This window comes from Streptomyces sp. NPDC047081, from assembly GCF_040643775.1.
Classification (GTDB): Bacteria; Actinomycetota; Actinomycetes; order Streptomycetales; family Streptomycetaceae; genus Streptomyces.
In genome coordinates this window covers 1-57,671 of record NZ_JBEYUY010000040.1, presented here as the reverse complement: position 1 = coordinate 57,671, position 57,671 = coordinate 1, and the positions used below count along the sequence as shown (strand labels likewise).

At 70.2% G+C, this 57,671-nt stretch carries 50 protein-coding genes and 1 pseudogene (1 of these 51 running past the window's edge); 29 read left to right on the top strand and 22 right to left on the bottom strand.

The window, feature by feature from the left end; translation table 11 throughout:
• A protein-coding gene (locus ABZ848_RS44380) for a ferritin-like domain-containing protein (RefSeq protein WP_360841351.1) crosses the window boundary here: on the top strand, positions 1-103 show its 3' portion. Its footprint begins 686 nt before the window's first position; the window shows 103 of its 789 coding nt (coding positions 687-789); the start codon falls outside the window, past its left edge; its stop codon occupies positions 101-103.
• A 7-nt stretch (positions 104-110) separates the two neighbouring features.
• On the opposite strand, the gene corA is transcribed toward ABZ848_RS44380, so the two are convergent.
• Positions 111-1,109: a magnesium/cobalt transporter CorA gene (gene corA, locus ABZ848_RS44375; RefSeq protein WP_360841350.1), complete on the bottom strand. Its 999-nt coding sequence runs from the start codon at positions 1,107-1,109 to the stop codon at positions 111-113.
• Positions 1,110-1,171: 62 nt separating this feature from the next.
• Here corA and ABZ848_RS44370 point away from each other — a divergent pair, with 62 nt between their 5' ends.
• The 4 genes from ABZ848_RS44370 (at position 1,172) to mshC (ending at position 4,641) form a co-directional block, all read left to right on the top strand.
• Positions 1,172-1,858: a histidine phosphatase family protein gene (locus ABZ848_RS44370; RefSeq protein ID WP_360841348.1), complete on the top strand. Its 687-nt coding sequence runs from the start codon at positions 1,172-1,174 to the stop codon at positions 1,856-1,858.
• A 67-nt stretch (positions 1,859-1,925) separates the two neighbouring features.
• Positions 1,926-2,516: a DUF3090 domain-containing protein gene (locus tag ABZ848_RS44365; protein ID WP_360841346.1), complete on the top strand. Its 591-nt coding sequence runs from the start codon at positions 1,926-1,928 to the stop codon at positions 2,514-2,516.
• Positions 2,480-3,295: an SCO1664 family protein gene (locus tag ABZ848_RS44360; RefSeq protein ID WP_360841345.1), complete on the top strand. Its 816-nt coding sequence runs from the start codon at positions 2,480-2,482 to the stop codon at positions 3,293-3,295. Before ABZ848_RS44365 ends, ABZ848_RS44360 begins: the two co-directional genes overlap by 37 nt.
• Before the next feature lie 116 nt (positions 3,296-3,411).
• Positions 3,412-4,641: a cysteine--1-D-myo-inosityl 2-amino-2-deoxy-alpha-D-glucopyranoside ligase gene (gene mshC, locus ABZ848_RS44355; RefSeq protein WP_360841343.1), complete on the top strand. Its 1,230-nt coding sequence runs from the start codon at positions 3,412-3,414 to the stop codon at positions 4,639-4,641.
• 69 nt (positions 4,642-4,710) lie between these two features.
• Here mshC and ABZ848_RS44350 read toward each other — a convergent pair whose 3' ends face one another.
• The 10 genes from ABZ848_RS44350 to ABZ848_RS44305 all read right to left on the bottom strand — a co-directional run bounded on the left by ABZ848_RS44350 (position 4,711) and on the right by ABZ848_RS44305 (position 15,774).
• Positions 4,711-5,304 carry a hypothetical protein gene (locus tag ABZ848_RS44350; protein WP_360841341.1) on the bottom strand — a complete coding sequence of 198 codons (594 nt, stop codon included), beginning with the start codon at positions 5,302-5,304 and terminating at the stop codon, positions 4,711-4,713.
• Between the two features lie 34 nt (positions 5,305-5,338).
• Positions 5,339-7,060, bottom strand: coding sequence for a S8 family peptidase (locus ABZ848_RS44345; RefSeq protein WP_360841340.1), 1,722 nt, complete (start codon positions 7,058-7,060; stop codon positions 5,339-5,341).
• A 278-nt stretch (positions 7,061-7,338) separates the two neighbouring features.
• Positions 7,339-8,349, bottom strand: a complete 1,011-nt coding sequence (locus ABZ848_RS44340) for a PAC2 family protein (RefSeq protein ID WP_360841339.1) — start codon at positions 8,347-8,349, stop codon at positions 7,339-7,341.
• 105 nt (positions 8,350-8,454) lie between these two features.
• The gene (locus tag ABZ848_RS44335) at positions 8,455-9,126 is read right to left on the bottom strand and encodes a FadR/GntR family transcriptional regulator (protein WP_360841338.1); all 672 of its coding nucleotides are present in this window, start codon (positions 9,124-9,126) and stop codon (positions 8,455-8,457) included.
• Positions 9,127-9,249: 123 nt separating this feature from the next.
• Positions 9,250-10,557 carry an amidohydrolase gene (locus ABZ848_RS44330; protein WP_360841383.1) on the bottom strand — a complete coding sequence of 436 codons (1,308 nt, stop codon included), beginning with the start codon at positions 10,555-10,557 and terminating at the stop codon, positions 9,250-9,252.
• A gap of 2 nt (positions 10,558-10,559) precedes the next feature.
• Positions 10,560-11,312, bottom strand: a complete 753-nt coding sequence (locus ABZ848_RS44325; protein ID WP_360841336.1) for a nucleoside phosphorylase — start codon at positions 11,310-11,312, stop codon at positions 10,560-10,562.
• A complete protein-coding gene (locus ABZ848_RS44320; protein WP_360841334.1) occupies positions 11,309-12,175 on the bottom strand; it encodes an ABC transporter permease in 867 nt (288 codons plus the stop codon). Before ABZ848_RS44320 ends, ABZ848_RS44325 begins: the two co-directional genes overlap by 4 nt.
• Positions 12,175-13,212, bottom strand: a complete 1,038-nt coding sequence (locus tag ABZ848_RS44315) for an ABC transporter permease (protein WP_360841381.1) — start codon at positions 13,210-13,212, stop codon at positions 12,175-12,177. The genes ABZ848_RS44320 and ABZ848_RS44315 overlap by 1 nt, the downstream gene beginning before the upstream one ends.
• Positions 13,212-14,741 (bottom strand): ABC transporter ATP-binding protein, encoded by a 1,530-nt coding sequence (locus ABZ848_RS44310; protein WP_360841333.1) that lies wholly within the window; start codon positions 14,739-14,741, stop codon positions 13,212-13,214. Before ABZ848_RS44310 ends, ABZ848_RS44315 begins: the two co-directional genes overlap by 1 nt.
• Positions 14,722-15,774, bottom strand: a complete 1,053-nt coding sequence (locus ABZ848_RS44305; protein WP_360841331.1) for a BMP family ABC transporter substrate-binding protein — start codon at positions 15,772-15,774, stop codon at positions 14,722-14,724. Before ABZ848_RS44305 ends, ABZ848_RS44310 begins: the two co-directional genes overlap by 20 nt.
• Before the next feature lie 319 nt (positions 15,775-16,093).
• On the opposite strand from ABZ848_RS44305, the gene mtnA reads away from it, so the two are divergent.
• Positions 16,094-17,125, top strand: a complete 1,032-nt coding sequence (gene mtnA, locus ABZ848_RS44300; RefSeq protein ID WP_360841330.1) for an S-methyl-5-thioribose-1-phosphate isomerase — start codon at positions 16,094-16,096, stop codon at positions 17,123-17,125.
• 36 nt (positions 17,126-17,161) lie between these two features.
• On the opposite strand, the gene mtnB is transcribed toward mtnA, so the two are convergent.
• Genes mtnB through ABZ848_RS44285 form a run of 3 tightly spaced genes read right to left on the bottom strand, consistent with a single transcriptional unit; the run spans position 17,162 to position 19,097 of the window.
• The gene (mtnB, locus tag ABZ848_RS44295) at positions 17,162-17,770 is read right to left on the bottom strand and encodes a methylthioribulose 1-phosphate dehydratase (protein WP_360841328.1); all 609 of its coding nucleotides are present in this window, start codon (positions 17,768-17,770) and stop codon (positions 17,162-17,164) included.
• On the bottom strand, positions 17,767-18,501 hold the full coding sequence (mtnC, locus tag ABZ848_RS44290; RefSeq protein ID WP_360841326.1) for an acireductone synthase: 735 nt from the start codon (positions 18,499-18,501) through the stop codon (positions 17,767-17,769). The genes mtnB and mtnC overlap by 4 nt, the downstream gene beginning before the upstream one ends.
• Positions 18,498-19,097, bottom strand: a complete 600-nt coding sequence (locus ABZ848_RS44285; protein WP_360841325.1) for a cupin — start codon at positions 19,095-19,097, stop codon at positions 18,498-18,500. Before ABZ848_RS44285 ends, mtnC begins: the two co-directional genes overlap by 4 nt.
• A 537-nt stretch (positions 19,098-19,634) precedes the next feature.
• On the opposite strand from ABZ848_RS44285, the gene ABZ848_RS44280 reads away from it, so the two are divergent.
• From ABZ848_RS44280 to mtnK, 4 genes are read left to right on the top strand one after another with little or no spacing between them, the layout of a single operon-like run.
• On the top strand, positions 19,635-20,732 hold the full coding sequence (locus tag ABZ848_RS44280) for a substrate-binding domain-containing protein (protein WP_360841323.1): 1,098 nt from the start codon (positions 19,635-19,637) through the stop codon (positions 20,730-20,732).
• Positions 20,719-22,254, top strand: a complete 1,536-nt coding sequence (locus ABZ848_RS44275) for a sugar ABC transporter ATP-binding protein (protein ID WP_360841321.1) — start codon at positions 20,719-20,721, stop codon at positions 22,252-22,254. Before ABZ848_RS44280 ends, ABZ848_RS44275 begins: the two co-directional genes overlap by 14 nt.
• A gap of 40 nt (positions 22,255-22,294) precedes the next feature.
• Complete coding sequence (locus ABZ848_RS44270; protein ID WP_360841319.1) at positions 22,295-23,341, top strand: ABC transporter permease; 1,047 nt, start codon at positions 22,295-22,297, stop codon at positions 23,339-23,341.
• Positions 23,342-23,363: 22 nt separating this feature from the next.
• Positions 23,364-24,524, top strand: coding sequence for an S-methyl-5-thioribose kinase (gene mtnK / locus ABZ848_RS44265; protein WP_360841317.1), 1,161 nt, complete (start codon positions 23,364-23,366; stop codon positions 24,522-24,524).
• A 94-nt stretch (positions 24,525-24,618) separates the two neighbouring features.
• Here the strand turns inward: mtnK and ABZ848_RS44260 are convergent, their stop codons facing one another.
• From ABZ848_RS44260 to ABZ848_RS44245, 4 genes are all read right to left on the bottom strand, one after another.
• A complete protein-coding gene (locus ABZ848_RS44260) occupies positions 24,619-26,235 on the bottom strand; it encodes a glycerol-3-phosphate dehydrogenase/oxidase (RefSeq protein WP_360841315.1) in 1,617 nt (538 codons plus the stop codon).
• A 49-nt stretch (positions 26,236-26,284) separates the two neighbouring features.
• Positions 26,285-27,823, bottom strand: coding sequence for a glycerol kinase GlpK (glpK, locus tag ABZ848_RS44255; protein ID WP_360841313.1), 1,539 nt, complete (start codon positions 27,821-27,823; stop codon positions 26,285-26,287).
• A 50-nt stretch (positions 27,824-27,873) separates the two neighbouring features.
• Entirely contained in the window at positions 27,874-28,674 is an 801-nt protein-coding gene (locus ABZ848_RS44250; protein WP_360841312.1) for an MIP/aquaporin family protein, read from the bottom strand.
• A 385-nt stretch (positions 28,675-29,059) separates the two neighbouring features.
• Positions 29,060-29,824, bottom strand: coding sequence for an IclR family transcriptional regulator (locus ABZ848_RS44245; RefSeq protein ID WP_360841310.1), 765 nt, complete (start codon positions 29,822-29,824; stop codon positions 29,060-29,062).
• Positions 29,825-30,110: 286 nt separating this feature from the next.
• Here ABZ848_RS44245 and metH point away from each other — a divergent pair, with 286 nt between their 5' ends.
• The 4 genes from metH (at position 30,111) to ABZ848_RS44225 (ending at position 38,199) form a co-directional block, all read left to right on the top strand.
• Positions 30,111-33,626, top strand: coding sequence for a methionine synthase (gene metH, locus ABZ848_RS44240; protein WP_360841309.1), 3,516 nt, complete (start codon positions 30,111-30,113; stop codon positions 33,624-33,626).
• A 208-nt stretch (positions 33,627-33,834) separates the two neighbouring features.
• Positions 33,835-34,530 (top strand): HAD family phosphatase, encoded by a 696-nt coding sequence (locus tag ABZ848_RS44235; protein WP_360841307.1) that lies wholly within the window; start codon positions 33,835-33,837, stop codon positions 34,528-34,530.
• 417 nt (positions 34,531-34,947) lie between these two features.
• Entirely contained in the window at positions 34,948-36,552 is a 1,605-nt protein-coding gene (locus ABZ848_RS44230; RefSeq protein WP_360841305.1) for an ABC transporter substrate-binding protein, read from the top strand.
• Between the two features lie 66 nt (positions 36,553-36,618).
• Positions 36,619-38,199: an ABC transporter substrate-binding protein gene (locus tag ABZ848_RS44225; RefSeq protein ID WP_360841304.1), complete on the top strand. Its 1,581-nt coding sequence runs from the start codon at positions 36,619-36,621 to the stop codon at positions 38,197-38,199.
• An 87-nt stretch (positions 38,200-38,286) separates the two neighbouring features.
• Here ABZ848_RS44225 and ABZ848_RS44220 read toward each other — a convergent pair whose 3' ends face one another.
• Entirely contained in the window at positions 38,287-38,958 is a 672-nt protein-coding gene (locus ABZ848_RS44220; protein WP_030179609.1) for a response regulator transcription factor, read from the bottom strand.
• A 14-nt stretch (positions 38,959-38,972) separates the two neighbouring features.
• Positions 38,973-40,028, bottom strand: a complete 1,056-nt coding sequence (locus tag ABZ848_RS44215; RefSeq protein ID WP_360841380.1) for a RecB family exonuclease — start codon at positions 40,026-40,028, stop codon at positions 38,973-38,975.
• Positions 40,029-40,304: 276 nt separating this feature from the next.
• Here ABZ848_RS44215 and ABZ848_RS44210 point away from each other — a divergent pair, with 276 nt between their 5' ends.
• From ABZ848_RS44210 to ABZ848_RS44200, 3 genes are all read left to right on the top strand, one after another.
• Positions 40,305-41,933, top strand: a complete 1,629-nt coding sequence (locus ABZ848_RS44210) for a site-2 protease family protein (protein WP_360841302.1) — start codon at positions 40,305-40,307, stop codon at positions 41,931-41,933.
• A gap of 74 nt (positions 41,934-42,007) precedes the next feature.
• The gene (locus ABZ848_RS44205) at positions 42,008-42,907 is read left to right on the top strand and encodes a tRNA (adenine-N1)-methyltransferase (RefSeq protein ID WP_360841300.1); all 900 of its coding nucleotides are present in this window, start codon (positions 42,008-42,010) and stop codon (positions 42,905-42,907) included.
• A gap of 219 nt (positions 42,908-43,126) precedes the next feature.
• Complete coding sequence (locus ABZ848_RS44200; RefSeq protein WP_360841299.1) at positions 43,127-43,699, top strand: hypothetical protein; 573 nt, start codon at positions 43,127-43,129, stop codon at positions 43,697-43,699.
• Between the two features lie 58 nt (positions 43,700-43,757).
• On the opposite strand, the gene ABZ848_RS44195 is transcribed toward ABZ848_RS44200, so the two are convergent.
• Positions 43,758-44,057, bottom strand: a complete 300-nt coding sequence (locus ABZ848_RS44195; RefSeq protein ID WP_360841297.1) for a ferredoxin — start codon at positions 44,055-44,057, stop codon at positions 43,758-43,760.
• Positions 44,058-44,305: 248 nt separating this feature from the next.
• Here ABZ848_RS44195 and arc point away from each other — a divergent pair, with 248 nt between their 5' ends.
• The 6 genes and pseudogenes from arc to prcA all read left to right on the top strand — a co-directional run bounded on the left by arc (position 44,306) and on the right by prcA (position 50,125).
• Entirely contained in the window at positions 44,306-46,072 is a 1,767-nt protein-coding gene (gene arc, locus ABZ848_RS44190; RefSeq protein ID WP_360841295.1) for a proteasome ATPase, read from the top strand.
• 246 nt (positions 46,073-46,318) lie between these two features.
• Positions 46,319-47,830, top strand: coding sequence for a depupylase/deamidase Dop (dop, locus tag ABZ848_RS44185; protein ID WP_360841294.1), 1,512 nt, complete (start codon positions 46,319-46,321; stop codon positions 47,828-47,830).
• A 189-nt stretch (positions 47,831-48,019) separates the two neighbouring features.
• Positions 48,020-48,238: a ubiquitin-like protein Pup gene (locus tag ABZ848_RS44180; protein WP_360841292.1), complete on the top strand. Its 219-nt coding sequence runs from the start codon at positions 48,020-48,022 to the stop codon at positions 48,236-48,238.
• A 148-nt stretch (positions 48,239-48,386) separates the two neighbouring features.
• A pseudogene (locus ABZ848_RS44175) lies at positions 48,387-48,512 on the top strand (hypothetical protein); the annotation flags it as partial.
• Positions 48,464-49,309: a proteasome subunit beta gene (gene prcB, locus ABZ848_RS44170; protein ID WP_360841290.1), complete on the top strand. Its 846-nt coding sequence runs from the start codon at positions 48,464-48,466 to the stop codon at positions 49,307-49,309. The pseudogene ABZ848_RS44175 and the gene prcB, both read left to right, overlap by 49 nt.
• A 60-nt stretch (positions 49,310-49,369) precedes the next feature.
• Positions 49,370-50,125: a proteasome subunit alpha gene (gene prcA / locus ABZ848_RS44165; protein ID WP_360841288.1), complete on the top strand. Its 756-nt coding sequence runs from the start codon at positions 49,370-49,372 to the stop codon at positions 50,123-50,125.
• Between the two features lie 61 nt (positions 50,126-50,186).
• Here the strand turns inward: prcA and ABZ848_RS44160 are convergent, their stop codons facing one another.
• Positions 50,187-51,203 (bottom strand): LacI family DNA-binding transcriptional regulator, encoded by a 1,017-nt coding sequence (locus ABZ848_RS44160; protein WP_360841286.1) that lies wholly within the window; start codon positions 51,201-51,203, stop codon positions 50,187-50,189.
• 91 nt (positions 51,204-51,294) lie between these two features.
• Between ABZ848_RS44160 and ABZ848_RS44155 the strand changes: the two genes are divergently transcribed.
• The 6 genes from ABZ848_RS44155 (at position 51,295) to ABZ848_RS44130 (ending at position 57,619) form a co-directional block, all read left to right on the top strand.
• Positions 51,295-52,554: an MFS transporter gene (locus ABZ848_RS44155; RefSeq protein ID WP_360841285.1), complete on the top strand. Its 1,260-nt coding sequence runs from the start codon at positions 51,295-51,297 to the stop codon at positions 52,552-52,554.
• A 9-nt stretch (positions 52,555-52,563) separates the two neighbouring features.
• The gene (gene pafA, locus ABZ848_RS44150; RefSeq protein ID WP_028801611.1) at positions 52,564-53,925 is read left to right on the top strand and encodes a Pup--protein ligase; all 1,362 of its coding nucleotides are present in this window, start codon (positions 52,564-52,566) and stop codon (positions 53,923-53,925) included.
• Between the two features lie 126 nt (positions 53,926-54,051).
• Positions 54,052-55,056 carry an FKBP-type peptidyl-prolyl cis-trans isomerase gene (locus ABZ848_RS44145; protein ID WP_360841283.1) on the top strand — a complete coding sequence of 335 codons (1,005 nt, stop codon included), beginning with the start codon at positions 54,052-54,054 and terminating at the stop codon, positions 55,054-55,056.
• 59 nt (positions 55,057-55,115) lie between these two features.
• Positions 55,116-55,487: an FKBP-type peptidyl-prolyl cis-trans isomerase gene (locus ABZ848_RS44140; RefSeq protein ID WP_232654253.1), complete on the top strand. Its 372-nt coding sequence runs from the start codon at positions 55,116-55,118 to the stop codon at positions 55,485-55,487.
• A 131-nt stretch (positions 55,488-55,618) separates the two neighbouring features.
• Positions 55,619-56,572 carry a WYL domain-containing protein gene (locus ABZ848_RS44135; RefSeq protein ID WP_360841282.1) on the top strand — a complete coding sequence of 318 codons (954 nt, stop codon included), beginning with the start codon at positions 55,619-55,621 and terminating at the stop codon, positions 56,570-56,572.
• Between the two features lie 18 nt (positions 56,573-56,590).
• Positions 56,591-57,619: a WYL domain-containing protein gene (locus ABZ848_RS44130; protein ID WP_360841281.1), complete on the top strand. Its 1,029-nt coding sequence runs from the start codon at positions 56,591-56,593 to the stop codon at positions 57,617-57,619.
• The last annotated feature ends 52 nt before the right edge of the window (positions 57,620-57,671 follow it).

Genomic DNA, 57,671 nt, shown 5'->3' with positions numbered 1-57,671 from the left:
GTACGAGCGGTTCGCCGGCTGGCGGCGCATGGTGAGCCTCAGGATGCCGGAGCGGCGTGACGCGCTCGGCGGGCCCGCCTCCGCCGCCCCCGAGTTCGCCTGAGCGGCTCCTACAGCCAGCCCCGGCGCTTGAACTGCCGGTACAGCAGGACCTCCAGGGCGGCCATCGCCAGGATGACGGCCGGGTAGGACCACAGCCAGTGCAGCTCCGGCATGTGGTCGAAGTTCATGCCGTAGACCCCCGCGATCATCGTGGGGATCGCGGCCATGGCCGCCCACGCGGAGATCTTCCGCATGTCGTCGTTCTGCCGCACGCTCATCTGCGCCAGATGCGCCGACAGGACGTCCGAGACCAGCCGGTCCAGGCCCTCCACGGACTCGTTCACGCGCGTGAGGTGGTCGCTGACGTCCCGGAAGAAGGGCTGCGCCTTCTCGTGCACGAACGGCACCCGCACACCGAACACGCCCCCGCCCGCGAGCCGCGCCAGCGGCTGCGCGAGCGGGCCGGTGGCCCGGCGGAACTCCAGGATCTGCCGCTTGAAGGCGTAGATACGGGACGCGGTGTGCCGCGAGCCACCGGCGGACGGCGAGAACACCTCCGTCTCCAGCTCCTCCAGGTCGGTGCCGAGCTCGCCCGCCACCTCCACGTAGTGGTCGACCACCGCGTCCGTGATCGAGTACAGGACGGCGGTGGGCCCGTGCCGGAGCATCTCCGGCTCCTCCTCCAGACGATGCCGTACGGCGGCCAGCGGGGCCTCCTCGCCGTGGCGCACGGTCACCACGAACGAGTCGCCGACGAAGACCATGACCTCGCCCGAGGTGACGATGTCGCTCTTGGTCTCGTACCCGACCGGCTTGATGACCATGAACAGCGAGTCGTCGTACACCTCCAGCTTGGGCCGCTGATGTGCGGTGAGGGCGTCCTCGACGGCCAGCGGATGCAGTCCGAACTCCTCCGTGACCCGGTCGAACTCCTTCTCCGTGGGCTCGTACAGGCCGATCCAGACGAAGGCGTCGCGCCCGCGGCGGCACTGCGCGAGCGCGACGGACAGGTCCGCGGGCCCGTCCTCCCGGCGCCCGTCGCGATAGATGGCGCAGTCCACGATCACGGTGCGTATTCTCCCGCCGTACTCTCCTGGGCGCACCCGCGCGTGCGCCTACCCTTGGCCGCATGCCCACGCTGATCCTGGTCCGGCACGGACGTTCCACCGCCAACACCGAGGGACTGCTCGCCGGGTGGACGCCCGGTGTCGCCCTGGACGAACGCGGGGCCGCGCAGGCCGCTGCGCTGCCCGGGAGGCTCGCCCAGCTGCCGATCTCCGAAGTCGTCACCAGCCCGCTGCAGCGCTGCCAGGAGACGATCGGGCCCCTGCTGGCGGCCCGCCCGGAGCTCACCGCGCACACCGAGGAGCGCATCGGGGAGGCGCACTACGGCGACTGGTCCGGCCGCAAGCTCGCCGAGCTGGGGGACGAGCCGCTGATGCAGGTCGTCCAGGCGCACCCCTCGGCGGCCGCGTTCCCCGGTGGGGAATCGATGCGCGCGATGGCCACCCGCGCCGCCGAAGCCGTACGAGAATGGAACGCGCGCGTGGAGCGCGACCACGGTGCCGACGCCGTGTACCTCATGTGCTCGCACGGCGACATCATCAAGTCGCTCGTCGCGGACGCACTCGGACTTCATCTCGACCTCTTCCAGAGGATTTCCGTTGAACCGTGTTCCATCACCGCGATCCGCTACACACGCCTGAGGCCGTTTCTCGTACGCCTCGGTGACACCGGCGACTTCACGTCCCTGGTGCCGCGCGAGGACCCCCCGGCGGAAGACGCCACGGTCGGGGGCGGTGCGGGCGCACCGTGATCGTCGGGCGCAGTAGGGTGAAGCGGTCGCAGTAGCCGCACCCATCCACGACTCCAGGAGACAGGACGTGTCCCGTCAGGTGTTCCTCTACGACCCTCCGGACCGCTTCGTGGCGGGCACGGTGGGGCTGCCCGGACGCCGTACGTTCTTCCTCCAGGCCATCGCAGGCTCCCGGGTGACCAGCGTGGCCCTGGAGAAGACGCAGGTCGCCGCCCTTGCCGAACGCATGGACGAGCTGCTCGACGAGGTCGTACGGCGCAGCGGCGGCAATGCCGCGGTGCCGGCCGTCGCCCCCACCGAGGTCTCCGACAGCGCGCCCCTGGACACCCCCGTCGAGGAGGAGTTCCGGGTCGGCACCATGGCCCTTGCCTGGGACGGCGAGGAACAGCGCATGATCGTCGAGGCGCAGGCCCTCGTGGAGCTCGACGCCGACTCCGAGGAGGACCTCGCCGAGGCCGAGGAGCGCCTCCTGCAGGACGAGGAGAACGGGCCCCCGATGCTGCGGGTCCGGCTGACCGGCGCCCAGGCGAGAGCCTTCGCCAAGCGCGCCCTCGACGTCGTCAACGCCGGGCGGCCGCCGTGCCCGCTGTGCAGCCTCCCGCTGGACCCGGAAGGACACGTATGTCCGCGCCAGAACGGATACCGCCGCGGAGCGTGACCACGGCCGAACTGCTCACCCGAGGTGAGCTCACCGTCCGCGGCCAGATCCGGGACGCGTCCAACGCGGTGCTGTACTGCTCCGTCGCCCACGACGGCGAGGAGCTTCCTTGCGTCTACAAGCCGGTGCGCGGCGAGCGGCCCCTGTGGGACTTCCCGGACGGCACCCTCGCCCAGCGCGAGGTAGCCGCGTACGAGGTCTCCGAGGCCACCGGCTGGGGCCTGGTGCCGCCGACCGTGCTGCGCGACGGGCCCTTCGGCGAGGGCATGGTCCAGCTGTGGATCGAGGGCGAGCCCGGCCCCGAGCTGCTGGCCCTGGTGGACGGCGAGGAGCCCGGGGAGGGCTGGAAGGCGATCGGCCTCGCCGAGGTGGGGGAGGGGAGGACCGCCCTGCTGGTGCACGCGGACGACGAGCGCCTCAGGCGGCTGGCCGTCCTGGACGCGGTCATCAACAACGCCGACCGCAAGGGCGGCCATCTGCTGCCCGCCGGCGAGCGGCTGTACGGCATCGACCACGGCGTGACCTTCAACACCGAGAACAAGCTGCGCACCCTGCTGTGGGGCTGGGCCGGGGAGCCGCTGACGCCGGAGGCCGTCGACGTCCTCAAAGGCCTCCAGGAGGCCCTCGGGACCTCCGGAGCGCTGGCCGAGCGCCTGTCCGCGCTGATCACCGGCCCGGAACTCGACGCCACGCGCGCGCGTGTCGCCGTACTCCTGGAGACCGGGAGGCATCCCGAGCCGAGCGGGGAGTGGCCGGCCATTCCGTGGCCGCCCGTCTAGGAGCACACTGGCCCTGCCGCGCGAGCACACCGCGCGGAAGCGCGCAAGAACGCCTTACCGGCCATCCGGCCCGGTCCGGTTCGTATACGGAACATCCGTCCGGTTAGGCTCATGACATGCATGCCTGGCCCGCTTCCGAGGTCCCCGCCCTGCCTGGTCAGGGCCGCGACCTGAGGATCCACGACACCGCGACCGGTGGTCTGGTCACCCTTGACCCCGGTCCCGTCGCCCGTATCTACGTCTGCGGCATCACCCCGTACGACGCGACCCACATGGGTCACGCGGCGACCTACAACGCGTTCGACCTCGTTCAGCGCGTGTGGCTCGACACCAAGCGGCAGGTTCACTACGTCCAGAACGTCACCGACGTCGACGATCCGCTCCTCGATCGGGCGCACCGGGACGGCGTCGACTGGGTCGCCCTCGCCGAGCAGGAGACGGCCCTCTTCCGCGAGGACATGACCGCCCTGCGGATGCTGCCCCCGAAGCACTACATCGGCGCGGTCGAGGCGATACCCGGCATCGTGCCGCTCGTCGAGCGGCTGCGGGACGCGGGCGCCGCCTACGAACTCGAGGGCGACGTCTACTTCTCCGTCGAGTCCGACCCCAACTTCGGCAAGGTCTCCGGCCTCGACGCGGCCGCCATGCGGCTGCTGTCCGCCGAGCGCGGCGGCGACCCGGACCGCCCGGGCAAGAAGAACCCGCTCGACCCGATGCTGTGGATGGCCGCCCGCGAGGGCGAGCCCAGCTGGGACGGCGGTTCGCTCGGCCGCGGGCGCCCCGGCTGGCACATCGAGTGCGTCGCCATCGCCCTGGACCACCTCGGCATGACCTTCGACGTCCAGGGCGGCGGCTCCGACCTCGCCTTCCCGCACCACGAGATGGGCGCCTCGCACGCCCAGGTGCTGACCGGCGAGTTCCCCATGGCCAAGGCGTACGTGCACGCCGGCATGGTCGCCCTGGACGGCGAGAAGATGTCCAAGTCCAAGGGCAACCTCGTCTTCGTCTCCAAGCTGCGCTACGACGGGGTCGACCCGGCCGCGATCCGGCTGGCGCTGCTCGCCCACCACTACCGGGCCGACTGGGAGTGGACCGACCAGGTGCTCCAGGACGCCGTGGCCCGGCTCGGGCGCTGGCGCGCAGCCGTCTCCCGGCCCGACGGGCCGCCCGCCGAGGCCCTCGTCGAGGAGATCCGCGAGGCCCTCGCGAACGACCTGGACGCCCCGGCCGCCCTGGCCGCGGTCGACCGCTGGGCCGCACGCCAGGACGCCGAGGGCGGTACGGACATCGGCGCCCCCGGCGTCGTGTCGCGCGCCGTGGACGCCCTGCTGGGCGTGGCGCTGTAGGCGACGCAGGCACCGGAAGGGGCCCTTCCTCCCCGCGGAGGAAGGGCCCCTCGTGTCACAGGGCGCCGGTCAGATCCTGCGCACCTGGATGCTGCGCAGGATGTTCGGCGAGCCCGAGTCCCAGATGCCGACGACCTGGTGGCCGAAGGCGAAGGCCTCCTGGACCTGGTCGTGGGTCTGGGCGTTCGGGTTGGCGAAGATCCGGAACTGGCCCTGGATGCGCAGCGCGATCAGGCTGGGCTGCCCCGGCAGTGGCTGCACGACGTCGATGTAGCCGTCCGCGATGCCGGCCTGGAACACCTGCTGCTGGACCTGTTGCTGGACGTGCTGCACGGCCGCCTGCGCGATCTGGTGGATCTGCTGCTGCACCTGCTGCTCGACCTGCTGTTGCTGGTTCTGCTGCTGGCCGAGGCCCTGCTGCTGCCCGTAGCCCTGCTGCTGCCCGTAGCCCTGCTGCTGGCCGAGCTGCTGCAACAGCTGCTGGAAGGGCTGCTGTTGACCGAGCTGCTGGAGCTGCTCCAGCGAGCCGATGCCCATGGGCTGCTGCTGGCCGTAGCCCTGCTGCTGCCCGAACGGCTGCTGCTGGTACTGCTGGTAGGGCGACGTGCTGGGGAACTGCTGGCCGTACTGGCCCAGTTGGCTCATCTGCGGGGTGGTGCTCATACCGGTGTCACCTTCCCTTGATGGTTGGGATACGTCAGCCCGTGACGACCAGGCCGACGATCTCGTCGTCCGAGAACCACACCCGGACGTCGGGCCGTCCCCCCGCGAAGGCGGAGTGCACCGCCTGGCGGATCTCGGGGGACGGGTGGTTGAGGTTCCGCCACGCGCCGGCCACGAACAGCCGTAGCCGCGGCGGAAGTTCACGGGGATACGGCAGCAGCTCGTCCCAGTACTTCTCGGCCTGGCCCGAGCCGACCGCCTGCGGCAGCAGATGGGTCACCGCCGCCTTGATGTCGGGCCGGCTGCCGATCCGCTGCGAGGCGGGCCGCCCCGGCGCGTCCTGCTGCGGGGAGCCCGTGGCCCGCAGCACCTCGCGCGCACGCTCCGGGGACATCGGTGGCTGGCCCGCCGCCTTGAGCATGCCCTGCAGCGCGGCCAGCGCGCCCACCACCACCGGCGAGGCGGAGGAGGTCCCGGAGAACGTGTCCGTGTACCAGGCGATCTCCTCGGGCCCGCCCTGCAGATCGCCGGGCTTGTCCCAGAAGCCGCCGGTGGTCGTGACCTCGCGGCCCCAGCCCTGCGCGTCCACGCGGGCGCCGTAGTTGGAGAACGCCAGCCTGGAGCGGTCGGGGCCGTGGTCGCGGCCGTGCGTGCCGGGCGGCGGGGCGCCCGCGCCGACCAGGACCGCGCCGGAGGACTGGTTGGACGGGTTGAAGGGGTTGCGCCACCACTCGGGGAACTCGTCGGGGCGGCGCTCGTACACCGCGTCGTCGAGCGACTCGGCGCCGTTTCCCGCGGCCGCCACCACGAGGACGCCCTTGGCGGTCGCGTAGCGGACGGCCGCGAAGTCGTCCGGCCACCATTCGAGCGCCACATAGCCGCGCTGGTCGTCACGCTCGGCGAACTCGAACCGCGGTCCCGGGCGGTGCAGTTCGACCAGGACGACGTCGCCGGGGCCGAGCCGGTCGGCCGCCGCGTGGATCGCGGCCGCGGTGCCGATGCCCTGGAAGGACGCGGCCGCGGTCACCGCCTCCGGCACGATCCCGTTCACCCCGTATTCGTTGCGGTCGCCGCCGATCACGCCGATCACCGCGGTGCCGTGGTTGCGCCACGCGACATCGGTCAGCGGGGTGCCGACCACGACGCCGGCCAGCTTGGCGGCCAGGTCCTCGTGACCCAGCTGCCAGGCGCCCTCGACGTCGATGACGGTCACCCCCTGACCCGACCCACCGGGCCGCTGCCAGGCCCAGTAGGCGTCTATCCCCTCCGGGGCCGGACTCAGATAGCCCTGCCGGCTGCTGAAGTCGGGCGTCACCGGCGCCCCTTCCTTCAGCCTGCCGCTCTCCTCCGCCACGGATGCCGGTACGGCACCGGGCTTGATGTACGCCGTCTCGACGCCCGGCAGCGCGGCGATCCGCGACCGCAGCTCCTGCGCCCGGCTCTCGCCGCCGCGCACCCGGTAGAACAGCGCCAGGTCGGGCACGTTCGCCTCGCCCGGCGCGGCGGACTGCTGCAGCCGCTCCTCGCTGCCGAACAGCGGCTGCAGCGTGAGCTGTTCGTCGCTGAGGAACATGTTCAGGGCCGTCACGTCCGCGCCCGCGGCGGAGCGGACGCCCTCGGCCTGGGCGCGCAGCCGGGCCTCGGGACGGGCGACGACGATCAGCTCCTGCTCGGCCCCTCGATAGGTGAATCCCGCTCCGTCGGGCCCGGGCCCGGACGTTCCCGGCCCTTGCGCCGGCTGTACCTGTTCGCTCATCGGGTACCGCTCCCCTCGGTCCGTGCGGGTGGCCGTCGGTGCACAACCAAGCACTCCGCGGGCGGCCCGTAAACCCCGTCTTCGGCAACCAGGTTTGAAATAAAGTTGAACTGGGCAACCTGTGCAATCCGCCCTGAACCCGATGTCACGCCTGAAACCGGCCAAACACTGCCGAGGCGACCGTCGTCGGGAGAGACGGATACGTTCGGAGAGACGGATACGGGAAGACGGAAGGGGCGGTGCGCGTGATGCGCACCGCCCCTTCTCCGGTCGTCCGGTCAGTCCTCCGAGGAGTCCTCGTCGTCCGTGCCCGCCTTGTCGTCCGCGTCCGTCCCCGGCTTGGGCGGCTTCGGCGGTTTCGTACGACCGCCGGGGGCGTCCCGCAGATACGACGAGCTGTCGCTGCCGTCCGCCGTGGCGTGCCCGCCGGAGCCGGCCGGTCCGCTGCCGCCGTCCCGGCGCCGCAGATACCGCTCGAACTCGCGGGCGATCGCCTCACCCGACGCCTCCGGCAGCTCCGCGGTGTCCCGGGCCTCCTCCAGCGTCTGCACGTACTCGGCGACCTCGCTGTCCTCGGCGGCCAGCTGGTCCACCCCCACCTGCCAGGCACGCGCGTCCTCGGGCAGCTCGCCCAGCGGGATGCGCACGTCGATCAGGTCCTCCAGGCGGTTGAGCAGCGCCAGCGTCGCCTTCGGGTTCGGCGGCTGCGACACGTAGTGCGGTACGGCCGCCCAGAGGCTGACCGCCGGGACGCCCGCGTGCGTACAGGCCTCCTGGAGGACGCCGACGATGCCCGTGGGGCCCTCGTACTTGGTCTCCTCCAGGTCCATCCGCCGGGCCAGGTCCGAATCGGACGTGGTCCCGCTGATCGGGACCGGACGCGTGTGCGGGGTGTCGCCGAGCAGGGCGCCCAGGATGACCACCAGCTCCACGCCCAGTTCGTGCGCGAAGCCGAGCAGCTCGTTGCAGAACGAGCGCCACCGCATGGACGGTTCGATACCTCGGACGAGTACGAGGTCGCGCGGCTTCTCGCCGCCGATCCGTACCACCGACAACCTTGTCGTCGGCCACGTGATCTTGCGCACGCCGCCGTCCATCCACACCGTGGGGCGGTTCACCTGGAAGTCGTAGTAGTCCTCGGCGTCCAGCGCCGCGAACACCTCGCCCTTCCATTCCCTGTCCAGATGCGCGACCGCGGTGGAGGCGGCGTCGCCGGCATCGTTCCAGCCCTCGAACGCGGCCACCATGACCGGGTCGACCAGCTCGGGAACCCCCTCGAGCTCGATCACCCAGGCCTCCTTCCGACGTGCCCTCGCTTGACCACCCAACCTTACGGCGTGCGACGGGGGCGCTCGCAGCCCCCTTGCACGGGGGAGTGAACGGATCACTGCCCATCACAGCGTGGAGCGAAGCCACTGCTCCACGCTCGCGATGTGCACCGTCGCCCACGACCGGGCCGCCTCCGCGTCGCGGTCGCGCAGGGCGCCCAGGATCGCGCGGTGTTCGCGCAGGGTGCGGCTGACCGCGTCCTCCTGGGTGAGGCCGCGCCAGATGCGGGCCCGGGTGGTGGGGCCTGACAGGCCGTCAAGGAGGGAGCAGAGCACGGAGTTTCCCGAGCTCTGCACGATGCCCCGGTGGAAGTCGAGGTCGCAGGCGACCAGCTCCTCCACCGACGGCGCCTCGCCCAGCTTGTCCAACTGGGCCGACAGCGCGTCCAGTTGCTGCTCGCTGATCCGCGAGGCCGCCATCGCCGTCGCGGCCGGCTCCAGGATCCGCCGCACCGCCAGGAACTCCAGCACCGTGTCGTCCCGGTGGAAGTCGACGACGAAGCTGAGGGCCTCCAGGAGGAGTTGGGGGTCCAGGCTCGTCACGTACGTGCCGTCGCCCTGCCGCACGTCCAGGATCCGGATCAGCGACAGGGCGCGCACCGCCTCCCGCAGGGAGTTGCGCGAGAGCCCGAGCTCGGAGGCGAGTTCGCTCTCCTTGGGCAGCCGGTCGCCCGGCCGCAGCGCGCCGGAGACGATCATGCCCTTGATCTTCTCGATCGCCTCGTCGGTGACTGCCATGACCGGCCTCCCTGTCGTTCCGCACCGCTCTCGCGACACCGTTCCCGCACGTCCCACGAGACATCCGATGTCTTACGCCATTATGGGGGTTCAACGGGGTGAACGGGACGGCGAACGCTCAGCTCAGACGCCCGAATCGGCCAGCGCCTCCAGGTCGGCGATCAGCGCCGCCTCGTCCAGCGTCGTCAGCGCCCGCTCCCGCATCAGCACCCGCCCGTCCACCACGGTGTCCCGCACATCGGCGGAGTGCGCAGCGTAGGCCAGCGTCGACCAGGGGTCGTGCAGCGGCCGCAGATGCGGAGCGCCCAGGTCCAGCACGATCAGGTCGGCCCGCTTGCCGGCCTCCAGCGAGCCGAGCTGGTCGCCGAGCCCCAGCGCCCGCGCGCCCTCGATCGTCGCCATGCGTACGGCCTGCTCCGCGCCGACCGCGGTCGGGTCGCCGCCCGCCTTGTGCACGAGCGCCGCCTGCCGCACCGCCCCCAGCACGTCCAGCGTGTTGGAGCTGACGGCCCCGTCGGTGCCGAGCCCGACGGTCACGCCGGCGCTCAGCAGCCGCGGCACGGGCGCGATCCCGCAGCCCAGCTTCAGGTTCGACACCGGACAGTGGGCGACCGAGGTGCCGGTGCGGGCCAGCGCGGCGATCTCCGGCCCGGTGAGGTCCACGGCGTGCGCGAGCAGCAGGTCGGGGCCGAGCAGACCGAGCGAGTCGAGGAGCTCGACCGGGCGCTTGCCGTGCCGCACCTCGACGGTGGCGACCTCGGTCGCGTTCTCGGCCGCGTGGATGTGCAGCAGTGCCCCGAACTCCCGGGCCAGCGCGGCGATCTCGGTGAGCTGCTCGGGGGAGAGGGTGTAGGTCGAGTGCGCGAAGAGGACGGGGCGCCGGCCGGGGCGCGCCGGGCCACGGGCCGCGAGGTCGCGGCGGGCCCAGTCGAGCCGGTCCTCGTAGGGCATGCCGTCGGGCGGCTCGGGGACGTCCATGAAGGTGGGGCCGGAGTGCAGCCGCCAACCGGCCTCGCGGGCCGCCTGCTCGGCCGCCTCGTGGAACCAGTACATGTCGAGCGCCGACGTCACCCCCGCCCGTACGCTCTCCGCGATCGCCGGCCGCACCGCCGCCGCCACGTTCTTGGGCGCCAGCAGCCGGGCCTCGGCCGGCAGCACCCGCTCCAGGAAGCCCTGGAGGGTGACGTCGTCGGCGAGGCCGCGCAGCAGGGTCATCGCGAGGTGGGTGTGCGTGTTGACGAGCCCGGGCAGGACGAGACAGCCCGCGGCGTCGATGGCCTGTGTGGCTGTGAACCGAGCTTTCAGCTCCTCGGCCGGTCCGACGGCGACGATCTCGCCCTCGTGGACGGCAACCGCCCCGTCCCGTACGACGGTTCCGGCCTCGTCGACGGTCAGTACGTCACCGCCGTGCACCAGCAGATCGACACTCACGCTCACGCCTCGTACTCCTCGGCCAGCAGCCGCAGCGCCTCCAGCGACACCACGGCACCCCGCTCGACACCGGCCGCGACGACCTCCCGGTGCGGGTCGTAGACGCTGGCACCGCCCTCGTCCACGAGCTCGTCCGCGTTCGCCCCGTCGACGACCAGCACCCCGCCCGCGACCAGCCCCCGCAGCGAGGCCGTGACCAGCAGCGCGGACAACTCCATCTCGATCGCCGCGAGTCCGGCACCCTCGTAGGAGAACAGCGGCAGCAGCCCCGGCTGGAAAGCGGCCCGCGTCCACACGACCCCCCGGTGGTACGGAGCGTCCACCTCCCGCGCCGCCCGCTGCAAGGCGAACACCGCCTCCGGAGCCGCGACCGCCGGATACTCGGGTGGCAGCAGTTGCTGCGTGACCCCGTCGTCCCGTACCGCCGCCTCCGCGATCACCAGATCGCCGTCGCCGATCCCCGCCTTCATCGCACCCGCCGTACCGAACCGCACGAAGGTGCGCACGCCCGCGTCGGCCAGCTCCTGGAACAGCAGGATCGCGCCCGGCGCACCCACCCCGTGCGAGGCGACGACCACCGGCAGCCCCTTCCAACTCCCGCTGAACACACGGTATTCGCGGTGGTACGACACCTCCTCGGCGCCGTCGAGCAGCGCGGCCACGGCGGCCGCGCGCGCCGGGTCGCCGACGACGACGGCGTGCGCCGGGAGGCCGGTGCGCGGTATTCGGGTGACGGGCAGCAGATCCTGCGTCATGAGGCGACTCCGGGGGAGGGACGGGTACGACGGCGGCGGGCCGTCGTGAGGAAGAGGGCGCCGAGCGTGACGACGTACGGCGCGGCGTCGGTCGCCTGCTGCGGCAGACCGAGGCCCTGGAGGCGGAAGCCGGCCGCCTCGGCGAGACCGAAGAGCAGCGCGGCGAGCAGCACACCGAGGGGCGCGGCCCGGCCGAGCATGACGGCGACGACCGCGATCCAGCCGCGGCCCGCGGTCATGTTCTCGGAGAACAAGGTCACGTTACCCAGGGCGAGTTGGGCCCCGGCGAGACCGCACAGCGCGCCCGAGACCAGCACGGCCGCGTACTTGTACTTCGCCGGCCTCACCCCCAGCGTCGCCGCCGCGTCCGGAGCCTCGCCGACCCCGCGCAGCCGTAGCCCCCACACATGCCGGGACAGCATCACCGCGGCCAACGCGACCGCCACGAACGCCAGATACGCGAGCGGCGTGAAGCCACCGACCAGTGGCAGTCCGGCGAGTGACGGATCGTCGAAAGTGCCCTGCACACCGAAGACCGTACGCAGCAGGAAGCTGGTCAGGCCAACCGCCAGGAGATTCATGGCGATTCCCAGCACCACCGCGTCCCCCTTCAGCGTCACCGCGCCCACGGCGAGGATCAGTGAGTACGCCGCCGACGCGAGCGCCGCCGCCAGCACCCCGAGCCACGGGCTTCCGGTGAACCAGCTCGTCGCCACCGATGTGAAGCAGCCGAGCAGCATCATGCCTTCGAGGCCGATGTTGAACACCCCGGCCCGCTCGCAGATCGCCCCGCCGAGCGCGGCCAGCAGGATCGGGGTCAGCGCACGCAGCGCCGACATCAGGAGATCGGAGTCGAAGAACATCAGACAGCCTCCCTTCGCTTCCCGAACCACCGTTGCGGGAACCGCAGTCGGGCGGCCAGGAACACGATCACGACCGCCTGCAGCACCTGCGTCAGCTCGCGCGGCACCTCGGTCGTCCGCTCCATCGCGAGCCCGCCGACCTGGAGGACGGCGAAGAAGAAGGACGCGATCACCGTGCCGAACGGGGCGGCCGTGGCCAGCAGCGCGGCGGTGAGTCCCGTCCAGGTGTAGCCGGGTGCGGTGAGCGAGCCGTCCACGAAGCGGTACGGGAAGCTCAACACCCCGATGGCGCCCACGAGTCCGGCGAGTGCGCCCGACACGGACATCAACTTCAGGGTCAGGCCCCGGCGTTCGACGCCCGCGTACGCGGAGAATCGGGAGTTGAGACCCGTCATCCGGATCTCGTACCCGAACGCGGTGCGCCGGTCGGTGAACCAGTACGCGGCCGCCGCGAGGACGACCAGCAGCAGGCCGACGGTCACCGTCGAGTCGCCGAACGCGGGCAGCGCCACCCCGTCCGGCAGCGCCCGCGTCTGCGGGAGGCTGGAGCCGGGCTCCTTGAGCGGGTACCGGGCCAGATAGGAGGCGAGCGACACCGCCGGATAGCTCAGCAGCAGGCTGCTGACCAGCAGCGGCACGCCGAAATGGTTCTCGCAGAGGCCTGCCAGCACGGCGTACGCGGCACCGGCCGCCATGCCCGCGAGCAGGGCCAGTACGACCGTGAGGGGCGCGGGCAGCGGCGAGTAGAGGCCGGTCACGGCCGCGGTGATGCCGCCGAGCACCATCTGCCCGTCGCCGCCGAGGTTGATCAGCCCGGCGCGCAGCGGGATCGCCAGCGCGAGCGCCATGCCCAGCACGCTGGTGCCGGTGGTGAGTGTGGAACCGATGCCGTCGGCACCGAGCGAGCCGGTGAGCACGGCCTGGTAGGCGGCGATCGGATCGGCGCCGGTGCCGATGAGGAAGAGGGCGCCGATGAGGACGCCGGCGAGGACGGAGAAGGTGATGGGGGAGCGGAGGACTCCGGATATGCGATGGATCACCGGCCACCCCCGGCCATCGCCAGCCCCAACTCCCGCTCGTCCGCCTGATCCTTCGCGTACGACGCCGTGACCCGCCCCTCGTACATCACCAGCACCCGATCGGCGAGCCCCCGAATCTCGCTCAGCTCCGCCGACACGAGCAGCACCGCATGACCGGCGTCGCGGTAGGCGATCAGCTGGTCGTGGATGTTCTGGATGGCGCCGATGTCGACGCCACGCGTGGGCTGCTCGACGAGCAACAGCGGGGCGTCGTGGGCGAGTTCACGGCCGATGAGCAGCTTTTGAAGGTTGCCGCCGGACAGCGCCGAAGCCGGCACTTCCGTGCTGGACGCCTTGATGCCGAACCGCTCCACCAGCTTCCGAGCGTGAGCACGCACGTCCGCCGGAGGCAGCAGTCCACGCGAGGACAGCGACGTACGGTGATGCCCCATCGCGAGGTTGTCCGCGACCGAGGCCGCAGGCGCCGTGCCCACCGCATGGCGGTCCTCGGGCACGTACGCCAGCCCCCTGGCCCGGCGCTCGGCGGCCGACGCATGGGTGATGTCCTGGCCGTCGAGCGACACGCGCCCCGCCGTGACCGCCCGCAGCCCGGCCAGCGCCTCGACCAGCTCGCTCTGGCCGTTGCCGGCGACGCCCGCGATACCGACGATCTCGCCCGCGCGGACACAGAGGTCCACATCCTGGACGCCATCCGTGGACAGACCGGCGACGTCGAGAACGACGTCACCCGGCGACCCCGGCGCGTGGATGCGGTCCAACTCCACCGCGCGCCCCGTCATCGCGGCGGCGATCTCGTCGGCGGAGGTCTCCGCGGTGACCAGCCGGGCCACCACCCGGCCGTCCCGCAGCACGGTCACCCGGTCGCTGCCCTCCAGCACCTCGCGCAGCTTGTGCGTGACGAGGATGACCGTTCGGCCCTGTGCGGCCAGCGACTTGAGGACCGCGAACAGGGCGTCCGCCTCGGCCGGGGTCAGTACCGCGGTCGGTTCGTCGAGGATGAGCGTACGGGCGCCGCGGTGCAGCAGCTTGAGGATCTCCACGCGCTGCCGCAGACCCACCGGCAGTCCGCCGACCCGGGCGTCCGGGTCGACGGCGAGGCCGTGCTCCGCGGCGAGTTCGCGCACCCGGCGACGGGCCGCGGCGCGGTCCACCAGGCCGAAGCGGCGCGGCTCTGCCGCGTAGACGACGTTCTCGGCGACCGTCAGCGAGTCGAACAGCTTGAAGCTCTGGTGGACCATGCCCAGCCCGGCGGCCATCGCGTCGGACGGGCTCGCGAAGGCCGCCTCCCGCCCGTCGATACGGATCGTCCCGGCATCCGGGCGCTCCATGCCGTACAGGACCGACATGAGAGTGGACTTGCCGGCGCCGTTCTCGCCCATGAGGGCGTGGATCTCGCCGTGGCGGACGGTCAGGTCGACGTCGTCGTTGGCGAGCGTGCCGGGGAACCGCTTGGTGATTCCCCGGAGTTCGACGGCGAGGTCGGCCCGACCGGTGCCCGCGTCGACGTCAGCTCGCGGCGGGGTCATCGACCTTGAGCTTTCCGGCGACGATCTGGTCGCGCAGCGCCTCGACCTGCTTCAGCACGTCCTTGTGGTCGGCGATCACGCACTTCGACGAGTCGACCCCGGCCTCCAGGCCGGTGAGGCTGATGCCGCCCTCCTTGAGGCCGTACGAGACGGTGGTGCCCGCCTTGCCGCCCAGGACCGCGTCGACGCCCTTCTCGACGGCGACGTCCGTGCGCTTGATCACGTTGTCGACGACCGTGCCGGGTGCCGAGGGGCACTGGTTGACGTCGACGCCGTACGCGAACGCGCCCTTGGCCTTGGCGGCCTCGAAGACGCCGTAGTTGCCGGCGGCGGCCGCCGCCATCAGCTGGTCGTAGCCCTTGGAGAGCAGGGAGTTCGCCTGCTCCTTGGCGCGCGCCGAGTCGTCGAAGGGGGACTGGCCGCCGACGAAGCGGGTGGAGGTCTCGGTCTTGGCGGCGACCTTCTTGGCGCCGGCCGCGAACGGGTCGCTGTAGCGGCGGAACTGGGGCGTGTCGAGCACGTCGACCGCGCCGACCTTGCCGGACTTGCTGAGCAGCCCGGCCTCGGCGCCCGCGAGATAGACGCCCTCGTGCTCCCGGAAGACCGCGCAGCTCACGTTCCGATACGTCTTGGTCGTGCACGCGTCGATCATCAGGAACTGCTGCTTCGGGTGCGCCTTGGCCTGCTGCGCCACGAGGTCGGCGAACTCGAAGCCGACCAGCACGATGACGTCCGGCTGCGCGTCCACGGCGGCCTGCACGTTCTGCTGCTGGGAGGCGGTGTCGGTCGACTCGTAGACCTTCTGCGTCCCGTCGTGCTGCTTCGCCGCGTCCTTGATGCCGGTGACGGCGAGCTTCAGGAACTCGTTCTGTCCGACGGCGTCCGGCGTGACCAGCGTGAACGACTTGCCGCTGCCCCCGCTCGCGCTCGTCGAGGCGTCGTTCTTCGCGGCGGCGTTGCAGGCCGTGGCCGCGGTGACCAGCAGCGCGGTGGCGGCGGCGACTTGCAGGGTACGACGGGATCTGCGGTGCATCGGGGACCTTCCGGATACGGCGGAGCACGCTCTGGCGGGAGCGTGTGAGAGCTGAGAGTTCTTGGGGGGACGCCGAGGGGGACGGGTCAGCGTCGACAGCCGTCGCTCGCGCAGTGGCCGTGGTCGAGGAAACGGCGCGTCGTCAGCGGCACGTGGCTCCTCCTCCGTCTCGGCCTGTGGGACACGGGTGTCGTCCTGCGGGATGCAGGTGCTGGACTGTAACACCGGTTTCCGGACACCTGCTCGACTGTCTCGAACTGTGGTTCTTCCAGGTCATGTACGGTGTCGGACACCATCGGAACATCAGGAGTGTCCCGTTATGTCCCAGGAACTGCGCGCCGTCGACTGGACTGGTACCGGTCTCGCGCTGATCGACCAGACCCTGCTGCCGCACCGCACCGAGACGATGGATGTCCGCGATGTGGACACGCTGGTGGATGCGATCCAGCGCCTCGTGGTGCGCGGCGCGCCGGCGATCGGGGCGGCCGGGGCGTACGGCGTGGCACTCGCGCTGATCGAGGGGCGGCGGGAGGGCTGGACCGAGGCCGAGGTGCGCGCGGCCGTCGCCCGCATACGCGAGGCCCGGCCCACCGCCGTGAACCTCATGGTGTGCGTGGACCGGGTCATGACCCGCTTCGCCGAGGGCCTGGACGCGGTGCTGGAGGAAGCCGCGGCGGTCCAGCGCGAGGACGTCGAGGCCAACCGCGCGATGGGCGCGTCCGGCGCCGACTGGCTGCTCGAACGGGTCGGCGAGGACCGGCCGTTGCGCATCCTGACCCACTGCAACACGGGCGCCCTCGCCACGGCCGGCTGGGGCACGGCACTCGGCGTCGTCCGCGAACTGCACGCGCGCGGACGCCTGGAGGTCGTGTACGCCGACGAGACGCGTCCCCTGCTCCAGGGATCCCGGCTCACCGCCTGGGAGTTGGTCCAGGAGGGCATCCCGCACTACGTCCAGGCCGACGGCGCCGCGGCCGGGACGATCCTGCGCGGCGAGGTCGACGCGGCGATCGTCGGCGCGGACCGCATCGCGGCCAACGGCGACACGGCCAACAAGGTCGGCACCGTGGGCGTCGCCCTCGCCTGCGCCGACGCGGGCATCCCGTTCCTGGTCGCGGCCCCCACGACCACGGTCGACCTCTCCACCAAGACCGGCGACGACATCCACATCGAACTCCGCGGTGAGGCCGAGGTGTTGGAGTGGGGCGGGGTGCGGGTCGCTCCGGCCGAGTCCCGCGGCCACAACCCGGCGTTCGACGTGACGCCGGGCCGGCTGGTGACGGGGCTGGTCACGGAGCGGGGCGTGCTGGAGGTGTCGGCGGGGCAGCTGCCCGGCGAACACCTCAAGTAACCGAAAGGGCCCCGAACTCGGGGCCCCTTCCGCATCTCAGCGCTCTGTGAGCTCCAACTCCAGCAGCCACTCCACCACTTCGGTGTGATGCCGAGCCTGCCGCGGATCCGAACCCCACACGTACAGCCCGTGCCCCGCGACGACCACGGCCGGCATCCGCGGGTTCCGCGCCTCCTCCAGCCGGTCGCCCAGCACCTTCATGTCCTGGCTGTTGGCGATGACCGGCAGCGTCACCTCGACGTCGTGGGCCGGCTGCCCGACCCCCTTGAGCATCTCCACGTCCTTGAAGACGATCCCGCCCGGCTCCCGCTTCCCCATCGCCACCGAGGCGACCGTGTGGACGTGGACCACGGCCCCCGCCCCGGTCAGCGCGGCGACCCGGGCGTGCAGCTCGGCCTCGGCGGACGGCTTCCCGCCCTGTACGGCCGCCCCCTGGCCGTCCACCAACACCACGTCCGCCGGGGTCAGTTCACCCTTGTCGTGCCCGCTGGCCGTCACCGCGAGGCGCAGCGGCTCGCGCGAGAGCACCACGGACAGGTTCCCGGACGTCCCCCGCATCCAGCCGAAGGACGCGAAACGTGCGGACTCGGCGGCGAGGACCGCCCCCGCCTCCTCGAGGTCGAGTGCGCTGATGCCGTCGGTCATGCCGTGCTCCTGGAAGTGCTGATGCTGATCTCGTCGAACGTCCCCGCCTCGGCGTGGTCGCCGACGCCCTGCTCGAAGTACGGCTCCCCGGGCCGCCGGATCCCGACCGCGTGCCACCCGGCCGCACGGGCCGCGTCCAGCTCGCCGGGCCGGTCGGAGAGGAAGAGCAGCCGGCCGGGCGCGATTCCGGTGGCCTCGGCGATACGGCCGTACGACTCCGGCTCCTGCTTCGGCCCCGCGTTCTCCGTGTCGTACAACCCCGAGACGAGCGGCAGCAGATCGCCCTCCGGGCTCGACGCGAACCACGCGCGCTGCGCGGCCACCGACCCGGACGAGTAGACGTACAGCCGCACGCCCGCCGAGTGCCACGCGCGCAGGCTCGGTACGACGTCGTCGTAGAAGTGCGAGACGAGGTCGCCGCGGGCGAAGCCCTCGGACCAGATGACGCCCTGGAGGGTCTTCAGCGGGGTCGCCTTGCGGTCCTCGTCGAGCCAGGCGTTCAGGGTCTTCTCGATACGGGCGGCGTCCCCGTCCGGCTCGCCGATCTCCTCCCGCACCTGCGCGATCGCGCGCGCCACGTCCGGATCACCGCTCCGCTCCGAGAGCAGTGCTCCGAAACGAGAGCGCGAGTACGGGTACAGCACGTCGACGACGAACCCCGTGGCGCTCGTGGTGCCCTCGATGTCGAGCACCACGGCGTCCACGTCGAAGTCGAGGCCCCGCAGGCTCACTTGGCGGCCCTGTCGGCCTCGTAACCGGCCGCGATCGTGTCGTAGTCCGGGAAGCGGGAGGCGATGGTGGAGCCGGTGAAGTTGCCGATCCAGCCGTCCTCCTCGTGGAAGAAGCGGATCGCGGTGAAGGACGGGTTGGTGCCCATGTCGAACCAGTGCGTGGTGCCGCGCGGCACGCCCAGCAGGTCGCCCTTCTCGCAGAAGACGGCGTGCACCTCGCCGTTGACGTGCAGGTAGAAGATGCCGGAGCCGGAGACGAAGAAGCGGACCTCGTCATCGTCGTCGTGGGTGTGCTCCTGGAGGAACTTCTCGCGGGCCGCCTTCGCCTTCGCGGGGAACTCCGGGTCGTCGCTGGGGTGCAGGCCGAGCACGTCGACGGTGGTGAAGCCCTCCTCGGCGTTCAGCTTGTCGATCTCGGGGCCATAGGCGGCGAACACCGTCTCGCTGTCGGCGTCGAAGGGGACGTCCTCGCGGATCGGCCACTGCTCGTAGCGCACACCGAGCGGCTTGAGCGCCTCGGCGATCTCGGAGGGGTCCGCGGTGCGGCGGACCAGGGACTCGGGGCCGGACTCGGACCAGGTCGTCAGCAGGGTCATGGGAGCAACTCCAGGAAGCTGGGAGGGAAGTCCGGATACCGAGACAAGCACCGGACGGGCGGAGAGGAAAGGGCGACTTCGGCGAAGAGGGATTCAGCCGCGACACAGCGCGCCGGGACAGCGGCGCATGCAGGGCATGAGCAGCGCGGTCGCGCGAGGGGTCGTCATCAGGGCCTCACTGTGCCGGGTCGGGTGCCGGTCAGCCGATGGTAACTCGCCACTCCGTGCCGACCTGGTGTGACGTAGTCGTTGTCTCAAGGACTGAGAAAGCGCGTTCATTCCTTTGACGCATGGCTGAAACCGTTCTCATGATCTACCCATGAAGACGCTGCTGCTCGTGCGGCGGCTGTACGTGGATTTGCTCCGGTCGACCACGGCCAGCTGTCGCTGACCTCCCCCGGAGCCCCACCGCGCCCTCCCTCCGGCGCGTGACCGCCAAGCCTCCTCGCGCTGGCGCGATTTCCACCCCTGCTCCGGTTCAGGCCACCCCCTTCCCTCCGCTTCCCTCTGCGCGACCCCCTGCACCTGGAGCCCCTCATGTCCCGTATCCGCGTCCCTCTCGCCGCGCTCTCGCTGGCCTCCGTCTCCGCCCTGGTCCTCTCCGGCTGCTCGCAGTCCTCCGACGCCTCGGAGAAGACCGGCGACACCGCCGCCTCGGCCTCCGCCGCCACCGGCAAGAAGCCCGCACCCTTCAGCAAGGGCACCGTCAAGGTCGCGCTGGTCCGGCAGAGCGGCGCCGGCGACTACTTCGAGCAGTGGGGCAACGGCGCCAAGGCCCAGGCCAAGGCCCTCGGCGTCGACCTGACGGTGTACGACGCCCAGGCCGACAACGCCAAGCAGGCCACGGACCTCTCCTCGGCGATCAACTCCGGCGCGCAGGCGATCATCATCGACCACGGCTTCCCGGCGACCATCCAGCCGGAGATCGACAAGGCTGTGAAGAAGGGCATCAAGGTCGTCGTCTACGACGTCGAGACCAAGACCAAGGGCGTCGTCTCCACCGAGCAGGACGACGCCAGCATGGCCCAGGCCGTGCTCGACGTCATGGCGAAGTCGGTCGGCAAGAACGCCAAGGTCGGCTACGTCAACGTGGCCGGCTACGCCGCCCTCGACAAGCGCAACACCGTCTGGGCGAAGGAACTCGCCGCACAGGGCTGGAAGCAGCAGTTCAAGGTCGGCAAGGTCACCGACTCCACGGCCACCGACAACGTTCCCCTGGTCTCCGCCGCGCTCACCCAGCACTCCGACGTGACCGGCATCTTCGCCCCCTACGACGAGCTGGCCAAGGGCACCGTCCTCGCCGTGCAGAACAAGAAGCTGCAGGACAAGGTGAAGGTCTTCGGCGCGGACGTCTCCAACGCCGACATCCAGAACATGACCGCGGCGAACAGCCCGTGGGTCGCCACGGCGGGCACCGACCCGTCCGCGGTCGGCGCCGCCGTCGTCCGCACCGCAGCCCTGGAACTGGCCGGACAGCTCAACAAGGACACCGTGTCCTTCCCGGCCGTCGCCATCACCCAGGACTTCCTGCGCAAGAACAAGATCGAGAACATGGACCAGCTGCGCACCGCGCTGCCTGCACTGAACCTCTCCAAGGTCAGCACCGCGGACTGGATTCCCAATGTCGCCCACTGAGGCTTCCCTTGAAGAGGTGCCCGCCGTCGGCCTGACCGACGTCAGCATGGCCTTCGGCGGCAAGACGGTGCTCGCCTCCGTCTCGCTGGACATCGCACCGGGCAGCGTGGTCGCGCTGCTCGGCGCGAACGGCGCCGGCAAGTCCACGCTCATCAAGATCCTGTCGGGCGTGCACACGGACCACGGCGGAGAGGTGCGGGTCGCAGGGGAGCCCGCAGCTCTCCAGTCGCCGCTCGCCGCCCGGCAGTTGGGCATCCAGACGGTGCACCAGCGCATCGGCGAGGGCATCGTGCCCGGCCTCACGGTCGCCGAGAACCTGGTCTTCGAGGAACTGGCGCAGAAGCGCGGCAACCCGTTCCTCAACAGCGGCAAGGTCCTGGCCCGCGCCCGCGAGATCCAGGCGGGCCTCGGCCTCGACTGGAGCGACGCCCTGTTGAAGAAGGACGTCGGCGAACTCGGCATCTCCGACCGCCAGTTGCTCATCCTGGCCCGCGCCCTGGCCACCCGCCCGCGCCTGCTGATCCTCGACGAGCCGACCTCCGCGCTCTCCGCCGCCGAGGCGGAGCGCCTGTTCGCGCTCGTCGAGAAGATGCGCGACGACGGCATCGCGGTCCTCTACGTCTCCCACCGCCTCGGCGAGATCGACGCGCTCGCCGACCGCCTGGTCGTCCTGCGGGACGGCCGTCTCACCGAGGACCAGGCCAGGCCCTTCGACTGGGACGCGGCCCTGCGCGCGATGCTCGCCCAGGCCCAGGAGGCCACCACGGCCCGCCCGGTCCGCGAGGGCGCCGAAGGCGAAGTCGTCCTCTCCCTCCGAGGTGTACGACTCTTCGACGGCCGCGCCCCCCTCGACCTCGACCTCCGCACCGGCGAAGTCACCGGAGTGGTGGGCCTGTTGGGCGCCGGCAAGACCGAGCTGGCCCGGGGCCTGTTCGGTGCCGAACCGTTCGCCGAGGGCAGGGTGGAGCTGGACGGCAAGCCGTACGAGCCGAAGCGGCCCGCCGACGCCATCCGCGGCGGCATCCACCTGGTCCCCGAGGACCGGCACGCGGACGCCCTCGTCCCCGGCTGGTCGCTGGCGCAGAACATCTCACTGCCGTTCCTGAAGTCCTTGTCCCGAGCGGGACTCGTGAGCCACTCGCGCGAGGACGCCCTGGGCCGCGAGACGATCGAGGCCCTCGGCGTCGTCGCCCGCGACGAGCACAGCACCGTGGAGGAGCTGTCCGGCGGCAACCAGCAGAAGGTCGTCGTCGGCCGTTGGCTCGCCGAGACCCCCCGTGTCCTGATCCTGGACGAACCGTTCCGAGGCGTGGACATCGGCGCCCGCCGGGACATCGGCCGCCGCGCCCGCGCCCTGGCCGCCGAGGGCGCGGCGGTCCTCGTCCTGTCCGCCGACGTCGACGAGATCCTGGAGATCGCCGACCGGGTCGTCGTACTGGCCGCCGGTGAGATCCACCTCGACGCGTACGGCGAGGACGCGGAGCGCGACCGCGTCATCCAGACCATCTCGGCGTCGGTGTGAAGCCCGCCGCTGCCGCCGCCGAAGGCTGAAGGAAGCACCCATGACCACCACCCAGAGCACCGAGACCCCGGCGAAGGCGGCGACCCCGCCCACCGCCACCGCCGCCGTGCGCGTCCAGAACGCCGTGATCAAGTACGGCTTCATCTTCGTCACAGTCGCGCTGTTCCTCTACTTCGCGCTGAGCGAGGGCTCGTTCCGCGAGTCGGCGACGCTCCTCGACACGTTGAGATACGTCTCCGTGGCAGCCATCCTCGGCCTGGGCGTGACGCTCACCATGGCCGTGGGCGGAATGGACATGTCGGTGGGCGCGGTAGCCGGACTGGGCGTGTCCGTCGCCGCCCAGACGATGGTCGTCTACAACCAGATCGGCACGGTCGCGATCATCGCGGTCCTGGCGGCAGGCGCCCTCGCAGGCCTCCTGAACGCCCTCCTGATCGTCGTACTCAAGATCCCCGACATGCTCGCCACGCTCGGCACCATGTTCGTGATCCAGGGCAGCAAACTCATCCTGGTCGACGGCCAGTCCATCACCCCCGGCATGACCCTGGACGACGGCACCACGGCCCCCGGCAAGTTCACGGCCGGCTTCCTGAAGATCGACCGGGGCACGGTCCTCGGCATCCCCGTCTCGGTGCTGATCTTCGGCGGCCTGACCGTCGCCGCCTGGGTGTTCCTGGCCCGCACCCGCTGGGGCCGCATCCTGTACGCCATCGGCGCCAACCCCGAGGCCTCCCGCCTGGCCGGCATCCGCGTCGGCGCCTACCGCGCCCTGGCCTACGTCATCTCCGGCGTCCTCGCCTCCATCGGCGGCCTGATCCTGGCCTCCCGCATCGGCCAGGGGGATGTCTCGGCCGGAACCTCCCAGCTCCTGGAAGCGGTGGCGGTCGCCCTGGTCGGCACCTCGGTCCTCGGCCGGGGCCGCCCGAACGTCTGGGGCACGGCCCTCGGCGCGGTCCTGATCGGCATCATCACCACCGGCCTGACCATCAAGGGCCTGCCGTACTACACCCAGGACGTGGTCGAGGGCGCCGTCCTCATCCTCGCCCTGGTCTTCAGTTTCACGCTGTCCAAGCGCCGCACCGCATAAGGAAGTTCGAGGAGTTCACACGATGGGCTACCGCATCCTGGAGACCGAGGACATCCCCGCCTACCTGCACGAACGCGGCCACTGGGCGGACGTCTCCGACATCCACGTCCGCGAGGTCTCGGACGGCAACATGAACCGGGTCTTCCTGGCGTCCTCGGCCGACGGCACCCGCAGCGTGGCCGTGAAGCAGGCCCTGCCCTGGGTCCGGGTGGCCGGCCCGTCCTGGCCGATGAACCCGGACCGTGCCGACGCCGAGGCCCGCGCCTACGACCAGATCGCGCGCGTGGCCCCCGACAAGATCCCGGCGATCCACGGCTACGACCCCGAGAACTACGCCCTGGTCATGGAGGACATGTCGGACCTGGAGGTCCTGCGCACCCTCCTCAACGAGGGCGCGCCCTACGGCCCCCACACCTCCGCCCGCATCGGCGAACTGGTCGCCCAACTCTCCTTCGCAACCAGCGACTTCGGCATGGACTCGGCATCCCGCAAGGCCCTGATCGCGGCCTCGGTCAGCCCCGAACTCTGCAAGATCACGGAGGACGTGGTCCTCTCCGAGCCGTACATCGAACACGAACACAACCACTGGCACGAGGACTTGACCGACCTGGCGTCGGAGTTCCGCGCGGACACCCGCCTCCGCACGGAGGTCGCGGACCTGAGGCATCTGTTCATGACCAGCGCCCAGGCCCTGCTCCACGGCGACCTCCACACGGGCAGCATCATGGTCGGCGAACGCGAAAACACCCCGGTGGTCCGGGTCTTCGACCCCGAGTTCTCCTTCGTGGGCCCGATCGGCTTCGACCTGGGCCTGTACTGGGCGAACGCCCTGGTGTCGGAGGAACGGGCGCGAGCGCTGGGCACCTTGAGCGATCACGGGGACCAACTCAAGCTCTCCTGGGAGGCGTTCGAGCGGGAATTCCGCCGCCTGTGGCCGACGAGGGTGGACACCTTCTTCGACGACGCGTACCTGGACCGTTTCCTACGCCGAGTCTGGACGGAATCCCTGGGCTACGCAGGCGCGGAAATCATCCGCCGGATCATCGGCTTCGCCCACCTGACAGACCTCACGACGCTCCCCGACCCGGCCCCGGCATCCCGTAGGGCACTGCTCCTGGGCCGCGAACTAATCGTCCGCCGCGAAGAGTTGAAGAACCCGAACGACGTAAGAACGCTGCTGTAGGCGCCCCAAAAGGGGCGCGGGGCTGTGTCGATTTGCGGCTACCGCCGCGTGAGCGCGACCAGCCCCCACGCCCCTTCAGACGAAATACAACCCGTTACTTCTTGTCCAGCAGATCCTGAACCTTGCTGCGAACCTCATCCGTGGCAAGCCCCCGAATGGTCAACGTAGTCCGCCGCCGCAGCACATCATCAGCCGTCTCGGCCCACTCGTTGTCCCGCGCATAAACAACCTGCGCCCAGATCTCCGGCGCATCCGCATGCACCCGCTCGCCCAACTCCGGGTTCTCATTGGCCAGTCGAGCAATGTCGAAGGCCAATGACCCGTAATGCGTGGCAAGGTGCTTGGCCGTGTCGGCGGCCATCCGCGGCCCCGGCGCCGGATTGTCCACCAGCAACCGGTGCGCAACCGCCCGCGGATTGGCAACCCCCGGCAGCGGCAGCTTCTTCGGCAGGGAAGAGATCGGCTCGAAGTCGTCCCCCAGCGGAGCGCCCGGCAGCGACTCCAGCTTCTGCATCACCGTACGGCCGATGTGCCGGAAGGTCGTCCACTTGCCGCCCGCGACGGACAGCATCCCGCCCCGGCCTTCCGTGACGACGGTTTCCCGCTTGGCCTTGGCCGTGTCACCGGGCCCACCCGGCAGCACCCGCAGCCCGGCGAAGGAGTACGTGATCAGGTCCCGCGACAGCTGCTGGTCCCGGATCGAGAACGCGGCCTCGTCGAGGATCTGGGCTATGTCCTTCTCGTTGACCGCGACATCCGCCGGGTCGCCCTCGTACTGCTCGTCGGTCGTACCGAGCAGCAGCATGTCCTCCCAGGGCAGGGCGAAGGTGATCCGGTACTTGTCGATCGGCGTCGCCAGCGCGGCCTTCCACGGAGACGTCCGCTTCAGGACCAGATGCGCGCCCTTCGACAGCCGGATCGACGGCGCGGCGTTCGGGTCCTCCATCCGGCGCAGGTGGTCGACCCACGGCCCGGTCGCGTTGAGCACCAGCCGCGCGTTGACCCCGAACTCGTCACCGGACGTACGGTCGCGCAGGTCCGCGCCGGTCACCCGCCCCTTGGTGAACCGCAGCCCGGTCACCTCGGCGTGGTTCAGCACCACCGCACCCGCCTCGACGGCCGCACGGACCGTCATCAGCGCCATGCGCGCGTCGTTCATCTGGTCGTCGCCGTAGACCGCGACGGCCTTGAGGTTGTCGGTGCGCAGCTCGGGCACGTCCTGCGCCGCCTTCGCGGGGGACAGGAGGTGACCGACGCCGTCACCGAAAGCCGACAGCGCGGAGTAGGCGAAGACGCCCGCTCCGAGCTTCGCAGCGCCGTGCGGCCCGCCCTTGTACACGGGGAGGTAGAACGTGAGCGGGTTCGCCAGGTGGGGAGCCACCTGACGGGAGACCGCACGGCGCTCGAAGTGGTTCTCCGCCACCAGCTTCACCGCGCCGGTCTGCAGGTAGCGCAGACCGCCGTGGAGCAGCTTGGAGGAGGCGGAAGAGGTGGCGCCGGCGAAGTCGCCGGCGTCGACCAGAGCCACCCTCAGGCCGGACTGCGCGGCGTGCCAGGCGGTGGAGATGCCCAGGATGCCGCCGCCGATGACAAGAAGGTCGTACGACGCCTTGGCGAGCTGCTCGCGGGTCTCGGCGCGGCTCGGGTTGGAGCCGGAGGCCGGGCGCGTACCGAGGGCAGGCACGGACTGGAGGGTGGTCTGACTGGTCATTTCGGGTTCTTACTCCTCATCAGAGCCGTCCGAGCAGGGGAGGTGCTCGTCAGCTCTCGTCCTCGATCCAGCCCATGGTCCGCTCGACGGCCTTGAGCCAGGTCTTGTACTCACGGTCGCGGGTCTCCGCGTCCATGCGGGGGGTCCACTCGGCGGCCCGGCGCCAGTTGGCACGCAGGTCGTCGGTGCTGGTCCAGAAGCCGACGGCGAGACCGGCGGCGTAGGCGGCGCCGAGGCAGGTGGTCTCGGCGACCATCGGGCGCACCACCGGGGCGTCCAGGAAGTCCGAGAGGGTCTGCATCAGCAGGTTGTTGGAGGTCATGCCGCCGTCGACCTTGAGGGCCGTGAGCTCGACGCCCGAGTCCTTGGTCATGGCGTCCGTGATCTCACGGGTCTGCCAGGCGGTGGCCTCCAGGACGGCGCGCGCGAGGTGCGCCTTGGTGACGTACCGGGTGAGGCCGGCGATCACACCGCGGGCGTCGGAGCGCCAGTGCGGGGCGAACAGACCGGAGAAGGCAGGCACGAAGTAGGCGCCGCCGTTGTCCTCGACGGAGAGCGCGAGCGTCTCGATCTCGGCGGCGGTGGAGATCAGGCCCATCTGGTCGCGCATCCACTGCACCAGCGAACCGGTGACGGCGATGGAGCCCTCCAGCGCGTAGACCGGGGTCTGGTCGCCGATGCGGTAGCCGACGGTGGTGAGCAGGCCGGAGTACGAGTTGATGATCTTCTCGCCGGTGTTCATGAGCATGAACGTGCCGGTGCCGTACGTCGACTTGGCCTCGCCCTCCGCGAAACAGGTCTGGCCGAACAGGGCCGCCTGCTGGTCGCCGAGCGCGGAGGCGACCGGGATGCCGCCGAGCAGCTCGCCCAGCTTGCCGCCCTTGATCTCGCCGTAGACCTCGGCGGAGGAGCGGATCTCCGGCAGCATCGCCAGCGGGACGCCGATGGACTCGGCGATCTTCTCGTCCCACTCCAGCGTGTGCAGGTTCATCAGCATGGTGCGGGAGGCGTTGGTGACGTCGGTGTAGTGCTTGCCGCCGTCGACACCACCGGTCAGGTTCCAGATGACCCAGCTGTCCATGGTGCCGAAGAGGATGTCCCCGGCCTCGGCGCGCTCGCGCAGACCCTCGACGTTGTCGAGCAGCCAGCGGGCCTTCGGGCCGGCGAAGTACGAGGCCAGCGGCAGGCCGGTCTCGCGGCGGAAGCGGTCCTGGCCGACGTTGCGCCCGAGTTCCTTGCACAGGGCGTCGGTGCGGGTGTCCTGCCAGACGATGGCGTTGTGGACGGGCTCACCGGTGTTCTTGTCCCACAGCAGCGTGGTCTCACGCTGGTTGGTGATGCCGATGGCCTTGATGTCGTCACGGGTGATGCCGGCCTTCTGGATGGCTCCGGCGACGACTTCCTGGACGTTGGTCCAGATCTCGTTGGCGTTGTGCTCGACCCAGCCCGGCTTCGGGAAGATCTGCTCGTGCTCCTTCTGGTCGACGGAGACGATACGTCCGTCGCGGTCGAAGACGATGCAGCGGCTGGAGGTCGTGCCCTGGTCGATGGCGGCGATGAAGGGGCCGGCGGTGTGCGCGTCGGTCACTGTGTGCTCCTGGGGTTCCGTGAGTTGGGGGGAGGGTCTACCGAGTTGCTTTAAGCAAAAGCGACGTTGTAGATGCCTGCAGCGATGGCGCCGCCGATCAGCGGACCGACCACCGGCACCCAGGCGTAGCTCCAGTCGGAACCGCCCTTGTTGGGCAGGGGGAGCAGCGCGTGCACGATGCGCGGGCCCAGGTCACGGGCCGGGTTGATCGCGTAGCCGGTCGGGCCGCCGAGGGACAGACCGATGGAGACCACCACGAGGGCGGTCATCAGACCGCCGAGGGCGCCCAGGCCCTTGCCCGAGTCGTTGAGGCCCTGCGTGAGAACCGCGAGGAGCAGCACCATCGTGCCGATGACCTCGGTGGCGACGTTCTGCCAGGCGACGCGGACCTCGGGGCCGGTGGAGAAGATGCCCAGCACCGGGCCGGCGCCCGCCTCCTGGGCCTCGACGGCCTTGGCCTTCGTGGCCTGCGCGCCCGGACCGCCGACGATCTCCTTGTCGGTGAGGTGCGCGTGGAACTGGCCGTAGTAGGCGACCCAGACGAGCGCCGCGCCGATCATGGCGCCGAGCATCTGCCCGCCCCAGTAGATCGGGACGTCGCTCCAGGAGATGCCGTCCTTCTTGAGCGCGAGGGCGAGCGTCACGGCCGGGTTGAGGTGGGCGCCCGAGAGGGGCCCGGAGATGTAGACGGCCGTCAGTACGGCGAAACCCCACCCGAAGGTGATGGCGAGCCAGCCGGCGTTGCGGGCCTTGGAGGCCTTCAGCGTCACGGCGGCGCAGACGCCGCCGCCGAGCAGGATGAGTATGGCGGTACCGATGGTCTCGCCGATGAAGATGTCGGAGCTGGACACCCGCGACTCCTTTGTCCTTCGTCCAGGGGACCGAACCCCGGGTCCCTCCGGGAGTTCGAGCTGCCCTCGGGGGTGAGAGCGTTGCCGGCCCTTGGCGTTGTCACACTCTAGCGCGTATTGCCGGTAGGTGTTCGACAATGCCGACCGATGGACGGGAGTCTTGCTCCGGCGTTACGCGCACGTCAAGAGTTCTGTTGTCGAAAACACGATCGTTATTGATTGCTGTGAGCTGTCGATCTTGCTGGTCAGCCGCGTACCGGCAGGTAACGGGGGCGTCCGCGCCCGTGGGGCGCTTCGCCCGTTATGTCAGAGTACGACCGAGGCCGGGACGCGCCACCCGCGTCCCGGCCTTTCACGTACGTTTCTCAGACTCCGTTACGGCAGCTCAGAACCGCCCCGCGCCCAGGTCCCGGGAGACCGCGCGGGCACAGTCCCGCACCGCCGCGATCAGCTCCGGACGCAGCTCCCCGTCCAGGCACAGCCGCTCCACCGCACCCGTGATGCCGACCGCGCCGACCGGCATCCGCCGCCGGTCGTGGATGGGCGCGGCGACGGACGCGACGCCCTCCCAGGTCTCCTCCACGTCGGCCGCGTAGCCACGCGCGCGTGACATGTCGAGGATGTGCTCGAAGTCCTCCAGCTCGCACACCGTGCGCTCGGTGAAGGGCTTGCGGTCGGCCTCGATCGCCTCGCTGTGCGCCACCGGGTCGTACGCCGACAGCACCTTGCCCAGGGCCGTGGAGTGCAGCGGCTGCATGGCCCCTATCTCCAGCACCTGCCGGCTGTCGTCGGGCCGGAAGACGTGGTGCACGATCAGCACGCCCTGCTGGTGCAGGACGCCGAGGTACACGCTCTCGCCGCTGGACCTGGCCAGGTCGTCCGTCCACACCAGGGCACGCGCGCGCAGTTCGTGGACGTCGAGGTAGGTGGTGCCCAGGCGCAGCAGCTCGGCGCCCAGCTGATAGCGCCCGGAGGCGTCGTCCTGCTCGACGAAGCCCTCCTGCTGGAGGGTGCGCAGAATGCCGTGGGCGGTGCCCTTGGCGAGGCCCAGCGACGAGGCGATGTCCGAGAGGCCGAGCCGCCGCTCGCCGCCCGCGAGCAGCCGCAGCATCGCGGCCGCCCGTTCGAGCGACTGGATGTTCCGTGCCATCGCCGTACTGCCTCCGTCCCCTTCGACCGTCGACGTAACGTCGTGGATAACGTCGTTCGGCAATGCCGAACACTACCGGTCGATGCCGACCCACCGCTAATGGTCGGTCGGTATCCGTTGCGTCACTGGTATCCCGGGAGAGGCCTGCCCGTCATCCTCGTCCGCCCCCTGGACGCCTATGACCATCCCCGGGGCGACCCGGTTACTCTGGCGAAGTGCGCCCACCGCGGAGAGTTCCACGGGCCGCGCAAAGCCGACAGCCGTCGCACCAGAGGGAGCCCCTTTCATGGCCTCGTCGCCACTGACCCCTTCCGCCGACAGCCGGACCCGTGTGTCCGCGCTCCGTGAGGCACTGGCCACCCGAGTGGTGGTAGCCGACGGAGCGATGGGAACCATGCTCCAGGCTCAGGAGCCGACCCTGGAGGATTTCGAGGACCTCGAGGGCTGCAACGAGATTCTCAACCTCACCCGCCCGGACATCGTCCGCTCCGTCCACGAGGCGTACTTCGACGCCGGCGTGGACTGCGTCGAGACGAACACCTTCGGCGCCAACCACTCGGCCATGGCCGAGTACGACATCGCGGAGCGGGTGTACGAGCTGTCCGAGGCCGGCGCCCGTATCGCCCGCGAGACCGCCGACGCGTACGGCGCCCGGGACGGGCGTCAGCGCTGGGTGCTGGGTTCGATCGGGCCGGGCACGAAGCTGCCGACGCTCGGGCACATCGGTTACGGCACGATCCGCGACGCCTTCCAGCAGAACGCCGAAGGCCTGATCGCGGGCGGTGCCGACGCGCTGATCGTCGAGACCACCCAGGACCTGCTCCAGACCAAGGCCGCGGTGATCGGCGCCCAGCGGGCCCGCGAGATCGCCGGCCTGGACCTCCCGATCATCGTCTCCGTCACCGTGGAGACCACCGGCACCATGCTGCTCGGCTCCGAGATCGGCGCCGCGCTGACCGCGCTGGAGCCGCTCGGCATCGACATGATCGGCATGAACTGCGCGACCGGTCCCGCCGAGATGAGCGAGCACCTGCGCTACCTCTCCCGGCACTCCCGCATCCCGCTCTCCTGCATGCCGAACGCGGGCCTGCCGGTCCTCGGCAAGGACGGCGCCACCTACCCGCTCACCGCGCCGGAGCTGGCCGACGCCCACGAGAACTTCGTACGCGACTACGGCCTCTCCCTGGTCGGCGGCTGCTGCGGTACGACGCCGGAGCACCTGCGCCAGCTCGTGGAGCGCGTCCGCGACATGGCCCCCACCGAGCGCACCCCCCACCCCGAACCCGGCGCCGCCTCCCTCTACCAGACCGTCCCCTTCCGCCAGGACACCTCCTACCTGGCGATCGGCGAGCGCACCAACGCCAACGGTTCCAAGAAGTTCCGCGAGGCGATGCTGGAGGCCCGCTGGGACGACTGTGTGGAGATGGCCCGGGAGCAGATCCGCGAGGGCGCCCACATGCTGGATCTCTGCGTGGACTACGTCGGCCGGGACGGCGTCGCCGACATGGAGGAGCTGGCCGGCCGCTTCGCCACCGCCTCCACCCTGCCGATCGTGCTGGACTCCACCGAGGTGCCCGTCATCCGGGCCGGCCTGGAGAAGCTCGGTGGCCGCGCGGTCATCAACTCCGTCAACTACGAGGACGGCGACGGCCCGGAGTCCCGCTTCGCGAAGGTCACCAAGCTCGCCCAGGAGCACGGTGCCGCGCTGATCGCGCTGACCATCGACGAGGAGGGCCAGGCCCGTACGCCCGAGAAGAAGGTCGCCATCGCCGAGCGGCTGATCGACGACCTGACCGGCAACTGGGGCATCCACGAGTCGGACATCCTCATCGACACCCTGACCTTCACCATCTGCACCGGTCAGGAGGAGTCCCGCAAGGACGGCATCGCCACCATCGAGGCGATCCGCGAGCTCAAGCGCCGCCACCCGGACGTGCAGACCACGCTGGGCCTGTCGAACATCTCCTTCGGCCTCAACCCGGCCGCCCGCATCCTGCTCAACTCCGTCTTCCTGGACGAGTGCGTGAAGGCGGGCCTGGACTCGGCGATCGTGCACGCGTCGAAGATCCTCCCGATCGCCCGGTTCAGCGAGGAGGAGGTGCAGACGGCCCTCGACCTGATCCACGACCGTCGCGCCGAGGGTTACGACCCCCTGCAGAAGCTCATGCAGCTCTTCGAGGGCGCCACCGCCAAGTCCCTGAAGGCCGGCAAGGCCGAGGAACTGGCCGCCCTCCCGCTGGAGGAGCGCCTCAAGCGCCGCATCATCGACGGTGAGCGCAACGGCCTGGAGGCCGACCTCGACGAGGCCCTGCAGGACCGCCCGGCCCTCGACATCGTCAACGAGACGCTGCTGGACGGCATGAAGGTGGTCGGCGAGCTGTTCGGCTCCGGCCAGATGCAGCTGCCGTTCGTGCTGCAGTCCGCCGAGGTGATGAAGGCGGCCGTCGCCTACCTCGAACCGCACATGGAGAAGACGGACGCCGACGGCAAGGGCACCATCGTGCTGGCGACCGTGCGCGGCGACGTGCACGACATCGGCAAGAACCTCGTCGACATCATCCTGTCCAACAACGGCTACAACGTCGTCAACCTGGGCATCAAGCAGCCGGTCTCCGCGATCCTGGACGCCGCCGCCGAGCACCGGGCCGACGTCATCGGCATGTCCGGGCTCCTGGTCAAGTCCACGGTGATCATGAAGGAGAACCTGGAGGAGCTCAACTCCCGCGGCCTGGCGGCCGATTACCCCGTCATCCTGGGCGGCGCGGCCCTGACCCGGGCGTATGTCGAGCAGGACCTGCACGAGCTGTACGAGGGCGAGGTCCGCTACGCCCGCGACGCGTTCGAGGGGCTGCGCCTGATGGACGCGCTGATCGGCGTCAAGCGGGGCGTGCCCGGCGCCCAGCTGCCGGAGCTCAAGCAGCGCCGGGTGCGCGCCGCCGCCGTACAGGTGGAGGAGGAGCGCCCGGAGGAGGGGCACGTCCGCTCCGACGTCGCCGTCGACAACCCGGTGCCCACCCCGCCGTTCTGGGACACCCGTGTCATCAAGGGCATCCAGCTGAAGGAGTACGCGAGCTGGCTCGACGAGGGCGCGCTGTTCAAGGGCCAGTGGGGCCTCAAGCAGGCCCGCACCGGTGAGGGACCGACGTACGAGGAACTCGTCGAGACCGACGGCCAGCCGCGGCTGCGCGGGCTGCTGGACCAGCTCCAGACCGAGAACCTGCTCGAAGCGGCCGTCGTCTACGGCTACTTCCCGTGCGTGTCCAAGGACGACGACCTGATCATCCTGGACGAGCACGGCAACGAACGGACCCGCTTCACCTTCCCGCGCCAGCGCCGCGGCCGCCGCCTGTGTCTCGCGGACTTCTTCCGCCCGCAGGAGTCGGGGGAGACCGACGTGGTCGGCCTCCAGGTCGTCACCGTCGGCTCCCGGATCGGCGAGCGGACGGCGAAGCTCTTCGAGGCCAACGCCTACCGCGACTACCTCGAACTACACGGCCTGTCCGTCCAGTTGGCCGAGGCCCTCGCCGAGTACTGGCACGCGCGTGTGCGTTCCGAGCTCGGCTTCGCCGGGGAGGACCCGAACGCGATCGAGGACATGTTCGCGCTGAAGTACCGTGGCGCACGGTTCTCGCTCGGCTACGGAGCGTGCCCGAACCTGGAGGACCGTGCCAAGATCGCCGACCTGCTCCAGCCGGAGCGCATCGGCGTCCATCTGTCCGAGGAGTTCCAGCTGCACCCGGAGCAGTCCACGGACGCGATCGTGATCCACCACCCCGAGGCGAAGTACTTCAACGCCCGCTGAAAAATCCCGTCCGAGGGCACGCCGGACAAGCCGCCCGGGGCACATCGGCGCACGTCAGGCCGTCCCCTGGCCGTACCCACGGTGTGCCCCGGACCACGCCGGATAAACGAGGCGCTTCGCTCGCGGGCGACGTACACTGGTCGGTCCACTGCAGGCCGGTTCCCCCAGCGGGAACCGGCCTGATCGTCCCTCAAGGAGGTGCGCCCGGATGACCAGTACGGTCCCCGCGCTCGGAACCCGTACGGCCGAAGGCTCAGCCCTGCAGGCCGTGCTCCTCGACATGGACGGCACCCTGGTGGACACCGAGGGCTTCTGGTGGGACGTGGAGGTCGAGATCTTCGCCCGCCTCGGCCATGTCCTCGACGAGTCCTGGCGGCATGTCGTGGTCGGCGGCCCCATGACCCGCAGCGCCGGGTTCCTCATCGAGGCCACCGGTGCCGACATCACCCTCGCCGAGCTGTCCGTCCTGCTCAACGACGGCTTCGAGGACCGCATCGGCCGCGCCCTGCCGCTGATGCCGGGCGCCGCCAGGCTGCTCGCCGAGCTCTCCGAGTACGAGATCCCCACCGCCCTGGTCTCCGCCTCCCACCGGCGCATCATCGACCGTGTGCTCGCCTCGCTGGGCGCGCACCACTTCGCCCTGTCGGTGGCCGGCGACGAGGTGCCGCGCACCAAGCCGTACCCCGACCCGTATCTCGCCGCCGCCGCCGGACTCGGCGTGGATCCGGCCAGATGCGCGGTCGTCGAGGACACCGCGACCGGCGTCGCGGCGGCCGAGGCCGCGGGCTGCCATGTCGTGGCGGTCCCCTCGGTCGCCCCCATCACGGCCGCCGTGCGGCGGACCGTCGTGACCTCGCTGGAAGAGGTGGACCTGGCATTTCTGCGGGGATTGATCACTTTCTGATCACGGCCCGATCCGCTTAGGAACAGGAATTCCCCGGGCGTACGTCCGAGGGAATTGCCGGTAAGTGCGGATGGCCGAATTCCGGTAGCGATCCCGGTGATTGGGAATGTGAGGTTCCCCACTTGCAGCAGGGTCGACAGCTCGGACGACCTGTGCTGCGCATCCCCTTTCCGCGAGTTTCGGCGCGCCCTTGTGTCCCGATTGATGGAAAGCTGCACTAATCCTTCCGCTGTCGGGTTTTCGGTCTGTCCACGCCCGGTTTCGCTGCGTGATGGGTGCTCAACTCCGGTGACCGCGAACCCTCGTGCTGGTGCGGACTAATCTCGTCGCGAGAACATCGCCGCTACCCCCGTGATCCGCCGCGACACCCCTGCATGCCGGATACACGGACCTGAACAGCTCTGGAGAAACACGAGCATGAACCGCAAGACCTTGGTGCTGCCCGCGGTGGTCGGCCTGCTCGCACCCGTGCTCGCCGCGTGCGGCGGCTCCGACAGCGGCAGCGGAGGCGGAAGCGCGATCGTCGTGGGTACGACGGACACGTTCGCCGCGACCAAGGACGCCCCGGCACCGCTCGACCCGGCCTACGCCTACGACGTCGGCTCCTGGAACATCCTGCGCCAGACCGTGCAGACCCTGATGATCCAGCCCAAGGGCGAGGGCGACCCGGTGCCCGAGGCCGCCGAGAAGTGCGGCTTCACCGACAGCGGCAACGAGCGCTACGCCTGCACCCTGCGCGACGGCCTCAAGTTCTCCAACGGCGACAAGGTCACCGCGGCCGATGTGAAGTACTCCATCGACCGCGCGCGTGCCATCAACGCCGAGGGCGGTCCGGTCGGTCTGCTGTCGACCATCGACACCGTCGAGGTGAAGGGCGACCGCGACGTCATCTTCCACCTCAAGACCGCCGACGCCACCTTCCCGTACAAGCTGTCGACCCCGGTCGCCGGCATCGTCAACCCGGACGACTACGAGAAGAACAAGCTGCGCGACGGCTTCGACGTGGACGGCTCCGGGCCGTACACCATGTCGGCCGAGGTCAAGGACGACGCGATCGTCAAGGCCACCTTCACCAAGAACCCCAACTACAAGGGGACGTTGAAGGTGAACAACTCCAAGGTCGAGATGGTGTCCTACAAGGACGCCGCGGCCATGGGCACCGCCCTGGACAAGGGTGACATCGACGTCATGACCCGCACCATGTCGCCCGAGCAGATCCAGAAGCTGTCCGAGGACTCGAACAACAACGAGGACCTGGTCGAGATGTCCGGCCTGGAGATCCGCTACCTCGCCTTCAACACCGACGCCCCGACGGTCAAGAACAAGGCCGTCCGCCAGGCGATGGCGCAGCTCATCAACCGCGGCGAACTCGTCTCCAAGGTGTACGGCACCCAGGCCGAGCCGCTGTACTCGCTGGTCCCGGCGAGCATCACCGGCCACTCGAACTCGTTCTTCAACAAGTACGGCGACCCGAGCGTCGCCAAGGCCAAGGCCCTGCTGACCAAGGCCAACATCACCACGCCGGTCAAGCTGACGCTGCACTACACGACCGACCACTACGGCTCGGCCACCGCGAAGGAATTCAAGATCCTTCAGAAGCAGCTCAACGACAGCGGCCTGTTCGACGTCAGCATCGAGGGCGCGCTCTGGAAGGACTTCGTACCGGCCGAGCGCAAGGGCGAGTACGACGTCTGGGGCATGGGCTGGTTCCCCGACTTCCCGGACGCCGACAACTACCTCGCGCCGTTCCTGGACAAGGACAACTTCCTCAAGTCGCCGTACCGGAACAGCAGCATCATCAACACCCTGATCCCGGAGTCGCGCCGTGAGGCGGACCGGATCGCGGCCTCGGGGAGCCTCACCTCGATCCAGGACATCGTCGCCGACGACGTACCGCTGCTGCCGCTGTGGCAGGGCAAGCAGTACGTCGCCGCCCGCGACGACGTGACGGGGACGGCGTACGCGCTCAACTCCTCCTCGACGCTTCAGCTGTGGGAGCTCGGTCGTGGCGTGAGCGACTGATCTCCCTCGTGCCCGGGGCCCAGGGACGGCGGCCCCGGGATTCCGACAACTGACAAGGCACATGCAGTGAAGATGCGCAACCAGTGGCCGGTCCTGCCCATAGTGGCGGGGCTGGCCTCCGGCCTGTTGACCGGCTGCGGCTCGGAGAACGGCGATTCCGGGGGGACCGGATCCTCCCTGGTGATGGGGATGTCCGACGACGTCCTGGCCACCGACCCCGCCTCCGGCTACGACCCCGGCTCCTGGCTGTTGTTCAACAACGTCTTCCAGTCGCTGCTCAGCTTCCCCAACGGTGGCACGGAACCGCAGCCGGAGGCCGCCGAGTCGTGCGCCTTCACCGACACCCAGACCAAGGTGTACAAGTGCACGCTGAAGGACGGCCTGAAGTTCAGCAACGGTGACAAGCTCACCTCCGAGGACGTCAAGTTCTCCTTCGACCGCATGCTGAAGATCAACGACGACGCCGGTCCGGCGATCATGTTCCCGATGCTCGACAAGGTCGAGACGCCGGACGAGAAGACCGTCGTCTTCCGCCTGTCGGTGCCCGACGCGACCTTCCCGAGCAAGATCGCCTCCGGCGCGGGCTCCATCGTCGACCACACCCAGTACGACGGGAACAAGCTGCGCGAGGACGGCAAGGCGGTCGGCTCCGGCCCGTACAAGCTGGACTCCTTCGGCGACGACAAGGCCGTCTTCTCGGTCAACGAGAACTACAAGGGCACCGCCAAGGTGAAGAACTCCGGCGTGACCCTGAAGTTCTTCCACGGCTCCCAGTCCGCGCTGAAGAAGGCGCTCCAGGACGACAAGATCGACATCGCCTACCGGGGCCTCAGTGCGAGCGACATCGCCGACATCCAGAACGCCGACAACGACTCGCAGACCGAGGTCGTCGAGGGCAGCAGCGCCGAGGTCCAGCACCTGGTCTTCAACATGAACGACCCGGTCACCGGGAAGCTCGGCGTGCGCAAGGCCATCGCCTACCTGATCGACCGAGACGCCCTCATCAAGGACGTCTACCAGGGCACGGCCACCCCGCTGTACTCGATCATCCCGGCCGGCATCGCGGGCCACAACACGGCCTTCTTCGACACCTACGGCGCCAGCCCCTCCCCGGCCAAGGCCGCCGCCGCCCTCAAGGACGACGGCATCACCAGCAAGGTCAAGCTGACCCTCTGGTCCACCCCGTCGCGCTACGGCCCGGCCACCGACCAGGAGTTGAAGGCGATCGCCGGGCAGCTGAACGCCAGCGGCCTGTTCGACGCCGACGTGAAGTCCGTCGCCTTCGACCAGTACGAGAAGGACATCGCCAAGGGCAAGTACGGCGTGTACGTGAAGGGCTGGGTGCCGGACTACCCGGACGCCGACAACTTCACGGCCCCCTTCTTCGGCAAGGGCAACGTGCTGAGCAACAACTACAGCAACAGCACCATCACCGGCACGCTCATCCCGCGCACCGCCGCCGAGAGCGACCGCGCCGCGACCGACAACGACTACGGCCGCCTCCAGGACATCGTCGCCGACCAGCTGCCCGTCCTCCCGGTCTGGCAGGCCAAGCAGTACGCGGTCACCCGCGAGAACGTCTACGGCCTCGAGTACTGCCTCGACGCCTCGACGGTCTTCCGCTTCTGGGAACTCAGCAAGGGCTGACCCGCCCCCGCACACACGAAGAAGGGCGCCCTCCCGAGGAGGGCGCCCTTCTTTCCGTACGACTACTGCCTTTCCGTACGACTACTGCTACTGCGCGCCGGGGCGCACCAGTCCGCTCTCGTACGCGTACACCGCGGCCTGCACCCGGTCGCGCAGGCCCAGCTTGGTCAGCACATGCCCGACATGCGTCTTGACGGTGGTCTCGCTGACGAAGAGGTCGGCCGCGATCTCGGCGTTGGACAGCCCACGCGCCACCAGCTTGAGCACCTCCACCTCGCGCTCGGTCAGCGTGTGCAGGGTGTCGGGCACCGGCTCGTCGCCGGACGGGAGATGCGTGGCGTACTTGTCCAGCAGTCGCCGGGTGATGCTCGGCGCGAGCATCGCCTCGCCGGCCGCGACCACCCGGATCGCCTGGACGAGCTCGTTGGCCGGGGCGTCCTTCAGCAGGAAGCCGCTCGCGCCCGCGCGCAGCGCCTCCACCACGTACTCGTCGAGGTCGAAGGTGGTCAGCACCAGCACCTTCGCCGGGCCGTCGCGCCCCGGCCCGGTGATCTGCCGGGTCGCCTCCACGCCGTCCATCCGGGGCATCCGGATGTCCATCAGGACCACGTCGGGCTGCAGCGCCCGCACCTGGTCCAGGGCCTGGAGGCCGTCTCCGGCCTCGCCGACGACCGCGATGTCCTGCTCGGCCTCCAGGATCATCCGGAAGCCGGTACGCAGCAGCGGCTGGTCGTCGACCAGTAGGACGCGGATGGCCACGTAAGTCTCCTTCGCTAGTCCGGCCCCATTCTGCCCTGAGTGAGGTCACCGGACCCGACCGCCCTCACCGGCAGCGGATACGGCGGGGGAGTGCCGCCGAACTCCGGGCAGTGCGCCTGGTGGTCGCACCAGCCGCACAGCTTGGTCGGGCGCGGCCGCCAGTCGCCCGTCTCCGTCGCCTGCCGGATCGCGTCCCACAGCGCGAGCAGCTTCCGCTCGACGCGCTCCAGGTCGGCGAGGACGGGGTCGTAGGTCAGGACGTCCCCACTACCGAGGTACACGAGCTGGAGCCGGCGCGGGATCACGTTCTTCAGCCGCCACACCACCAGGGCGTAGAACTTCATCTGGAACAGCGCGCCTTCGGCGTACTCGGGCCGGGGTGCCTTGCCCGTCTTGTAGTCGACGATCCGCACCTCGCCCGTGGGCGCGACGTCGACCCGGTCGATGATCCCGCGCAGCGTCAGCCCGGACTCCAGCTCGGCCTCCACCCACAGCTCCCGCTCGGCGGGCTCCAGCCGGGTCGGATCCTCCAGCGTGAACCACCGCTCCACGAGCTGCTCGGCCTCACCCAGCCAGCGTGCGAGGCGCTCGCCCTCGGGATCGTCCTCGAACAGCTCCACGACCTCCGGCCGGTTCTCCCGCAGCCGGTCCCACTGCCCCGGGATCAGCGACTTGGCCCGCGGCGCGGTCCGCTCCACGGCGGGCGAGTCGAAGAGCCGCTCAAGCACCGCGTGCACCAGGGTGCCCCGCGTCGCCGCCTCGCTCGGCTTCTCGGGCAGCCGGTCGATGACACGGAAGCGATAGAGCAGGGGGCACTGCATGAAGTCGCTGGCACGGGAGGGGGAGAGGCTGGCGGGGGCTATGGCGACGGGGCGGGCCTCGGGGGCCGACTCCTCGGTGGGCACGGTCTCGGAATCGGCCGGCCTTGTCTCCGTGCCGGCGGGCCTAGTCTCCGTGCTGGCCGGCACTGTCTCTGCACCGGCCGACGCTGTCTCTGCACTCGCCGTCGCGACAGCAGCTGTCCCCACCGTGCGGGAAATTGCCGCCTCGGCTGTTGGCGCAGCCGTCATCCCGGCCGCCGCCACCGCCGGCTCCCCAGCCGCCACCGGCGAGTCTGCCTGCGCCATACCGCTGCTGTCGGCCTCCGCCGCGCCCTCCGCGCTCGTCTCCATGTCCCAGACCTTACGGCCCGCCACTGACAGTGACCCAGCCGCGGCCGTGACAGGTGCGACGGGTGGGGAAACACAGGGGGTGCCGGGGCGGAACGCGCCGCGACGGCCGCATACCATCGACCCGAGACCCCTCCGCCCGGCAGGCGCGGAGGACGCTTCGAACGAGGGGACACCGTGGACCAGAGCGGCGGGAGCGGGCAGCCGCGGCCCGGCACGGACGAACGGGCCGACCACCACGCAGGGCCCGCGGCCCCGGCCACCCCCTCACCCACCCCGGCCGACCAGCACCCCACGGACCCGGACCGGTCCACCACGACGAGGGAAACCGCCGAGGGGGACCCGGAGATGGGCAACACCGGCAACACGGGCAGCACAACAGAAGACGCGACCGCCGACCCGACCGAAGCGAACCCGGCCGACGGTGACGCCCTCCGGCAGGAGCCTGGGCAGAACGAAGAGGTGTCCGGGCAGAACGAAGACGTGTCCGGACAGAACGCAGACGTGTCCGGACCGGAGCACACCCCCACAGCCCACCCCACCGGCGACCGTCCCTTCGGCGCCGGCGCCGGCGGCGACCGCGCGGCCGACCGGCACCCCGAACGCCCCCTCGCCCGCGCCGGCTCCAAGAAGCCCCCACCGCAGCGCCCCGAATCCCCCCGCGGCGGCCTACTCATGGGCCGCCCCTTCGGCGTGCCCGTGTACGTCGCGCCCAGCTGGTTCCTCGTCGCCGCGCTGATCACCTGGGTGTTCGGCGGCCAGCTCGACCGCGTGCTGCCCGAACTCGGCGCCGCCCGCTACCTCGTCTCCCTCTTCTTCGCGGTCGCCTTCTATGCCTCGGTCCTGGTCCACGAACTGGCCCACACGGTCGCCGCCCTTCGCTTCAAGCTCCCGGTCCGCCGCATCCAGCTCCAGTTCTTCGGCGGCGTCTCCGAGATCGAGAAGGAGGCCGAGACCCCCGGCAGGGAGTTCGTGCTGGCCTTCGTCGGCCCGCTGCTGTCGCTCGTCCTCGCGGGCCTCTTCTACGTCGCCCTGCTCCCCATCGAGCCCGGCACGGTCCCCGGCGTCCTGCTGGCCGGCCTGATGATCTCCAACCTCATCGTGGCCGCCTTCAACCTCCTCCCCGGCCTGCCCCTCGACGGCGGCCGCATGCTCCGCGCCGTCGTCTGGAAGATCACCGGCAAGCCGATGAGCGGCACCGTCGCCGCCGCCTGGGTCGGCCGTGCCCTCGCCGTCTCCGTCCTGATCGGCCTCCCGCTGCTCACCCAGTCCGGCGCGCTCGGCTCCACCGCCGAGGACAGCGTCGGCATGGACACCGTCACCGACGCCCTGCTCGCCGCGATCCTCGCCGCGATCATCTGGACCGGCGCCGGCAACAGCCTCCGTATGGCCCGGCTGCGCGAGCACCTGCCGGAGCTGCGCGCCCGCAACCTCACCCGCCGCGCCGTCCCGGTCGAGACCGACACCCCCCTCTCCGAGGCCCTGCGCCGGGCCAACGCCGCCGGGGCCCGCGCCCTGGTCGTCGTCGACGCCGACGGCAACCCGCTCTCCCTGGTCCGCGAGGCCGCGATCGTCGGCGTACCGGAACACCGCCGCCCCTGGGTCGCCGTCAGCGGCCTGGCCCAGGAGCTGACGGACGGCATGCGCGTCTCGGTGGAGCTGGCGGGCGAGGACCTCCTCGACGTCCTGCGCGCCACCCCCGCAACCGAGTACCTGGTGGTCGAGGAGACCGGCGAGATCTACGGCGTACTGTCCGCGGCGGACGTCGAACGAGCCTTCGTGAAGGCCATGGCCAGGCCGAGCTGAGAGCACCGCTCTCCTAAAGCGGTGCTCCTTTCTTGGTGGTCGGCGGCCCCGGTAAACCCCGGTAGTCTGTTCACATGTCCGAACCGACCGGTGCCGCCCGCAGGCGCGGGCCCTTCAAGGTCGGGGACCAGGTTCAGCTGACCGACCCCAAGGGCCGCCACTACACGTTCACGCTCGAAGAGGGAAAGAACTTCCACACCCACAAGGGTTCCTTCCCGCACGACGAGCTGATCGGCGCACCCGAGGGCAGCGTTGTCCGCACCACCGGTAACGTCGCCTACCTGGCGCTGCGCCCCCTGCTCCCCGACTACGTCCTGTCCATGCCCCGCGGGGCAGCCGTCGTCTACCCGAAGGACGCGGGGCAGATCCTCGCCTTCGCCGACATCTTCCCCGGCGCGCGCGTCGTGGAGGCCGGCGTCGGCTCCGGCTCGCTCAGCAGCTTCCTGCTGCGGGCCATCGGCGACCAGGGCATGCTGCACAGCTACGAGCGGCGCGAGGACTTCGCGGAGATCGCCCAGCAGAACGTGGAGCGCTACTTCGGCGGCCCGCACCCCGCCTGGCAGCTCACCGTCGGCGACCTCCAGGACAACCTGTCCGACACCGACGTCGACCGCGTCATCCTCGACATGCTCGCCCCCTGGGAGTGCCTGGAGGCCGTCTCCAAGGCGCTCGTGCCCGGCGGCATCCTGTGCTGCTACGTCGCCACCACCACCCAGCTCGCCCGGACCGTCGAGTCCATCCGCGAGATCGGCTCCTTCAACGAGCCGACCGCCTGGGAGTCGATGATCCGCAACTGGCACATCGAGGGCCTGGCCGTCCGCCCGGACCACCGGATGATCGGCCACACCGGCTTCCTGCTGACCGCCCGCCGCCTCGCGGACGGCGTCGAGCCGCCCATGCGCCGCCGCCGCCCGGCCAAGGGCGCCTACGGCGAGGACTACGCCGGACCCAACGCGGAGGGAGGCGGTCGCTGACGCGACCGCGTACCGCAGTCAACGCACGGGCGCTGCGGCCGAGTTCCCGGAATCCTCCGGAACTCGGCCGCAGCGCCCTTCTGTTGACAGCCCGCCACAAACCGCACCATCCCGGCGGCCGGTGTTCGTAACCCCGGACCCCGCCGTTCCCCCGCACTGTGACGTGTGGCACGATGCGTGCCACCCCCACCGGCACAGCCCTCACAGGAGACACTCCTAGTGCAGCAATCCGCCGTTCCGGAACTGGCACACACGCACACCCGTCCGATCCACTGGGTCGCCACCGCCACGGCCGTCGCCGGGGTGATGGCCTTCTCCTCGCTCCTGCAGCCCAACTCCGCGACGGCGGCCCAGCCGGCCCCGGCCCGGCCGAAGCAGGCCCACGCGGCCGCCGCTCCCGGCACCGCCGGCGTCGACTTCCCGATCACCTGCGGTCCGGTGAAGTCCGTCGTGCAGAAGAAGGCCACCGGGGACCTCGACGGGGACGGCAATCCGGAGACGGTCGCCGTGGTGCACTGCGACGCCCCCATGGGCACCCCGCCCGACGGCGTCTACGTCCTCACGCGCGCGTCGGACGGCACGCCCCGAGTGGTGGCCACCCTCGTCGACCCCAAGAAGGGCGACACGGTGAGTGACTTCGCCGTGCGCGACGGAGCCGTCGTCGCGAAGCTCCTCGGCTACTCCTCGGACGACGTACCGCGTTGCTGCCCGGACGTGACGGACAGCGCGAAGTGGCAGTGGAAGAACGGCGCGTTCGTGCGCTCGACACCCGCCGGTTCGCACAGCGTCTGAACCGCGCAACCGCCGGCTGTGAGAAATCAGACAGTCGTAACAGGGCGTGCTGAAACGGTCACTCGGCGTCCGGTCCGTAGACCTCGACCCTGTCCGAAACTCGCCGTACATGAATGCAGTCGCCCGGGCACTCCTTCGCCGAGTCGACGACATCCGTGAGAAGCGGCACCGGTACGGGCGTTGTGGCGCCCTTGGCCTGCAGCAGCTCGTCGTCCGGGCTCTTCACGTAGGCCAGGCCGTCGATGTCCAGCTCGAACACCTCGGGGGCGTACTGGGCGCAGATACCGTCGCCGGTACAGAGGTCCTGATCGATCCAGACCTCCAGCTCCTCGCCGTCGGCCACGGCCTCCTGCTGCACGCTCGTGTCTCCTGCCGGTCGATGTCGAGCCGACGGGAATCCGGCCAGCTCTGACGGGTGTTGAACACTTCGACCCTACCTCCGGCGGCTTCCCAATCATGTTCGGTGGGTATTCCCCTGGCGTGAGGGAGAGCGCAAGGGTGAAGATCGGACACACCTCGACAGTCTTTGTGATCTAGGGGTTTCAATCGACACCCACCCAGGTAGGGTCTGGAAGCGTCCAGCTCCCCTTGGAGGAGGTGAGGACCGTGGCAGCCCACGACGACGACATGAACCGCGGCATCCGCCCGGGACGAGGGTCCGACGACCCTGCCGGGCAGATTGCCTACCTTGAGCAGGAGATCGCCGTCCTGCGACGCAAGCTCGCCGACTCTCCGCGACACACGAGGATTCTCGAAGAGCGGATCGTCGAGCTGCAGACCAACCTGGCCGGCGTGTCCGCCCAGAACGAGCGACTCGCCAACACGCTCCGTGAGGCCCGCGACCAGATCGTGGCCCTCAAGGAGGAGGTCGACCGGCTCGCACAGCCGCCGGCCGGCTTCGGCGTCTTCCTGACGGCGAACGAGGACGGCACGGCCGACATCTTCACCGGGGGCCGCAAGCTCCGGGTGAACGTCAGCCCCAGCGTCGACCTCGAAGAGCTCAGGCGCGGCCAGGAAGTGATGCTCAACGAAGCGCTGAACGTGGTCGAGGCCATGGAGTTCGAGCGCGTCGGGGACATCGTCACCCTCAAGGAGATCCTCGAGGACGGCGAGCGGGCCCTGGTGCTCGGGCACACCGATGAGGAGCGGGTGGTACGGCTCGCCGAGCCACTGCTGGACGTGAACATCCGCCCCGGTGACGCCCTGCTGCTCGAACCCCGTTCCGGCTATGTCTACGAGATCGTTCCGAAGAGCGAGGTCGAGGAACTCGTCCTCGAAGAGGTTCCCGACATCGGGTACGAGCAGATCGGCGGACTCGGTGGCCAGATCGAGGCCATCCGTGACGCGGTCGAGCTGCCGTACCTCTACCCGGACCTGTTCAAGGAGCACGAACTGCGGCCGCCCAAGGGCGTGCTGCTGTACGGGCCGCCCGGATGCGGCAAGACGCTCATCGCCAAGGCCGTCGCCAACTCGCTGGCCAAGAAGGTCGCCGAGGTCACCGGCCAGGCCGCCGGCAAGAGCTTCTTCCTCAACATCAAGGGCCCCGAGCTCCTGAACAAGTACGTCGGTGAGACCGAGCGGCAGATCCGCCTCGTCTTCCAGCGTGCCCGGGAGAAGGCCAGCGAGGGCACGCCCGTCATCGTCTTCTTCGACGAGATGGAGTCCCTGTTCCGCACCCGTGGCTCCGGCGTCAGCTCGGACGTGGAGAACACCATCGTCCCGCAGCTGCTCGCCGAGATCGACGGTGTCGAGGGCCTGCAGAACGTGGTGGTGATCGGCGCCTCCAACCGCGAGGACATGATCGACCCCGCCATCCTGCGCCCCGGCCGCCTGGACGTGAAGATCAAGATCGAGCGTCCCGACGCCGAGGCCGCCAAGGACATCTTCGGCAAGTACCTCACCGAGCGCCTCCCGCTGCACGCCGACGACCTCGGCGAGCACGGCGGCAGCAAGACGACCACCGTCGAGAGCATGATCCAGACGGCCGTCGAGCACATGTACGCGGAATCCGAGGAGAACCGCTTCCTGGAGGTCACCTACGCCAACGGTGACAAGGAAGTCCTCTACTTCAAGGACTTCAACTCCGGCGCCATGATCGAGAACATCGTCGGCCGCGCCAAGAAGATGGCGATCAAGGACTTCCTCGACCACAACTCGAAGGGTCTGCGGGTCTCCCACCTCCTCCAGGCGTGCGTGGACGAGTTCAAGGAGAACGAGGACCTGCCCAACACCACCAACCCGGACGACTGGGCCCGGATCTCCGGAAAGAAGGGCGAGCGGATCGTCTACATCCGTACCCTCATCACCGGAAAGCAGGGCGCCGACACCGGACGCTCCATCGACACGGTGGCGAACACCGGTCAGTACCTGTAACGGACAGGGCGGCTGCGGGTGCCCTCACCGGGGTACCCGCAGCCGACTGTTTTGCGGGCAACTAACCGGAACAAAGGCGAGCAAGGCAATGACGCAAATGATCTCCCCACCAGCGCAAAGCCGTTCTAGGCTCTTCGGTACCGCCGAGTCGCGCAGTGCGGGGACGGGCACCGCACACGCACCGGAGCGCCAGCGGTACTTGAGCGCCGCCCCCGACCGAGGGCGTCGCCGGGCAAGGAGGGCCGCATGACCGTACGGCGAGTAATGGGCATCGAGACGGAGTACGGCATCTCCGTTCCCGGCCACCCCAACGCCAATGCCATGCTCACCTCGTCCCAGATCGTCAACGCCTACGCGGCGGCGATGCACCGGGCCCGCCGGGCCCGCTGGGACTTCGAGGAGGAGAACCCGCTGCGGGACGCGCGGGGCTTCGACCTCGCCCGCGAGGCCGCCGACGCCAGCCAGCTCACCGACGAGGACATCGGCCTCGCCAACGTGATCCTGACCAACGGTGCCCGGCTCTACGTCGACCACGCGCACCCCGAGTACAGCGCCCCGGAGGTCACCAACCCGCGCGACGCCGTGCTCTGGGACAAGGCCGGCGAGCGGATCATGGCGGAGGCCGCCGAGCGCGCGGCCCAGCTGCCCGGCGCCCAGCCCATCCACCTCTACAAGAACAACACCGACAACAAGGGCGCCTCCTACGGCACGCACGAGAACTACCTGATGAAGCGGGAGACCCCGTTCTCGGACATCGTGCGCCACCTCACGCCCTTCTTCGTCTCCCGCCAGGTGGTCACCGGGGCCGGCCGCGTCGGCATCGGCCAGGACGGGCACGAGCACGGCTTCCAGATCAGCCAGCGCGCCGACTACTTCGAGGTCGAGGTGGGCCTGGAGACCACCCTCAAGCGCCCCATCATCAACACCCGCGACGAGCCGCACGCGGACGCCGAGAAGTACCGGCGGCTGCACGTGATCATCGGCGACGCGAACCTCTCGGAGATCTCGACCTACCTCAAGCTGGGCACGACCGCCCTGGTCCTGTCCATGATCGAGGACGGCTTCATCGCCGTCGACCTGGCCGTGGACCAGCCCGTCCGCACCCTCCACCAGGTCTCCCACGACCCGACGCTCAAGCGCCTGGTCACGCTGCGCAGCGGCCGCACACTGACCGCGGTCCAGCTGCAGATGGAGTACTTCGAGCTGTCGCGCAAGTACGTCGAGGAGCGCTTCGGGTCCGACGCGGACGAGCAGACCAAGGACGTCCTGACCCGCTGGGAGGACACCCTCAACCGCCTGGAGAACGATCCGATGAGCCTGGCCGGCGAGCTGGACTGGGTCGCCAAGCGGGAGCTCATGGAGGGCTACCGGCGCCGCGACGGCCTCGACTGGGATGCCGCCAAGCTGCACCTCCTCGACCTCCAGTACGCCGACGTACGGGCCGAGAAGGGCCTCTACAACCGGCTGGCGGCCCGCGGCCGTATGAAGCGGCTGCTGGACGAGGCGGACGTCGAGCGGGCCCGTACGAAGCCGCCGGAGGACACGCGCGCGTACTTCCGCGGACGCTGTCTGGAGCAGTACGCGGACGACGTCGCGGCGGCCTCCTGGGACTCCGTGATCTTCGACCTGCCGGGCCGGGACTCGCTGCAGCGCGTCCCAACCCTCGAACCGCTTCGCGGAACGCGAAATCACGTCAAGGAGCTCCTGGACCGCTGCCGCACGGCGGAAGACCTGGTCAGGGTGCTCTCCGGCGGCTGAGGGGGTACCCGGACGGCCTCGGCCGGACAGGGTGGAAAGTCCGCCGTCCGGGAATCATCGAGGTGGTCCTCGTACGTTGGAGAAACTGCAGGGCCATTGTCGGACCCGGCTTGTAGGGTCTGATCATCACCGATCGGCAGGAATGCCGACCTGTCGACCATGTCGGGCGAACTGAGCGGGGTGAGGGTTATGGCAACCAAGGACACCGGCGGCGGCCAGCAGAAGGCGACGCACTCGACCGAACAGGCCGAGGAGCAGACGCAGGAAGCACAGGCCTCCGAGGACCTCAAGGAGCGGCACGAGAAGCTGTCCGACGACGTCGACTCCGTCCTGGACGAGATCGACGACGTGCTGGAGGAGAACGCCGAGGACTTCGTGCGCTCCTTCGTTCAAAAGGGTGGACAGTAGGTCACCTTCGCCTTTGAATCCCAGGTTCGCGGGTTCGAGGTGCTGAGTGGCCGGGGAGCAGACGGCGCTGTGCTGCTCGCGGTACCGGTGGGCCGGGCCGCGGGCAGCCTTCGTCGGCGGCGAAGCGGCCCCTGAAGGCGCGGGATCACATGTGGATCACCCCCGCAAGACGGGTAGGGTCCGTGGCATACCGTGCTTCAACTGCTCTTACGTGGAAGGAAACTCGTGGAAGCCAACACTCGTGGCACCGGGCGTCTGCCAGCTGCCTTCCTGACGCCCGGATCCTCTTCGTTCATGGACTTCCTCTCCGAGCACCAGCCGGAGATGCTGCCGGGCAACCGGCAACTGCCGCCCACCCAGGGCGTGATCGAGGCGCCGCACGGCACCACGATCGTCGCCGTGACCTTCCCGGGCGGTGTCGTGCTCGCCGGTGACCGCAGGGCCACCATGGGCAACGTCATCGCACAGCGGGACATCGAGAAGGTGTTCCCGGCGGACGAGTACTCGGCCGTCGGCATCGCCGGCACGGCGGGCCTCGCCGTGGAGATGGTCAAGCTGTTCCAGCTGGAGCTGGAGCACTTCGAGAAGGTCGAGGGCGCGCAGCTGTCCCTGGAGGGCAAGGCGAACCGTCTGTCGACCATGATCCGTTCCAACCTCGGCATGGCCATGCAGGGCCTGGCCGTGGTGCCCCTGTTCGCCGGTTACGACGTGGACCGCGCGAAGGGCCGCATCTTCTCCTACGACGTCACGGGCGGCCGCAGCGAGGAGCACAACTTCGCGGCCACCGGCTCCGGCTCGATCTTCGCGCGCGGCGCCATGAAGAAGCTCTTCCGCGCCGACCTGACCGAGGACCAGGCCACGACCCTCGTGGTCCAGGCCCTCTACGACGCGGCCGACGACGACTCGGCGACCGGTGGTCCCGACGTCGCCCGCCGGATCTATCCGATCGTCACCGTGATCACCGAGGACGGCTTCCGCCGGCTGACCGAGGACGAGTCCTCCGAGATCGCCCGCTCGATCCTGGAGCGGCGTCTGGAGCAGCCCGACGGCCCGCGGGCCGCGCTGCTGTAGCGGCGGCCGGATCTTGTGAAGGTGATCGCAGTGACCTCGACAGAAAGGGACGGATAACCGGTGTCGACGCCGTTCTATGTCTCACCCCAGCAGGCCATGGCCGACCGGGCCGAGTACGCCCGCAAGGGCATCGCCCGAGGACGCAGCCTCGTCGTGCTGCAGTACGCCGACGGCATCGTCTTCGTCGGCGAGAACCCGTCCCGCGCGCTGCACAAGTTCAGCGAGATCTACGACCGCATCGGCTTCGCGGCCGCCGGCAAGTACAACGAGTACGAGAACCTGCGCATCGGCGGTGTCCGCTACGCCGACCTGCGCGGCTACACCTACGACCGGGACGACGTGACCGCCCGCGGTCTCGCCAACGTCTACGCCCAGACCCTGGGCACCATCTTCTCCTCGGCGGGCGAGAAGCCGTACGAGGTGGAGCTGGTGGTCGCCGAGGTCGGCGAGACGCCGGACGGCGACCAGATCTACCGGCTGCCCCACGACGGCTCGATCGTGGACGAGCACGGCTCGGTCGCGGTCGGCGGCAACGCCGAGCTGATCAGCAACTACCTCGACCAGCGCCACCAGGACGGCATGACCCTGGCCGAGGCCCTCAAGCTCGCCGTCCAGGCCCTGTCCCGCGAGTCGAACGGCACCCAGCGGGAGATCCCCGCCGAGCGCCTGGAGGTCGCGGTGCTGGACCGCACCCGCCCGCAGGCCCGCAAGTTCAAGCGCATCGTGGGCCGCCAGCTCGCCCGGCTCCTGGAGGCCGGTGGCGCGGCCACCGAGGCCGAGAGCGCCGAGAACGACGAGAGCACCGACGAGGAGTAGCCCGCCTCGACCACCTCACCCTGCTGTGCCCCGGCCGGTCCTCGGCCGGGGCACAGGGCGTTCAGGAGCCGCCCGGCGGCGCCGTGGAGCCCCGTACGACCAACTCGACCGGGATGTCCCCGCCCTCGGGCGTACGGCCCTCCAGGACCGCCAGCAGGGCCCGCATCCCGCGCTCGCCGACCGTCTCCGCGTCCAGCCGCACGGTCGTCAGTTCCGGGTCGATGGCCGTGGCCAGGGCGAGGTCGTCCAGGCCGGTGACCGAGATGTCGTCGGGGACGCGCAGGCCCAGACGGCGGATCGCCTTGTAGGCACCGGCGGCGAGCTTGTCGTCGTCGCAGACCAGGGCGGTGGGCCGGGAGCCCGGCCGGGCCAGGGCGGCGCCCGTGGCGGCCAGCGCGGCCTCGATGGAGAGGGCGGAGCGGACCGTGCGCACCGAGGTGCCCGGAACCGTCGCGACCCTGGCCGCCAGTTCCCGGGCCCGCACCTCGAAGGTCCAGGACGCGACGTCCGCCGCCAGGTGCAGGAAGCGCAGGTGTCCGAGGTCCAGCAGGTGCTCGGCGACCTGGCGGACGCCGTCGACGATGTCCAGGTTGACCGTCGCGGCGCCGAGGCTGCCCTCGGGATCGCTGTCCAGCATCACGAGGGGCAGCTGGTCGCCGCGGATCTCGCTGAGCGCGTCGGCCGCCATGGACGAGGCGATGACGCCGTCCAGGGCGGCCTGGGCGGAGGCGAAGGGGTCGCGGGCCGGGCCGATGCCCGCGGGGGAGGGGTAGAGCACCACGCCGAAGCCGTGGTCGGCGGCGACGCGGGCGGCGCCCGTGTAGACACCGGCGAAGAACTCGTTAGTGAGGGCCGGGACGACGAGCAGCACCGTCCGGGTGCGGCCCAGACGCAGGTTGCGGGCGGCGAGGTTCGGCCGGTAGCCGAGGTCTCGGGCGGCCTGGCGGACCCGCTCGGCGGTGGCCTCCGCGACCCGGCCGCGCCACTTGTCGCCCAGCACCAGCGAGACGGCCGCCTGGGAGACCCCGGCCGCCTGAGCGACGTCACGGCTGGTCGGTCGCGTGCTGCTGCGTGCCACCGTGGACCTGCTCCTTCGTCTGGACGTGTGAACAGCGCACATGGTACGTATGGGAGGCGGGGTTATACGTAAAACTTGGAGGCGGGACGACATGGCGGCGGGATACGTCGAGATCCTCAGGACCAGGCACGCCGCCCGACTGCTCGCCGGGACGCTGGTGGGCCGGCTGCCGTGCGCCGTCGCCGCGATCGCCGTCGTGCTGTTCGTCCGCGCCGAGGGCGGCTCCTACAGCCTGGCCGGCGGGCTCGCCGCCGCGTACGGCGTCGCCAACGCCGTGGGGCAGCCGCTGCTCGGCCGGCTCGTCGACCTGTACGGGCAGCCGCGCGTCCAGCTGCCCGCCGCGGTCCTCTCCGCGCTCGCCATGTCGGCCTTCGCCTTCACGGGCATCGAACCGGCGGCGCCGGCGTACGCGTGCGTGGCGCTCTCCGGGCTCTTCACGCCGCCCCTGGAGGGCGGGCTGCGGGCGCTGTGGTCCTCGGTGCTGCGCAGCGACGGCCAGGTGCAGACGGCGTACGCGATGGACGCCGTCGCCCAGGAAGTCATGTTCACCGTCGGGCCCTTGCTGGTGACCCTGTGCGTCTCGCTGTGGTCGGCCCAGGCGGCCCTGGTGCTCATCAACGTCGTCGGCGTGCTGGGCGCCCTCTCCGTGGTCGTCTCGCCGCCCTCGCGCGCGTGGCGCTCGGAACCGCGCGAGGCGCACTGGCTCGGCGCGCTGCGCTCGCCCGGGCTGCTCGTCCTGCTCGGCGCGTTCCTGGCGGTGGGGATGGCGCTCGGCTCCATCGCGGTCGCGGCCGTGGCCTACGCCGACGACCACGGCGGGGACGCGGTGTACGGCTGGCTGATGGCCGCCATCGGGCTCGGCGCGCTCATCGGCGGCACGGCGTACGGCGCTCGGCAGTGGAGCGGGCCGCCGGAGCGGCGACTGCGGGTCCTGGTCGCCCTTCTGGCGGTGTGTTACCTGCCGCTCACCCTGACCCCCGGCCCGGTCGCCATGACGGTGCTCACGGCCGTCGCCGGACTCTTCCTGGCGCCCTGTCTCGCCTGCGCCTTCGTGCTCGTCGACCGGCACGCCCCGCGCGGCACCGTCACCGAGGCGTTCTCGTGGATTGTGACGACGTTCACAGTCGGTTCCTCGGTCGGAACGGGCCTCGCGGGCCCGGTCGTAGAGGCCGGAGGAGCCGTGTGGGGCTTCGCCGTGCCGGGGGTCGCGGGGGCCGTGTCGCTGCTGGTTCTGCTGGCCACCGGACGGGTCCTCGCAGCTCCCGCGGGCCGGGCGGTGGTTGCGGCTTCATCGGAAAATGATCCAAACCGTGCGGTCGAACCCCGTTTCAGCACAGGGGATCGGGCGTAATGTTCACTCATGGACCGCCGCATTTTCGGGCTGGAGAACGAGTACGGCGTCACATGTACGTTCAGGGGACAGCGCCGCCTGTCTCCCGACGAGGTGGCGCGGTACCTCTTCCGCCGTGTCGTGTCATGGGGCCGCAGCAGCAACGTCTTTCTGCGAAACGGCGCCCGCCTCTATCTCGACGTGGGTTCACATCCGGAATACGCGACACCCGAATGTGACAACGTGACCGAACTGGTCACCCACGACAAGGCCGGCGAACGCATTCTGGAAGGGCTTCTGGTAGACGCCGAACGACGCCTGCACGAGGAAGGAATCGCGGGCGACGTCTACCTCTTCAAGAACAACACCGACTCGGCGGGCAACTCCTACGGCTGCCACGAGAACTATCTCGTCGCACGCCACGGGGAGTTCTCCCGGCTCGCGGACATCCTCATTCCGTTCCTCGTCACGCGCCAGCTGCTGTGCGGCGCGGGCAAGGTGCTGCAGACCCCGCGCGGGGCCGTCTACTGCGTCAGCCAGCGCGCGGAGCACATCTGGGAGGGCGTCTCCTCGGCGACGACCCGCTCCCGGCCCATCATCAACACCCGCGACGAACCGCACGCCGACGCCGAGCGCTACCGCCGCCTGCACGTCATCGTGGGCGACTCGAACATGTCCGAGACGACCATGCTGCTCAAGGTCGGTGCCACCGACCTGGTGCTGCGCATGATCGAGGCGGGTACCGTGATGCGCGACCTGACCCTGGAGAACCCGATCCGGGCGATCCGCGAGGTCAGCCACGACATCACCGGCCGGCGCAAGGTGCGCCTGGCCAGCGGCCGCGAGGCCTCCGCCCTCGAGGTGCAGCGCGAGTACTACGAGAAGGCCGTGGACTTCTGCGAGCGCCGCGGCATCCGCACCGGCACCGTCGAGCAGGTCCTGGAGCTGTGGGGCCGCACGCTGGACGCGATCGAGGCCGAGGACCTCGACCGGATCGGCACCGAGATCGACTGGGTCATGAAGTACAAGCTCATCGAGCGCTACCGGGCCAAGCACAACATGACCATGTCCCACCCGCGGGTCGCGCAGATAGACCTCGCCTACCACGACATCCACCGCCGTCGTGGCCTGTACTACCTGCTCGAGAAGAAGGGGCAAGCGGCCCGGATCTGCAACGACTTGAAGATCTTCGAGGGCAAGTCCGTTCCCCCGCAGACCACTAGGGCCCGGCTGCGCGGCGACTTCATCCGCAGGGCCCAGGAACAGCGCCGGGACTTCACCGTCGACTGGGTCCACCTCAAGCTCAACGACCAGGCGCAGCGCACGGTGTTGTGCAAGGACCCGTTCCGATCGGTCGACGACCGGGTGGAGAAGCTCATCGCCGGAATGTGAGCAAGGCGTTCCGGTGAAAGGCCGGAACGCAACACGGGCGCCGTACGTTTCCAGTGCGGCGCCCTTCTCACGCCGTAGAGTTGCGCGCACGCCATCCACAAGATCGACCGATACGAGGCCCCAACCGTGCGCCGACGCTCCCTACTCATCGCCGTACCCGCAGGACTGGTCACGCTCGCCGGCTGCGGCGACGACAACAAGTCCGACTCGAGCAAGGCGAGCGACAGCGCGTCGCCCTCCGCGTCGGCCACCTCCGCCGCGCCGCCGCCGAAGATCGTCGACGGCCCGCTGCCGGCCATCACGGCGGGCACGACGTTCGGCACCAAGCCGACCGTCGCCAAGGGCACGGGGGACCCGTCCAAGCAGGTCGCGGTGAAGACGGTGATCGCCGGCAGCGGTAAGACCGTCGCGGAGAACGACTACATCCAGGCCCACTACCTCGGCCAGATCTGGGACACCGCGAAGGTCTTCGACAACTCCTACGACCGCAAGACCCCGCTGCTGATCCAGCTCGCCCAGGGCAGCATCATCGACGGCTGGCGCTACGCCCTGCAGGGCAAGAAGGTCGGCAGCCGTGTCATGTTCTCCGTCCCGCCCACCTGGGCGTACGGCACGTCGGGCAACTCGCAGGCGGGCATCAAGGGCACCGACACGCTGGTGTTCGTCGCCGACATCCAGGGCACGTTCAACGCGACGAGCTCCGCCAAGGGCACCGACGCCGCGCAGAGCGACGCGAGCCTGCCCAAGGTCGGCACCAACACCGACGGCAAGGCGCCCTCCATCGACATCCCCAAGACGGACGCGCCCACCAAGCTGGTCGCGGAGTACGTCATCGAGGGCGACGGCGACGAGGTGACCGCCGACAGCACCGTGCTCGTCCAGTACAAGGGCGTGCTCTGGGACGGCGGCAAGGAGTTCGACTCGACGTACGGCCGCAAGGCGCTCACGTCCTTCTCGCTCCAGCAGGTCGTCAAGGGCTGGGCGCAGGGCCTGACCGGCAAGAAGGTCGGCAGCCGCGTCCTCATCGTCATCCCGCCCAAGCTGGGCTACGGCGACAACCCGCCGAGCGGCAGCGGCATCAAGAAGGACTCCGTGCTGGTCTTCTCCGTGGACATCCTCGCGAAGATGTAAGGCCCACAGGGTGTAAGACTGTGTTGTTGCCTTTCCGCAGACAAGCAGGAGCTAGAGACGTGAGCATCGAGAAGCCCGAGATCGACTTCCCGGGCGGCGAGCCCCCGGCGGACCTCGAGATCAAGGACATCTGGGAGGGCGACGGCGCGGTTGCGCAGGCGGGCCAGACCGTCACCGTCCACTACGTGGGCGTTGCCTTCAGCACCGGCGAGGAGTTCGACGCCAGCTGGAACCGCGGGACGCCGTTCCGCTTCCCGCTCGGTGGCGGCCGCGTCATCAAGGGCTGGGACCAGGGCGTGCAGGGCATGAAGGTCGGCGGCCGCCGCCAGCTGACCATCCCGGCGCACCTCGCCTACGGCAACCAGAGCCCGACCCCCGCGATCAAGCCGGGCGAGACCCTGATCTTCGTGGTCGACCTGGTCGCCGTCTGACCGTCGGTTGTGACCGGACCCGATCACCTGGGGCCCATGCCTGTCCGGGCATGGGCCCTCGGCTTTTGCCACGCCACTTCGGGGCGGTACGGTCATCGTCGTAAAGGACCATAGGGAGGCGAAGGGCGTCGATGGCCATTGCCAAGGCCGAGCGGCTGATGAACCTGGCGCTGTGTCTGCTCGGGACGCGGCGGCCGCTCAGCAAGCGCGAGCTGCGTGAGTCCATCGAGGCCTATCTGGAAGCGAGCTCCGAGGACGCCTTCAGCCGGATGTTCGAGCGCGACAAGGACGATCTGCGCGAACTCGGCCTGGTCATCGAGACCGTTGAGAACCTCGACGGCGAAATGGGCTACCTGGCGCGGCGCGACAGCAACCGGCTGCCGCCCATCACCCTCGACGCCGAGGAGGCCGCCGCCCTCGGTCTCGCCGCCAAGGTGTGGCAGCAGGCCCGGCTCGCCGGCGCGGCCAGCGGAGCCCTGCAGAAGCTGCGCGCGGCCGGCCTGCCCGAGGACGTCGACCCGTACGAGGCCCACAGCGCCCTGGAACCCCGGATCCCCGTGCACGAGGCCGCGTTCGAGCCGCTGATGCTGGCCTGCCGCGACCGCCGCCCGGTCGTCTTCGACTACCGCAAGGCCACCGCCGCCCACCCCGAGACCCGGCACATCGAGCCCTGGGCCCTGGAGTGCTGGCGCGGGCACTGGTACCTGGCCGGCTGGGACCGCGACCGGGGCGCAGAGCGGGTCTTCCGGCTGTCCCGGATCACCGGCAAGGTGCGCAGCCGCAACGGCGCCTTCACCGTCGAGGTGCCCGACGTCGTCACCGTCCGCGAGACCGTCGCGAGCTGGGCCGGCGAGACCGCCGACCGCTCCGCGCTGATCCGGCTGCGCTCCGAGGCGGGGTACCCCCTTCGGGCGAAGGCCACCTCGGTACGGGAACTCGGCGACGGCTGGGACGAGTTGGAGATTCCGTACGGGCACGGGCTCGATGCCTGGCTGGTGGAGTTCGGGCCGGACGCGGTGGTGCTGGAGCCGGCCGAGCTGCGCGCGGACGTGGTGGACCGGCTGCGTGCCGTGGCCAAGGGCTGAGGGGGAGCGAGCAGGACAGTGGCAGGCAAACCGGTCAGGCCCGTGAACGCCATCGACCAGACCCGGCGGATGCTCTCCCTGGTGACGTATCTCAAGGAGCGGCCCGGAGCCCGGGTCGAGGACGTCGCGCGCGCCTTCGGCATCACCGAGGACGAGCTGGTCTCGGACCTCGATGTGCTGCCCATGTGCGGCACCAGCTTCCGCGGCGGGGATCTGCTCGACATCGACACCGACGGCGAGCGCATCTGGTGGCACAACCCCGCCGCCCTCGGCGAGGAGACCGCCGAGCCGCTGCGGCTGGCCGCCGACGAGGCGACCGCCCTGCTCGTGGCCGCCCGTGCCGTCGCCACGCTGCCCGGCCTGCGCGAGGGCGACCGGCAGGCGCTGCTGCGGGCCACCGCCAAGGTGGAGACGGCGGCCGGCGAGGCGGCCGGGGCCAGCTCCCGGCTGTCGGTGACCTTCGAGGCCGAGGGCGGTGTCTTCGCCGACGTCGACCGGGCCATCTCCGAGCGCCGCCGGCTGTGGATCCGCTACTACTCGCCGGCCCGCGACGAGGTCACCGAGCGCGAGATCGACCCCATCCGCCTGGTCAGCGTGGGGCACACCTACGTGGAGGCCTGGTGCCGCCGCTCCGAGGCGCGCCGCACCTTCCGGCTCGACCGGGTCGCCGAGATCAAGATCCTGGACGAGCCCTCCGCGCCGCCCGAGATCGAGCTCAGGGACCTCTCCGAGGCGCTGGTGCAGCCCGCCGCCGAGGACCCGGAGGTCGTCGTCGAGGTCGGTCCCGGCGGCCGCTGGGTCGCCGAGTACTACCCGCACGACAGTGCGGATGAGCTTCCGGACGGCGGGCTGCGTATTACCCTGCGCACCCCCGACCCGACCTCGCTGCGCCGCCTCGCGCTGCGGCTCGGACGGGACGGCCGCATCGTCTCGCCGCACGACCTCGCCGACAGCGCCCGCCGGGCGGCCCGCGAGGCGCTGGCGGCGTACGACGGTGTCGAGGCGTCGGATCAGGGTGTGCACACGGTTCACGACAGCCGGGAGTGAGCCGAAGGGGTGCGCCGGTGCCGAGGAGACGACCGCGCGGAGGCCCGAAGGG

What these genes read in the sequence shown, in the direction of transcription:
- ABZ848_RS44275 (WP_360841321.1), top strand. Translation starts at nt 20,719, where the DNA reads ATGTCGCCCACTGAGGCTTCCCTTGAAGAGGTGCCCGCCGTCGGCCTG.
- ABZ848_RS44285 (WP_360841325.1), bottom strand. Translation starts at nt 19,097, where the DNA reads ATGACCCTGCTGACGACCTGGTCCGAGTCCGGCCCCGAGTCCCTGGTC.
- ABZ848_RS44215 (WP_360841380.1), bottom strand. Translation starts at nt 40,028, where the DNA reads ATGACGGCTGCGCCAACAGCCGAGGCGGCAATTTCCCGCACGGTGGGG.
- mtnB (WP_360841328.1), bottom strand. Translation starts at nt 17,770, where the DNA reads ATGACCGACGGCATCAGCGCACTCGACCTCGAGGAGGCGGGGGCGGTC.
- ABZ848_RS44260 (WP_360841315.1), bottom strand. Translation starts at nt 26,235, where the DNA reads ATGACCAGTCAGACCACCCTCCAGTCCGTGCCTGCCCTCGGTACGCGC.
- metH (WP_360841309.1), top strand. Translation starts at nt 30,111, where the DNA reads ATGGCCTCGTCGCCACTGACCCCTTCCGCCGACAGCCGGACCCGTGTG.
- ABZ848_RS44135 (WP_360841282.1), top strand. Translation starts at nt 55,619, where the DNA reads ATGGCCATTGCCAAGGCCGAGCGGCTGATGAACCTGGCGCTGTGTCTG.
- ABZ848_RS44310 (WP_360841333.1), bottom strand. Translation starts at nt 14,741, where the DNA reads ATGACCCCGCCGCGAGCTGACGTCGACGCGGGCACCGGTCGGGCCGAC.
- ABZ848_RS44235 (WP_360841307.1), top strand. Translation starts at nt 33,835, where the DNA reads ATGACCAGTACGGTCCCCGCGCTCGGAACCCGTACGGCCGAAGGCTCA.
- dop (WP_360841294.1), top strand. Translation starts at nt 46,319, where the DNA reads ATGACCGTACGGCGAGTAATGGGCATCGAGACGGAGTACGGCATCTCC.
- ABZ848_RS44230 (WP_360841305.1), top strand. Translation starts at nt 34,948, where the DNA reads ATGAACCGCAAGACCTTGGTGCTGCCCGCGGTGGTCGGCCTGCTCGCA.
- ABZ848_RS44305 (WP_360841331.1), bottom strand. Translation starts at nt 15,774, where the DNA reads ATGCACCGCAGATCCCGTCGTACCCTGCAAGTCGCCGCCGCCACCGCG.
- mtnA (WP_360841330.1), top strand. Translation starts at nt 16,094, where the DNA reads ATGTCCCAGGAACTGCGCGCCGTCGACTGGACTGGTACCGGTCTCGCG.
- ABZ848_RS44270 (WP_360841319.1), top strand. Translation starts at nt 22,295, where the DNA reads ATGACCACCACCCAGAGCACCGAGACCCCGGCGAAGGCGGCGACCCCG.
- ABZ848_RS44180 (WP_360841292.1), top strand. Translation starts at nt 48,020, where the DNA reads ATGGCAACCAAGGACACCGGCGGCGGCCAGCAGAAGGCGACGCACTCG.
- ABZ848_RS44370 (WP_360841348.1), top strand. Translation starts at nt 1,172, where the DNA reads ATGCCCACGCTGATCCTGGTCCGGCACGGACGTTCCACCGCCAACACC.
- ABZ848_RS44360 (WP_360841345.1), top strand. Translation starts at nt 2,480, where the DNA reads ATGTCCGCGCCAGAACGGATACCGCCGCGGAGCGTGACCACGGCCGAA.
- ABZ848_RS44155 (WP_360841285.1), top strand. Translation starts at nt 51,295, where the DNA reads ATGGCGGCGGGATACGTCGAGATCCTCAGGACCAGGCACGCCGCCCGA.
- ABZ848_RS44205 (WP_360841300.1), top strand. Translation starts at nt 42,008, where the DNA reads ATGTCCGAACCGACCGGTGCCGCCCGCAGGCGCGGGCCCTTCAAGGTC.
- ABZ848_RS44320 (WP_360841334.1), bottom strand. Translation starts at nt 12,175, where the DNA reads ATGTTCTTCGACTCCGATCTCCTGATGTCGGCGCTGCGTGCGCTGACC.
- ABZ848_RS44245 (WP_360841310.1), bottom strand. Translation starts at nt 29,824, where the DNA reads ATGGCACGGAACATCCAGTCGCTCGAACGGGCGGCCGCGATGCTGCGG.
- ABZ848_RS44325 (WP_360841336.1), bottom strand. Translation starts at nt 11,312, where the DNA reads ATGACGCAGGATCTGCTGCCCGTCACCCGAATACCGCGCACCGGCCTC.
- ABZ848_RS44345 (WP_360841340.1), bottom strand. Translation starts at nt 7,060, where the DNA reads ATGAGCGAACAGGTACAGCCGGCGCAAGGGCCGGGAACGTCCGGGCCC.
- ABZ848_RS44335 (WP_360841338.1), bottom strand. Translation starts at nt 9,126, where the DNA reads ATGGCAGTCACCGACGAGGCGATCGAGAAGATCAAGGGCATGATCGTC.
- mshC (WP_360841343.1), top strand. Translation starts at nt 3,412, where the DNA reads ATGCATGCCTGGCCCGCTTCCGAGGTCCCCGCCCTGCCTGGTCAGGGC.
- mtnK (WP_360841317.1), top strand. Translation starts at nt 23,364, where the DNA reads ATGGGCTACCGCATCCTGGAGACCGAGGACATCCCCGCCTACCTGCAC.
- ABZ848_RS44280 (WP_360841323.1), top strand. Translation starts at nt 19,635, where the DNA reads ATGTCCCGTATCCGCGTCCCTCTCGCCGCGCTCTCGCTGGCCTCCGTC.
- ABZ848_RS44350 (WP_360841341.1), bottom strand. Translation starts at nt 5,304, where the DNA reads ATGAGCACCACCCCGCAGATGAGCCAACTGGGCCAGTACGGCCAGCAG.
- pafA (WP_028801611.1), top strand. Translation starts at nt 52,564, where the DNA reads ATGGACCGCCGCATTTTCGGGCTGGAGAACGAGTACGGCGTCACATGT.